Source organism: Gordonia heveisoli (genome assembly GCF_030315745.1).
In the GTDB taxonomy this organism is placed as follows: Bacteria; Actinomycetota; Actinomycetes; order Mycobacteriales; family Mycobacteriaceae; genus Gordonia.
The window spans coordinates 1-57,671 of the sequence record NZ_JASXSH010000001.1; the positions used below are offsets into that span (position 1 = coordinate 1).

The following is a 57,671-nucleotide window of genomic DNA, read 5'->3' on the forward strand; positions in this document are numbered from 1 at the left end:
GGGGGGGGGGGGGGGGCCCCCCCCCGCGCGGGGGGGGCGGGGCCCCACTCGATTCGGGTGATCGGTCAGATCAGACCTGATCGGGCACCTTCTTCGGCAGCGTCAGCAGGGTGGCGATACTCAGCGCGATCAGGATGATGCCGCCGATCTTCACCAGTGTGCTCACCGCGAGATACGGCAGCAGCATCATCGCGATACCGGCGGCGATCGCGACCAGTCCGGAGACCACCATGAACCAGGTCGGCGCGTGCGCTGAGCCGGTGGCGGCGCCGTAGAGGTCGCCGACGCCCTGGAAGATCCAGCCCACGCCGATGAAGATGGCCAGGAACCAGATCGAGTCCTCTTGCGGGTTGAACAGGGCGATGATGCCGATGATCAGAATGGCCGCACCGATCAGGCCAAGCGCCACGCGCAGGCCGGTACTGAGGAAGGTGGCGGCGAATGCCTGCCAGATCCGGAACAGGCCGGCGACGATCAGCGAGATACCGAACAGCACGCCGATGACGGTGAGCGTCGGACGGGTCCAGAACAGGGCGATGAATCCGATCACGATGCCCACGAGCGCGGTGACGATCATCGTGGCGCGCACAGCACCCACGACCTCGTCCGGGAACTGCTTTGCGTAATCTGCGATTGTCATGGGCAAAGATTAATACGTTCGACGCAGTCGGCAACCCTGTTCGGATCTTCTGCCCCCGAATCGAATCCCCAGGTCATCGGCAGTGCCGCCGGAAAGGAAGCGCCGTGTCCACAATCGCGTTCTTCACCCTCGGGGAGGACGGGCACCTGCACCCGACCCGGTTCTCCCACAGCCTCTGGGCTCCGAACACACTCAACGGCCCCGCGGTCTGCGCAATCGCCGCCCGGACGGCCGAACGCGAGTTCAGCGCGCCCGGATTCCGGCCGGCCCGATTCACCATCGACCTGTTCAAGGCCACGCACGACGTACCGACGTCGTTGCGGAGCAACATCATCCGCGACGGGCATCGCATCCGCGTCGGCGATGTCGAGATCTGGCAGCATCACCCCGATGGCCGTGAGGTGATGGTCGCCCGCTCCACCACCGTCTTCCTGCGCGAATCAGTCAATCCACCCGGCGAACGCTGGAGCCGGGCACCGGAATCGGTGACCTTCCACCCGCCAACCGTCGACTATGACGATCTGCGTCCCCGATTCTCCTCGGATACAACCGAATCCGCCGGTGCGTGGGATGGCGAGATGGCCCGGCACCAGAACGGCGCACGGAAGCGGCTGTGGGCGCGGGCCGCACCGCCGGTCGCGGGCGAGGAACTCACGCCGTTCCAGCACGCCGTCATCACCGCCGAATCGACCAGCATGATCTGCAACTGGGGATCGACCGGGATCGGCTTCATCAACTGCGATCTGACCGTCGCACTCACCCGGCTGCCGGTCGGGCAGCGTGTGGGCGTGGAGGCCGACAGTCACGTCGAGGACAGCGGCATCTCGGTCAGCACCAGCGGCCTCTACGACGCATATGGCGCGTTCGGCACCGGAATGGTGACCGCGGTGAACAACGCGGCCGCGGAAATCGACTTCACCACCGCAGATACCACCGGACGGTACCGCGAGGCGTGACCTGAGTCACAGTTTTGTCGATCGCCGCGCGCACATCACCGGGTCGGCTTGATAAGGTCACGCCCATGAAACGGCGCCTGCAGCGATTCCGTATCTCCCGTCTTGCCGCGACCAGTACCATCGCGACACTTGCCGCGGCGATGACGGTGGGACTCACCACCGCACCGGCCGACGCAGCCCCCGGTGCCGTCGGCGCGGCGACGATCGTCGCCCGACTGACCGGCCCCGGTGCCATGAACGACACGGTCGGACGGCACAACATCGTCGGCACCGACCTGGGCGTCATGTGGGACAACGGCCACGGCGAGATCCTGACCGCCTTCGGCGACACCCAGTCCTTCAACGGCTGGTCACTGCTCTACGGCGAGCTGTTCTACTGGCGCTCGAATGTGTTGCTGCGCAGCCGCGACCACTACCTGGCCGACGGCATGAGCTTCTCCAGCCACGCCGGCCGTCCGGGACACGCCAAACGACTGCTCAAGCCGAACGTCCGGCGTGAGGTCACCATCATCCCGACCGCGGGTGTCGCCGCCAACGGCGCGCAGTACATGACCGTCATGTCGGTGAAGAAGTGGGCCAGTCCCGGTATCTGGCAGACCAATTGGTCCGGCCTGGTGAAGTCCACCGACAACGGCCAGAACTGGAAGGCCGTCGATGCGTTCCGGCCCAACGGTGGCGGCAACCGGAAGTTCCAGATGGGCGCCTTCCTCAAGGTCGGCAAGACGCTCTACTACTACGGCACCCCCGATGGCCGTTGGGGCGCGGTCTATCTCGCTCGCGTCGACGAGAAGGACATCGAGAAGCTCGGCAAGTGGGAGTACTTCTCCTACGGCCGCTGGGTGCGCAACAACCCGGGATCGGCGACACCGGTGATGCCGGCGCCGACCGGTGAACTGTCGGTCGCCTGGAATGACTACCTGGGCAAGTACATCTCGCTGGCCCAGGCCGACAACGGCGCGATGCTGCGTACCGCCGACAGCCCGATGGGTCCGTGGTCTCGCGGACAGCTGATCGCCCCGTCGTCGGACCCCTATACCGGCTACGCCCCCTACATCCATCCATGGTCGAAGGGCAGCACCCTCTACTTCACCTACTCGATCTCGCTGGGCTATCAGGTCTACCTGATGCGTCTACAGCTACGTAAGTAGCGAATACAGACGTTCGCGCGACGGCAGGCCGGGACCGGTAGACGGCCCCGGCCCGCCGTCGCATTTGCGAGGACTACCGGGCGAGCAGTGCGGTCATCTCGTCGATCTCGCGCTGTTGTGCCGTCCGGATACGTTGCGCCAGCGCCTTCGTCGCCGCGTCGGCACCGTCGGCGATCTCGGTGTCGGCCATGGCGATCGCACCCCGATGGTGCTCGATCATCGCCGTCAGCCACAGGCGATCGAACGCGGCCCCGGACGCGGCGCGCAGGGCGGCCATCTGCTCAGCCGTCATCATCCCAGGCATCCCAGGCATGCCGGGCATTTGAGACATGCTCGGCATCTGAGACATATGGGGCATCCCCGAGCCGTGCCCGCCATGTCCGTCGCCGTGCCCACCGGCGGGCATTCCCCACGCCTTGAGCCGTGCGTTCATCTCGTCGATCTCCGGTTGCTGTGCGTTGCTGATGGCGGCCGCGAGGCGTCGAACATCGGCGTTCTCGGTATGACCGTCGACCAGCGCGGCCATCTCCACCGCCTGCCGGTGATGCGGAATCATCATCATGGTGAACTGGGTATCGGCGTGATTGTGCGTTCCGGTTTCGGTGTGCTGTGCCGTCGAGGCCGCACCGGTGTCGTCGGAGTCCGACGACGAACAGCCGGCGATGGCGACGGCCAGACCGAATGCGACGACCGCCGCCGCAGTTCGGCGAACGGCGGGGTTCTGGTAGATGGTCATATCTGTTTTCCTTGTCTGTACAGGTGGATTCGGGCAGATCTGGACGACCGGACGGACCGGCCGAAGGATCTGCTCAGCAACGAATCACCCGCAGCACAAGGTGTGAGGGGATCGCCCACGGTGGCGGGCGACCGAGGACGGTGAGCACCCCGAAGCCGGGACGGATGATCGGCACCAACGGTGCGAACCCCCAGACCAGCGGTACCAGCGCCGGATGTGGCGGGTCGGCGTCGTCGGCTCGCAGGTATGTGCAGTCGTGCAGATGTCCGGCGCAACCGTCGTCCGCGGTCATCGTCGCCGTCGCATGATCTCGGTCGGCAGTCATCTCCGCCCGGATGGGCGACCACCCATGGTGGTGGCTGACGACGATCGACGGTACCGGCCTGGGTTGGGTCGACGCAGATGCAGGCGAACACGCCGCGACCACCACGTGCATCAACGGAATCACGAGCACCAGTCCGAGAAGAGCGAACCGCACCGGGGAACGAGCGCCAGCCCACCGGCGCACGCGTATCCACCTGGCGCTCACCATGTCACCCCGCGGCGGAGACCCTGTCCTCGAAGCCGGCGTCCGGATCTGATTCGGCGGCCCGGCGGCGGGCCCTGGGTATCAGCCAGCGGCGATCGATCAACCGGTAGGCGACGATGACCGCAGCGGCCAGCGCCCATCCGAGCAGAATGTCGAAGACATAGTGCTCGGCGGTGTACACCAGCGCAAAGGCCATCGCCCACGCGTAACCCATGAACAATATTCTGCCCAATGCCTTGACCCGAGGCCACATGAACAGGGCGACGAGCATCGTCAGCCCGGCGTGCAGCGACGGTATCGCCGCCACCAGGTTGGACTTGCCCTGACCGGTCTCAACGATATGCGCCACGCCGATGCCGAGGTACTCCCAGCCGCGCGCCGAGATGCGTTCGACGTAGGGCAATGCGCCCTCGTGGGTGGGCTCGACATCGCCGAGCAGGTTGCCCGCCGTCGGACCGTCCTCGTACATGCAGATCGGATCGTGCGGATGGTCGGCGACCTCGACCGGGGTACAGCGCGCGGCCGCCCACGGCGGCGCCGCCGGAACCAGGGTGTATCCGACGAGCGCAAGGAAGGAGGTCGCGATGAAACAGGCCGCATACCGCCGCCACGCCGCACGATCACGCAGCCACAGCACCCCGGCCACCGCGTACGGAACGATGAAATACGACATGTAGACGACCGAGACCAGGACTTCCCACCACGGCGCGGTCGCCTGCTTGAGATGGGTTTGCAGCCACGCGGTCGGGTTCACGCCGAACATCGCATGATCGGCGTCGACGGCCAGATGCCACTGCACCGGCATGTCGATGACCTCGGCGAACTGCCGGACCAGGTCGTAGAGCACCAGGATCAGCGCGAAGGGCAACCAGTCGATGATGACGGTGATCATCTTGCGCCGGCCGATGCAGTTGGCCAGCAGGCCGAGGCACATGATGACCAGCAGACTGGTGCGATCCAGGGCCAGACCCCACAGATAGAACTCGACACCCACGACCACCAACCAGGCGGCGATGGCGATGCGCCGGACGGTGGTCAGGTCGCGGCGCTTGGCCGGTTCGGCATCCATCTCCGCGGCGGCAGCCAGGTCGTCGAGGACCGGCGCCATCTCCGGCGGGTCCGCATCCGGACTGCCCACCGCGGTGGCGGTGTCCGACCGGGTGCCGGTGACCTGATCGTCGCGGGGTTCGTCGGGAGCGTCCTCCGGAGTCCGATCATCGGGCTGCGCGCCGCCGATCGCCTCGTCAACACTCACCGAAAACATCCCTCTGTCTGTCTTGGCCCCCGCCGGAGTCCCCACCGTTTGTTCCGGCCAGTGTAGTGGCCCCCGCCGACGCGGCGGCCGTCCGCCTGACGCAGATGGTCCCCACGACCGGCCCGCCGCCCCTACCATGGGTGGCACACATCACAGTCCGTCTCGACAACCGAGCTTCGGGGTTCGCCCGGGCCGGGAGATCAGGAGGTCGGGTGCCCAGCCGGTATCTGCGCTATGGCGATCAGCGCTACATCATCACCAGGGAGGCCGAGGCCCGTCTGCATCGGACCCTCGACGCGGTCTACGCGACCGGTAGCTCCGGCCACCAGTGGCTGAACCTTTACCACGACAGCGTGGCACCCTGCCGCCTGTTGATCGCGCCCGGCGTCCCGATCTCCATCGAGACCGAACCCGACCCCGGCGACTGAGACGGCCCCGCCCGCAGACGGCATCGCCCGCACAGTTGTCGGCGCCCCTCGATATCGTTGTCGTATGCGCATCGGAGCCCACCTTCGCGAAGACGAGAATCCCCTGGAGACCGCCGCCGAACTCGGTATCGACGTGTTCCAGATGTTCGTCGCCGATCCGCAGAGCTGGAAGAAGCCGCTCCCCAACCCGCGCGCCCAGGAGTTTCGCGAGTCACCGATCGACGTCGTGGTGCACTCCAGTTATCAGATCAATGTCGCGAGCCTCAACAACCGGTTGCGGATGCCTTCCCGCAAGGCGGTCGAGCAGCAGGCCACAGCCGCGGCCGATCTGGGCGCCTTCGGTCTCGTCGTCCACGGCGGGCATCTGCGGGACGGCGAGGATGCTGCCGAGGGTTTCGCGAACTGGCGCAAGCTGTTCGACCGTCAGGCCGACAAGGGGGGTTTCGGGGTACCGATCCTCATCGAGAACACCGCCGGTGGCGACCATGCGATGGCACGCACCCTGGAGTCGATCGACCGGTTGTGGGAGGCTGTCGGCGACTTCGACCAGGCCGGTTTCTGCCTGGACACCTGCCACGCCTGGGCCGGCGGTGAGGACCTCGTCGGCCTCGTCGAACGGGTCAAGGCCATCACCGGGCGCATCGACCTGGTCCATCTCAACAACTCACGCGACGAGTTCGACTCGGGCCGCGACCGTCACGCGAATCTGGAGTCCGGACACATTCAGCCCGACGTACTCGCCGCGGTCGCCAAGGCGGCCGATGCCCCGGTGATCCTGGAGACACCGGCCGACGGCATCCCCGCCGACCTCGAATACCTCAAGTCCGCTCTCTGACCGGGCCGGGGCGACTGTGCTCCGCGCCACGGTCCACCCTGCGCACGTAAGCGCACTCACATCGACCACGATCGGGTTGTCGGTTGATGCGATGCGCGGTATCCTGAGGTTACCGGCGAGTAACTTACGCTTCGACCAAGCGCTGGTGCACCACGCCGCAGTCCAACGAAACAGCTCAGACGCACCCACCTTTTGCCGCGTCAACGCCCCAGCCAGATAGGAACACTCATGGGCCACTACAAGAGCAACCTGCGCGACCTCCAGTTCAACCTGTTCGAACTGCTCGACCTCGACAAGGTCCTGGAGAGCGGCGAGTTCGGCGACCTCGACCACGAGACCGCCGTCGACATGCTCCGTGAGGTCAAGAATCTGGCCGAGGGTCCGATCGCCGAGTCGTTCGCCGACGCGGACCGCAACCCGCCGGTCTTCGATCCCGAGACGCACAGCGTGACCATCCCGGAGAGCTTCAAGAACTCCTACAACGCCCTCGTCGAAGGTGGCTGGGACAAGGTCGGTGTCGACGAGGCACTCGGCGGCATGCCTGCACCCCGCTCGCTGTACTGGGCCATCGGCGAGATGATCCTGGGCGCGAACCCGCCGGTGTTCATGTACGCCGCAGGCTCGGGCTTCGCGAACATCTTCTACGACAACGGAACCGAAGAGCAGAAGAAGTGGGCCGCCATCTGTTCCGAGCGCGGTTGGGGCGCCACCATGGTGCTCACCGAGCCGGACGCCGGTTCGGATGTGGGCGCCGGCCGCACCAAGGCCACCCTGCAGGAGGACGGCACCTGGCACATCGACGGTGTGAAGCGCTTCATCACCTCGGCCGACCAGGACATGACCGAGAACATCTTCCACCTGGTGCTGGCCCGCCCCGAGGGCGCCGGCCCCGGCACCAAGGGACTGTCCCTGTTCTTCGTGCCGAAGTTCCACTTCGACCCCGAGACCGGCGAGCTGGGCGAGCGCAACGGCGCCTTCGTCACCAACGTCGAGCACAAGATGGGTATCAAGGCCTCGGCCACCTGTGAGGTCACCTTCGGTCAGCACGGCATCCCGGCCAAGGGCTGGCTCGTCGGTGAGGTCCACCAGGGCATCGCGCAGATGTTCGACGTCATCGAGCACGCTCGCATGATGGTGGGCACCAAGGCGATCTCGACCCTGTCGACCGGCTACCTGAATGCGCTGGACTACGCCAAGGAGCGCGTGCAGGGTGCGGACCTGACCCAGATGACCGACAAGGCCGCCCCGCGTGTGACCATCACCCACCACCCGGATGTGCGTCGCTCGCTGCTGACCCAGAAGGCTTACGCCGAGGGCCTGCGCGCGGTCTACCTCTACACCGCGTCGCATCAGGACGCCGCCGCCGCCAAGATCGTCTCCGGCGCCGACGCCGACCTGGCGCACCGCGTCAACGACCTGCTGCTCCCGATCGTCAAGGGCGTCGGATCCGAGCGCGCCTACGCCAACCTCGGCCACGAGTCGCTGCAGACGCTCGGCGGTTCGGGCTTCCTGCAGGACTACCCGATCGAGCAGTACATCCGCGACTCGAAGATCGACTCGCTCTACGAGGGCACCACCGCCATCCAGGCGCAGGACTTCTTCTTCCGCAAGATCATCCGCGACAAGGGCCAGGCGCTGGCGCACGTCGCCGGGCAGATCCAGACCTTCATCGACTCGGAGGCGGGCAACGGCCGCCTGAAGACCGAGCGGGCGCTGCTGAAGACCGCCCTCGAGGACGTGCAGGCGATGGCCGCCTCGCTGACCGGCAACCTGATGGCCGCGCAGGAGAACCCCGCCGAGCTGTACAAGGTCGGCACCGGTTCGGTCCGCTTCCTGATGTCGGTCGGCGACCTGCTCATCGGCTGGCTGCTGCTGCGTCAGGCCGAGGTCGCCCTGGCCGCCCTGGACAACGGCGCCACCGGCGACGACAAGCCGTTCTACGAGGGCAAGGTCGCGGTCGCGAGCTTCTTCGCCAAGAACATGCTGCCCCTGCTGACCTCCATCCGCGTCACCGTCGAGAACGTCGATAATGACTTGATGGAGCTCGACGAAGCCGCCTTCTGATCCGCCCTACCATCTCGGGGTGTAAGTAGGTTGAAACTCCCGCCGACACAGCGTCATCGTGTCGGCGGGAGTTTTGTCGGTACACCCCGATTCCCCGATGTCCTGGGATTCCTTCCGACGCCGAGGATCCCAGTAGGCTCGGTTGCCATGGATATGCAGGCGCTACGGCGCCACCCCGACATCGAGGGCCCAGGGCTGGTGGCCGCCGATGCCGCCGACCGCCTGATCCTCGACGAGGCGACCGAACTCATCACGGCGGCTCCCGACGATTCGGTCGTCGTCATCGACGACAACTACGGCGCGCTGACGCTGGGCGCCGCCGGCGTGGGTGCCGTCGGGATCCGCACCCACCAGGATGTGATCACCGGCGAGCGGGCCCTGGCCGCGAATGCGGGGAAGCTGGACATGGCCGGGTTCCGAAGTCTGACTCTCGGTCCGCCGACCGTCGTCGGCGCCCGTGTGGTGCTCATGCGGCTGCCGCGGTCGTTGGATCGGCTGGCCGAGGTCGCCGCCCTGGTCGCCGCCCACGCAGATCCCGACGTCGTGGTCGTCGCCGGTGGCCGCATCAAACACATGACGCCGCAGATGAATTCGGTACTCGCCGACGTCTTCGGCCGCGTCGACGTGAGCCACGCGCGGCAGAAGTCTCGCGTCCTGTTCGCACGTCATCCGCAGCGGGCCCGGGCCGTCGACCTGCTCGCCGCGTGGCCCCGACAGCACCGGCACGACGATCTGGATCTGACCGTCGTCGCCCATGGCGGGGTGTTCGCCGGGACGAAGGTCGACATCGGGACGCGCTTGCTGCTGAGCACCCTCGACGACGCGCTTCCGAACGCCGACTCCGCGATCGACCTCGCTTGCGGCAGTGGGATTCTGGCATCGTGGCTGGCCCGACGACGACCACACCTGAGGGTGGTGGCGACCGATCGATCGGCGGCCGCTGTCGCCTCGGCTCGGGCAACGGCGACGGTCAACGGTGTTGCCGGCCGAGTTCGGGTCACCCAAGCCGATGGCACCGAGAACGTGGAAGCCGGCGCCGCGGAGCTGATCGTGCTCAATCCGCCGTTCCACAGCGACGCCGCGCTCTCGGCGGGTATCGCACATCATCTCTTCGAAGACGCCGCCCGCGCACTCGCCCCCGGCGGCGAGCTGTGGTGCGTCTGGAATTCACCTCTGCGCTATCGACCCGAACTGGAGCGCACTGTCGGCACCACCCGACAGGTTGCCCGAGACCCGAAGTTCACCGTCACCGCGTCAACCCGCGGCGACTGACCAAAGCGACACACCGTGCGATTCGGTCATTCGCTTGACCAGTCCAGGGCATGACCTGTCAGTAATATCTCCAGACATGACATTTCCCCCGAATCAGCCGCCCACCCCGCCCCAGCCCGGTGGACCGCAGCCCGGCGGCGACCCATACGGTCAGCAGCCCGGCGGGGTCCCGTCGTATCAGCCCGGGCAGCCCGCACCCCAGTATCCGAACCAGCCCTACCCCGGCCAGCCCGCCTCGGGTCAGCCCTACGCCGGTCAGCCCGCCCCGGGTCAGCCGTACCCCGGCCAGCAGCCCGGCGCCTATCCGGCGTATCCCGGTGGCGCGGACGGCGGTCAGCCGCCGAAGAAAAAGAAGAAGACGCTGTGGATCGTGCTCGGTTCGATCGGTGGCGTGATCCTGCTGGGCATCATCGGTCTGGTGATCATCGGTGTCGTGACCAAGGATGACGTCAACGACGCCGACGACGTGAGCGTCGGGGACTGCGTCACCGTCCAACCCGACGAAGGCGAATACGTGAAGGCCAAGAAGGCCGACTGTGGCAGCGCCAGTTTCCATTTCGTCGTCGGGGCGAAGGTCGCCAACAAGAGCGCCTGCAACGACGACGAGGTGTACCTGTCCTGGGTGAACAAGAAGAGCGAGAGCCAGGAGGGCGACATCCTCTGCCTGGCACCCGCCTTCCAGCAGGGCAAGTGCTACAAGATCCCGACCAGCGCGGGATCCTCCCTGACCGAGTTCAAGGAGATCGACTGCGCCAACCCGCCCACCGAGTCGGGCTATGCCAACGGCAAGGTCATCTCGCGCACCACGGGTAAGCCGACCTGCGAGAGCGGCCAGGTCGCCTTCTTCTACGAGCGCCCCACCCCGGTCGGCTTCTGCCTGACCGAAGTCGAATAGCTCCGACAGCCACCTCAACCGAGGAAGAACTCCCACCCGCCCGGGCAACCGGTGCGAGTGGGAGTTCTTGGTTGTGTGAGGTCCCGTCCGACGGATGCGTCTCAAAGAGAGACATCTCGTGACGACCGTCGTCGAGCGCTCTACCCTGAGACGGGGACTCCACAAGGGGGCGACTTCAAGGGAGATCGGACCATGAAGGCACTCGTATTCCACGGGCCCGGACGCAAGAGCTGGGACGACGTCCCCGACCCGAAGATCCTGCAACCCACCGACGTCATCGTGAAGATGGATGCGACCACCATCTGCGGAACCGATCTCCACATACTCAAGGGCGACGTCCCGGCGGTCGAACCCGGACGCATCCTCGGCCACGAGGGCGTCGGCACCATCACCGAGATCGGCAGTGCGGTCACCACTCTCGACGTCGGCGACCAGGTGATCCTGTCGTGTATCTCGGCGTGCGGTAAGTGCGGCTTCTGCAAGCACGGCGTCCACTCGCATTGCCTCGGCACCGAAGGCGCGTCGGGCATCGGCTGGATCTTCGGCCATCTCATCGACGGAACCCAAGCCGAATTCGTGCGGGTCCCGTACGCCGAGACCTCCGTCTACAAACTGCCCACGGGCGTGACCGCCGAACAGGGCGTGGTGCTCAGCGACATCCTGCCCACCGGGCACGAGATCGGGGTTCGGTACGGACACGTGAAACCCGGCGACGTGGTGGCCGTCGTGGGTGCCGGGCCGGTGGGCCTGGCCACTATCGCCACGTCGGGGTTGTACGGCCCCAGTCGGGTCATCGCCATCGACGTCGACGCCAACCGCGTCGAGCAGGCGAAGGCCTTCGGCGCGACGGACGGCGTGGTGTCCTCCGACTCCGACTGGAAAGAGCAGGTCATCGCGATGACCGACGGTCTCGGCGTCGACGTCGCGATCGAGGCGGTGGGTATCGGGCAGACGTTCCAGATGTGCCTCGACATCGTGCGCCCGGCGGGCAACGTCGCCAATGTCGGCGTCCACGGCGCCCCGGTGCAGTTCCCGCTCCAGGATCTGTGGATCTCCAACATCAACGTGTCGATGGGCCTGGTGAACACCGACACGCTGGGGGTCCTGCTCGCGCTCGTCGCCCAGGGGCGCATCGATCCGGACATCTTCGTCAGTCACCGATTCGCGTTGGGCGACATCATCGAGGCCTACGACGTCTTCGGCCGGGCCGCGGAAACCAAGGCACTCAAGGTGGTGCTGCAGGCCTGAGAGCCCCACGGCCCACCGCGAATACACGAATCCACCGCCCGATGCGGGCGGTGGATTCGTTTGAGAGCAGCGGGTTGAGAGACTACTTCGGTGGCATCCGGATGCCACCGTCGACGCGCACGACTTCGGCGTTCATATATGAGTTGGTGGCCAGCTCGACGACCATCGAGGCAAGTTCGTCGGCAACACCCAGGCGATGCGGGAAGAGGACGGACTCGCCCAGCTTCGCCTTGAACGCCTCGGAAGCCTCACCCTCGCCGTAGATCGGGGTGTCGATCAGACCGGGGGCGACGGTGTTCACGCGAATGCCGACGGCCGACAGGTCACGTGCGACGGGCAGCGTCATGCCGACGACGCCGCCCTTGGACGACGAGTACGACGCCTGTCCGATCTGGCCGTCGAAGGCCGCGACGCTGGCCATGTTGACGATGGCACCGCGCTCGCCATGAGCGTCGAGCGGCTCGTTGCGGCTCATCGCGGTGGCGGCCAGGCGGATCGCGTCGAAGGTGCCGATCAGGTTGATCGCGATGACCTTCTTGTACGCGTCCAGGTTGTGCGCCGAGGCGAATTCGCCGTCTTTGCCAATGGTGCGCTGGGCCCAGCCGATACCGGCCGAGTTGACCAGAACCCGCAGCGGGCCGAGCTCGACGGCCTTGTTGACGGCGGCCTCGATCTGGGCGGTGTCGGTGACGTCGACGGTGACGAAGGCACCACCGATCTCCTTGGCGAGTTCCTCGCCCTTCTCCGCGTTCAGGTCGGCGACGACGACCTTCGCGCCCTTGGCCGCCAGCTGGCGGGCCGACGCCGCGCCGATGCCCGACGCGCCGCCCGTGACAATTGCACTAGCTCCGTTGATATCCACGTTTCGGAGAATAGCCACTGGACCTATGACAGGGAACACATGCCCCCTTCTGTTCCTTCGGCACCCTGCCGCACGTCGGGTGGCCGACCTTGCGGTCAGCCGCAGATGACCTTCGGCTCCGGCTCATATCGCACCGTACGGGTGTGCCTGCCGATCTCGGCGCCGGAGCGGTGATCGCGGATGATCCGCGTGTTCGAGGTGGTGAAACCGTTGCTGCCATTGCTGGCGATGCAGTCGTCGCCCTTGGGGAACCGCAGCTTCGGCGGGGTGGTCGGCGCGGTGCGTTCCCCGGTGACCGACTCCACGTCCACGGTCTGGGTACTCCACATCCGGACGGTGATCGACGACGACGACCAGGAGGCCTCCACGAGGATGCCGTAGCGGGTGTTGTTGCGGAACTTCAGGTCGATCGCACCGTCGAACACGGTCGCCTCCCGCGCCTCGGGATAGCGCGAGATGTAATAGCTGTGTTCGGTGTGGTCGACATCTTCCAGCCCGGCGAAATACGCCGCGTTGTACAGCGTGGTGGCGAACTGCGAGATGCCGCCGCCGACCGCCTTCGCAGCCCGTCCGTGGTCGATGATCGTCGACGTCACGTAGCCCTGTGCGGCGCCACGCGGACCGGTATGCCCGTTGAGCGAGAACACTTTTCCCGGCATCACGATCGCACCGTCGACCTCGGCGGCGACGAGCCGGATGTTCTCACCGGACGCGTCGCTGAAACCGCCGGTGGTGTACTCGCTGACCAGTTCCCGGACACCGAGCCGCCGGGCCGCTGCGGTGGTGAGCGTCGGGGGGACCCGGTGGTAGGCGACCTCGACCCGACGCGGACCGTCGTCGGCGACGAGTCGCTGCGCCACCGCCCGCAGGGTCGCCGGCCAGTCGATGCGCGCGCCGTCGACACTGGCGATCACCTTCGGCGTACCACCGGACACCGAGAATCGCGCGCCGACCGGCTCGGACTGCGACTTCTTCAGTGTCGGCTCCAGCACCTCGCGGGCCGCCGGTTCGCCGATCGTCGGGACCAGACCGCCCTTGCCGTCCGCGACGAAGCTCAGCAGCGTGGCGATCTGCCCGACGGACAGTTCGGTCCGGACCCCATGTCTGCCAACCAGCGTCAGGGATGCGGCGGTGGCCCGGGCCGCCGGACCGCGCACGGTGGCCGCGACGGTAGCGGCGTCGACGGTGGGCGAGAAGGGTTCCATGGGTAGTGCGACGGGATTTCCGGTCAACCAGGCGACGCGCAGGGCGTCCGCGGCGCCGACCCGGGCGACCCGCATACCGCCGGATGACTGCTGCGCCACCGGCGACGTCCCCTGATAGTGCACGCCACCCTCGACCGCCGCGGATTCCAGCACCTCGCGGGCCGAGTCGAGTGCGGTGTCCAGCGCGGCCGGATCAACGCCGACCACCGGGTCGACGCTGTGTTCACGTCCGGCGAGTGCCGCGAGCCGGGACAGCGGATTCCGTGGTTGTTCGAGCAACCGTGATCGGGTGGCCTCGACGTCGAAGGTCAGCCCGAGCTGCGCCGGGGAGAATTGGGCGGTCCCGGCGTCGGTGGTCACGATCACCGGCAGCCGGGCGCGTGCGCTCAACTGGTCGAGCACCGGTTCGAGACCGGCCGAGGTGTGGTTACCCGCGTCGATCCCGGCGATGGTGACACCGCGCGCCGACTTCGAGTCGGTGAGGATCAGATCCGCCGCCGACACCAGGGTCAGCAGTGCGATCACCGCAGTACCGGCCCGGATTGCCCATCTGCTTCGCCCCCGCCGGGCACCAACGCGTGAACTCACGACTCCAACCATAGGTAGACGACCAGCCGGTGGTCGGACAGCGCTGGGCGCATGTAACGACCCCCACACAAAAAGGCGCTCCGGCGGAGCTGTCGGGTCGGGGGTCTGACAGCTGCGCCGGAGCTACCCGTATATCTACGCTACTTTTCGCTTCGTTACATCCCCAGTCAGCACTTTTCTCACAGAATGTGACGAATTCGCCGATTCGTCCCGAGCTTTGGCGCCCGGTGGGCGATTCGAGGAGAGGGCGGCACCCGCTGGTCGCGAGCGCCGCCCTCCCGTCGAGCGGTAGCGGTGGGACTTTCTCAGCCCTCGATGATCGCGGTCACGCCCTGTCCGCCGGCCGCGCAGATCGAGATCAGCGCGCGACCGCCGCCGTTGGCCTTGATCTGCTTGGCCGCCTGCGCCACGATGCGTCCGCCGGTCGCGGCGAACGGATGCCCGGCGGCCAGCGACGACCCGTTGACGTTCAACTTGGAGCGATCGATGGAGCCCAGCGCCTTGTCCAGGCCCAGCCGCTCCTTGCAGTACTCCTCGGACTCCCACGCCTGCAGGGTCGCCAGGACCACCGAGGCGAAGGCCTCGTGGATCTCGTAGAAGTCGAAGTCCTGCAGGGTCAGGCCATTGCGGGCGAGCAGACGCGGCACCGCATAGGTCGGGGCCATCAGCAGGCCGTCGGGGCCGTTGACGTAGTCCACCGAAGCGGTCTCACTGTCGACGAAGTAGGCCAGCACCGGCAGCCCGCGCTCGGCGGCCCACTCGTCGCTGGCCAGCAGCACGGTCGAAGCACCGTCGGTCAGCGGCGTCGAGTTGCCCGCGGTCATGGTCGCGTCGCCGAGGGACACGCCGAAGACCGGCTTGAGCGTCGACAGCTTCTCCGCGGTCGAATCGCCGCGCAGGTTCTGGTCGCGGGTGAGGCCACCGAACGGGGTGATCAGATCGTCGAAGAAGCCGGCGTCATAGGCGGCCGACATCTTCTGGTGGCTGAGCGCGGCCAGTTCATCCTGGTCGGCGCGCTTGATGCCGAATTCCTTCGCGGTGATCGCGGCGTGGTCACCCATCGACATACCGGTGCGCGGCTCCCCGTTGCGCGGGATCTCGATGCCGAGTTTGGGCAGCAGCTTCAGCGCGCCGAGCGCCTGATCCTTCGTGCTGCGCGCCCGGTTGACCTCCAGCAGCGCCCGGCGCAGATCCTCGGACACGGCGATCGGGGCGTCGGAGGTGGTGTCGACGCCGCCACCGACCGCGACGTCGTAGCGGCCACGTGCGATGCCGTCGGCGACGGTGGTGATGGCCTGCAGGCCGGTGCCGCAGGCCTGCTGGATATCGAAGGCGGGGGTGTAGGGCGACAGCGCCGAACCGAGCACCGATTCACGGATGAGATTGAAATCACGTGCGTGCTTGAGCACCGCGCCACCGGCCACCATGCCGAGCTGCTCACCCTGCAGCGCGAAGCGGCTGACCAGGCCATCGAGGGCCGCGGTGAACATTTCCTGGTTGCCGACCTTCGCGTAGGCCTTGTCCTGGCGGGCGAACGGAATGCGGTTGCCGCCGAGAATCGCCACCGGCCGCTCGGTACGGGTCTTGGGTGTGTAAGCCACTTCGATCTCCCAGAGTGAGGTTCGGAATCTATGGAGTATTCTTACTCCTGAGTAAGTTCGTTGTCGAACGCCGCTCCCCGAGTGCGCTCGCCGAAACACCTGTGCTGCCCAGCAACAACCAAGAGGAGATCCACGTGGCCGCCAACGGAAACACTGGCCTGTACGCAAGCTTCGTCCACTCCGGCCCCGGCGCATTCATCGCCAAACAGGCTGGTCTACCGGTCCCCCCGACGCTGCGCCGCTACCGTGCGTCCGATCCGACACTGCCCGGCCCGGTGCTGCTCGGCGGCGCCGGACGTCTCGTCGAACCGCTGCGCGAGATTCTCGCCACACCGGACTACACGCTGATCCAGAACGCCACCACCGGCCGGTCCGCCGACAAGTACGGCGGCCTGGTGTTCGACGCCACCGGCATCACCTCCCCCGCCGACCTGGCTCAGCTGTACGAGTTCTTCCAGCCGGCCATGCGCTCGACCGCGGCCTGCGCCCGCTTCGTCGTCATCGGCACCACCCCCGAACTGGTCACCAACCCCGATGAGCGGATCGCCCAGCGCGCGCTCGAAGGTTTCACCCGCTCGCTCGGCAAGGAACTGCTGAAGGGTTCGACCGTGCAGCTCGTCTACGTCTCCCCCGAGGCCAAGACCGGACTGTCGGGTCTCGAGTCGACGCTGCGCTTCATCCTCTCGGCGAAGTCGGCCTTCGTCGACGCGCAGGTGTTCCGGGTCGGCGCCGCCGACGCCACCGCCCCGGAGAGCTGGGACCGCCCGCTGGCAGGCAAGGTCGCCGTCGTCACCGGTGCCGCCCGCGGCATCGGCGCCACCATCGCCGAGGTCCTCTCGCGCGACGGCGCCCACGTCATCTGCGCCGACATCCCGGCTGCGGGTGAAGCCCTCGCCGAGACCGCCAACAAGGTCGGCGGCACCGCCTTCCCGCTCGACGTCAGCGCCCCCGACGCCGGCGCCAAGCTGGCCGAGCACGCCCTCGAGCGCCACGGCGGCGTCGACGTCATCGTCAACAACGCCGGCATCACCCGCGACAAGCTGCTGGCGAATATGGATGCCGGACGCTGGGATTCGGTCATCGCGGTCAACCTGATCGCCCCGCAGCAGCTCGTCGAGGCACTCACCGAACGTGGTGCACTGCGGTCGGGTGGCGCGGTCATCGACGTCTCGTCGATCGCGGGTATCGCGGGCAACCGCGGCCAGACCAACTACGGCGCCTCCAAGGCCGGCGTCATCGGACTCGTCGACGCCTACGCCCCGACCCTGGCCGAGAAGGGCATCACTATCAACGCCGTCGCCCCGGGCTTCATCGAGACCAAGATGACCGCGGCCATCCCGCTGGCCACCCGTGAGGCCGGTCGCCTGATGAGCTCGCTGCAGCAGGGCGGGCAGACCGTCGACGTCGCCGAGACCGTCGCCTACTTCGCCAACCCGGCCAGCAACGCGGTGACCGGCAACGTGGTCCGCGTATGCGGCCAGGGATTCCTGGGTGCGTGATGGCGAAGACGATCACCCTCGCGGCCGCACCCACGACGGCTGAGTTGTACAGCAAGGCGGTCGGGGGACTGCTGCCGGTCATCGGGAAGCCTGCCAAGGTCGCCGTCGACGCGACGGTCCCCGATACGGCCTACCGGCTCACCGACGTCCACGTGGATCCCGATGCGCTGCAGGCGTACTGCCGTGCGACCGGGCAGCGTTTCGGCGCCACCCTGCCGATCACCTATCCATTCGTGCTGCAGTTCCCGCTCGTCATGAAGCTGATGACATCGGCCGAGTTCCCGTTCGGCGCAGTCGGTTCGGTACATATGACCAACACCGTCGAGCGCACTCGGCCGATCGGCGTCGACGAGCCGCTGACGATCGTCACGCGCGCGGAGAACCTTCGGGAGCACCGCAAGGGACTGTTGATCGATGCGGTCAGCGAGATCAGCGTCGGCAATGAGCTGGTCACCACCCAGGTGGCCACCTTCCTCAAGCAGCAGCGCACCAGCCTGTCCGACGAGCCCCGCGGACCCGAACCCAAGGCGAGCACCCCGCCGCCGCCGGATTCGATCCTGACCGTCGACCTGGGACGTATCCGCCAGTACGCGGCAGCCTCCGGCGATCGCAACCCGATCCACATGGGCAACCTGCCCGCCAAGGCGTTCGGCTTCCCGAAGGCGATCGCGCACGGAATGTGGAGTGCGGCCGCGGCCGTGGCCAACGTCGAGGCCCAGCTGCCCGACGCGGTCACCTATTCGGTCCGCTTCGGCAAGCCGATCTTGTTGCCCGCCAAGGTCAATCTCTACACGACCAGGGCCGACGGCGGATTCGACATCTCGATCCTGGACCGCCGCAAGGGATTCCCACACCTGACCGCGACGACGCGCGCCAACTGACCGTCGTCGGGGTTCCGGGGGCGAACCGAAAGTCGGGGAAGACTTCTTCCCCGACTTTCGGCACTTCCCCGTGGTGCAACTAGGGGAGGAAGCGGAAGGTCGGGGAAGAACGTTCGTCCCCCAGTTTCAGGCGGTGCGGTCGGTGCCGACGCCCTTCAGGCCGCGCCAGACGATGCCGACGAGGAGGTCGGTGGCGGTGTCGAGGTCGACGTCGCCCTCGGTGATCCGGTCGGCGACCGCTTCGGAGGCGCCGACCAGGGCGACCGCGGTCAGCTCGAAGTCGATGTCGCCCGCACCCTCGACCGTCGTACCGGCCTTGATCAGGTCGGTGACCATCTCGGTGACGCGCCGGCGGCTCTCGCTGACCACGTTGGCGAAGCTCGCCGTGCCGATCGCGACACGGTAGAGGACCCGCCAGGACTGGCGATTCTCGTGGACGAAGCGCAGGAACTCACGAATGGTGGTGCGCGCCTGCTCCCGCTGGGAGAGTCCGGGATCGAACCCGACGCTCATCGCCTCGATGAACAGTCCGGATTCGCGAGCGATACAAGCACTGAACAGCTCCTCCTTGGAGCCGTAGTACAGATAGAGCATCGGTTTGCTGATCTTCGCCTCGGCGGCGATCGCATCCATCGACGCATCGCGGAAGCCGTTCTGTGAGAACACCTTCACAGCCGCATCGAGCATCTGCTGCTCACGCACCGCGCGGGGCAACCGCTTGGTACCGCCCGACATGACCCACCTCCTGATAGAAACGACCCCGGTCCGGCGTCGCCACCGTTCGAGGATACCAACAACTTACCGAACGGTAAGTTTATCGTGGAAAGCGGTCGGCTCAGCAGTCGATGACGCCCTTGGCCCGCAAGATCCGCACCACCGAGCGGTTGACCCGATCATTGGTCAGCGCACCCGACGCCACCGCGCCCTCGAGGGTGTCGAGCACCGATCCCACCGCGTCGGTGGACAACCACAACGCGACGTCGCCACCCGCCTTGACGAACTTCAGCACCGCCTGCTGGATCGGATACCGCTGGTTGATGGCCGCCATCCCCGACAGATCGTCGGAGAACACCACCCCACGGGTGAACGGAGGACCACCGTAACGCTTCCCGGTCCGCAGCATCCCGATGGCCCCGCCGCTGATGCTGGCCGGCGTCTCCGGACCGGTCAGTCCGGGCACGATGAGATGCCCGACCATCACACCCGCGGCCGGGTAGTCGCGCAGCAGGGTCTGATACGGAATCAGGTCGCTGGTCTTGAGCTGCGACAGCGGCGGCGTTCGCACCACACCCAGATGCGAGTCGCCCGACCCGTGGCCGTGGCCCGGGAAGTGTTTGAAGACCGGCTGGATACCCGCCTTGAGCAGGCCGGCGGCGTAGGCGCCCGCGTACTTTGTGACGACGGCGGGATCACTGCTGAACGATCGGTCGCCGATGACCTCGTCGTCTGCTTCGTCGCTGACGTCGGCGACCGGAGCGAAGTCGACGGTCACGCCGAGCGCCTTGAGCTTGCGGCCGACCTCGGCCGCGATCTCGGTGACTTGCTCGGGTGTCTTGGTCCGGGCCAGTTCCCGCGGCGACGCCCCATCGATACCCAGCGAGGACAACCGCGACACCCGACCGCCCTCCTGGTCGACGGTGATCATCAGCGGGATCTTCGAATTCTTGGAGATCTGCGCGGCGGCACCGCTGGTGAGGATCGACTTGTCGGTCCAGCTTCCGACGAAGACACCGCCGATCTGTTCGGCGGCGACGATCGCCCGCGCGTCGGCGGCACCCGTGACCCCGACGACGATCAGCTGCGCCAGCCGTTGCCGCAGGGTCATCGCGTTCACCTGCTGCGCACCGCAACCGTTCGCCGGGGTGGTCGCGGCAGGCCGGCTTGGGTTCGCCGGACTCGCCGCCGCCGATGCCGGACTCGCCGCCGACGAATCGCCGGCCGTCGTCGACGGCCCGGCGGCCGGCTCCGACGTCGAGCAGCCGACGGCGAGCACACAACTCACCGAAGCCGCGACGGCGACCAGCGCAGCGCGCAGCGGAGCACGTCCGCGAGTTGAACCCATCTCACGAGTCTGGCATGTAGCCTGGGGCAATGGGCGCAGGGTCCAGTCCGAACGGTTCTGATCCGACGGGTGCCCCACCCAATGGTTCGTCCTCCGACAGCCGGTGGCAGACGCATCCGGGCACTGCGGCGCGCGGCGCCCGCGACAGTCACGTCCTGATGATCGCCTACGACGGTTCCCCCAACGCCGACCGCGCGATCCGCTATGCCGCCACCTATCTGCGCGCCACCACCGCCTATGTGGTCACCGCCTGGCAGCCCGGTTCGATGTCCCCGGCGCGGCTCTCCACGCTCTCCGGCGGAATGCAGCCCTTCATCGACACCCAACTCGACACCGGGGTGGATCAGGCCCTCGAACACGAGGCGGCCGAACTGAACGCGGGTGGGGTCGCGCTGGCCGTCGAGAACGGGCTGTCGGCGCGCGGGCAGATCGTCGAGGTGGAATCCACCGTCTGGGGCGCATTGGTCGCCGCGGCCGATGCGCTGCACGTCGACCTGCTCGTCACCGGTACCCGCGGGTCGTCGGGGCTGCGGGCGCTGCTGCATTCCAGCGTCGCCGAACGCGTCCTCAAACACTGTCACCGGCCGGTGTTCATCGTGCCCGCCAAATGCGAGAAGGATCCGCCCGTCACGCTGTGACGGATCATCGCCGCGCGGCACATCACACATCCCGTGTCCGAATCTGTGGGATGTCTGACGTAGACGCCATCGAGGGCCGCACCCCAAACTGATCGGCATGACTCGATCCGTCGTCGTACTCGGTTTCGGCGGTGTCCAGCCGCTCGACGTGACCGGCCCGATCGACGTATTCACCTCGGCGTCGGTGGCGCTGGCCGGACAGGCGACCGAGGCCGGGGAACCGGGGTACACCGTCAGCCTCGTGTCCGTCGACGGGGCGCCGGTGGACTCCGGTTTCGGATTGCAGTTCGTCGCACGACCGCTGCCCGACCCGGCCGCGCCGATCGACACCCTCGTCATCCCCGGCGGCATGGGGGTTTTCGATGCCCGCCGGGACACGCCGACCATCGACTGGCTGCGCAGGGTCAGCGCGCGGACCCGACGCGTGGTGACCGTGTGCAGCGGGGCCTTCCTGGCCGCCGAAGCCGGACTTCTCGACGGCGCCCGGGCGACCACCCACTGGTCGGCGGCCGCGATGCTCGCCGACGACTATCCCGCGATCGAGGTCGACCCGGAGCCCATCTTCATCCGCAGCACCGACCGGGTGTGGACGGCCGCCGGGGTCACCGCCGGGATCGACCTGTCGCTGGCCCTCGTCGAGGACGACCACGGCACCGACCTCGCGCAGCTCGTCGCGCGATGGCTGGTGCTGCACCTACGACGCCCCGGTGGCCAGTCGCAATTCGCCCCGCCGGTGTGGATGCCCCGCGCTCGACGTCAACCGATTCGCGAGGTCCAGGAGGCCATCGAGCGCGATCCGGGCGCATCCCACCGCATCCCCGACCTCGCGCGTCTCGCGGCGATGAGTCCACGTCACTTCACCCGGGTATTCACCGCCGAGGTCGGGGAGGCACCGGGCACCTATGTCGAACGCATCCGCACCGACACCGCCCGCCGTCATCTCGAGGAGACCGACGACCCGATGCCGGTGATCGCCGCCCGCACCGGCTTCGGTTCGGCGGAGACCATGCGCCGCACCTTCGTCCGGCGGATCGGCGTGGCCCCCGATCAGTACCGGCGCAGCTGCCGGTGACCCTCACCCACCACCACCGACACGAGCAGAGGACCTATGACCCAGATCGCGATCGTCGTCTACCCGCAGTTCACCGCCCTCGATTTCATCGGCCCCTACGAGGTGCTGCGTAACCTACCCGGCGCGCAGGTGCGTTTCGTCTGGCACGAACCCGGTCCGGTCGCCGCCGACTCGGGGGTGCTGCTCGTCGGGGCGACGCACTCCTTCGACGAGACCCCCTCCCCCGACGTCGTCCTCGTGCCGGGTGGTCCCGGCTTCGCCGAGGCGGCCCGTGACCCGAAGGTGCGGACCTGGCTGACCTCGGTCGCCCCCACCGCCGACTGGGTGGCCTCGGTGTGCACCGGTTCACTGGTCCTGGCCGCCGCCGGGCTGCTGGAAGGAAAACGGGCAACCTCGCATTGGGTTGCGGTCAACCAGCTCAGCGCGTGGGGCGCGACACCGGTCACCGACGAGCGCATCGTCTTTCCCGCGCCCGGCGACCGGGTGGTCACGGCGGCCGGGGTGTCGGCCGGTATCGATCTCGGGTTGTGGCTGGCCGGGCAGATCGCCGGTGCCGAACGCGCCAAAGCCATCCAATTGTTCATCGAATACGACCCGCAGCCACCGTTCGATTCCGGCCATCGCAGCAAGGCAGGCGCCGGCACGGTGTCCCGATCGATGGCGATGTTGACCCGCGACTCGCTCCGTCCGGGGCCGTTGAAGGCGGCATCGGCGCTGCTCTGGGAGAGTGCGGTGCGCAGGGTGCGTCGTTGACGATGGTAATTTCGACGCCATGACCAACAACCGCCTCGTCGCCGGCGCCGTCGCCGCAGTCGCTGGACTCGTCGTCGGGGTCGGCGCGGTCTTCCTCGGCGGCATCTTCTCCGCCGAGAACAGCCCGTCCACCGACCTGACCAGCGTCAACCCGAACAACGGCTTTGTTCAGGGGTCCGTCGACTACGGGTCGCGGGGCGGCGCGGGCGACAACAACTGAGATCGCACGAGCTCTCCCGGGCCGGTGTCGCCGTCGCGGCGGCGCTCGCCCTGCTCGTCTGTCTACTGCAGTCCCCCGGCCGGATCGCGGCCGACACCAAGCTCGATCTCACCGCCAATCCGATTGGTCTGCTGCGTCGCGCGGCCCATCTGTGGTCGCCCGACGCCCCGATGGGTCAGGTCCAGAACCAGGCGTACGGCTACTTCTTCCCCCATGGCGCGTTCTTCGCGCTCGGTGACCTCCTCCAGCTGCCGCCGTGGATCGTGCAGCGGCTGTGGTGGGCCCTGCTCCTCACGGCCGGATTCGTCGGCGTGGTCCGACTCGCCGAGGCGTTACGGGTCGGCTCACCGACGTCCCGAATCGTGGCCGGTGCGATCTTCGCGCTCAGCCCCCGGGTCCTGACCACCCTCGGCTCGATCTCGTCGGAAACGCTGCCGATGATGCTCGCCCCCTGGGTGCTGTTGCCGGTGGTGCGGGCCCTGGACACCGAACCCGGCAGGCGGCCCCTGTGGCGGGAGGCGGCCCGGTCGGCGGCCGCCGTCGCCCTGATGGGTGCGGTGAACGCGGTCGCCACGCTGGCCGCGCTGGGTGTCGCGGTGCTGTGGTGGATGATCCACGCCGCGAGCACTCGTGGGCTGCGCTGGTTGCGATTCGGCCTGTGGTGGGCGGTCGGCCTTGCGCTGGCCTGCGCCTGGTGGCTGGTGCCGCTGCTGATCCTGTCTCGGGTCAGCCCGCCATTCCTGGACTACATCGAATCCTCCGGCGTCACCACCCAGTGGACCTCGCTGACCGAGGTGTTGCGTGGCACCAGTTCGTGGACGCCGTTCGTCTCCTCGGAGCGGGTCGCCGGGGCCGTGCTGGTGGCCCAGCCCGCCGCGGTGCTCGCCACCGGAACCCTGGCGGCCGCCGGACTCGCCGGACTGTGCATGCGGCACATGCCGTTCCGTGGTCCGCTGGTGATCGTCCTGGCCGTCGGCCTGATGCTCATGTGCGTGGGCTTCGCCGGGCAACTCGGCTCCCCCATCGCCGACGACGTCCGAGCCTTCCTCGACGGCCCGGGCGCCGCACTGCGCAACATCCACAAATTCGAGCCGCTCATCCGGTTGCCACTCGCCCTGGGCGTCGCACATCTGCTGGCCCGGGTGCCGCTGCCCGGTTCGGTGCCGTGGCGGACCGCGATGTCGGCCTTCGCACATCCACAGCGGTCCCGGCCGGTGGCCGCGGCCATCGTGGTACTGGTGGCCATGGTCGGCGCGGGTTCGCTGATGTGGACCGGCCAGCTCACCCCGGCGGGCGCCTATCGGGAGATCCCGCGGTACTGGCAGCAGACCTCGGACTGGCTCGCCGACCACAGCGATCCGGACGGGGACGGGACCGGCACCCGCGCACTGGTGGTGCCCGGCGCACCCTTCGCCGACCAGCTGTGGGGTCTGACCCGCGACGAACCGATGCAGCCGCTGGCCCGATCGCCGTGGGCGGTGCGCGACGCCATCCCACTGACCCCGCCGGGCGCGATCCGGGCGATGGATTCGGTCCAACGGGCCATCGCCGCGGGCCGTGGCTCACCGGGGCTGGCCGCCACGCTCGCCCAGCAGGGCATCGGCTATGTCGTGCTGCGCGCCGACCTCGATCCCGATACCTCCCGATCGGCCCGTCCCCTGCTGGTGCAGCAGGCCCTGCTCGACTCCCCCGGACTACATCGGGTCGCCGTCTTCGGTCCGCAGGTATCGGCACCCTCGGTGGCGGATGTGGTGCGCGACAACAACCTTCGCCCACCAATGCCGGCGGTGCAGATCTTCGCGGTCGACGGTCCCGCCGGATTCCCCGACACCGGGCCGGTCCTCGCCGACGCCACGACGATGCCAACGGTGACCGGCGGCCCGGAAGCTCTCGCCGCTATCGCCGACATGCGGGCCCGGATGGGGCTGACGCCGCTGGGGCCGGCCATTCTCGACACCGACGCCCGGCGCGCGGGTGTCGGCGGGAGGGGACTGCTGGTCACCGACACCCCCGCGGACCGCGAGACCGACTTCGGCCGCGTCGACGACCACAGTTCCGCGATCCGCGCCGTGGGCGATCCGCGCCGTACCCGCAACGCGGTGGCCGACTATCCGGTCGACGGCGCTCAACTCGTCCGCGGAGAATGGTTGCTGGACAACCAGACCGGCCAGGTCAGGGTGTACACCTCCGGGTCCGCCGCGGACGCCACCCAGCCCGGCCAGACGTCCCCGGCGAATTCGGCGGCGGCGGCCTTCGACGGCGACCCGCACACCGCCTGGGCCAGCGCCGGACTGCAATCGGCGCTGGGCCAGTCGATGCGCATCGACTTCACCCGCCCGCGAAGCGATCTCGCGATCACCCTGACCACCGCGAAAGCCCTCGGACCGGACGTCACGAGCGTGCTGATCAGCACCGAGGCGGGTAGCACGGTCGCCGCGATCGGCAAACCCGGAACACCGGTGACCCTCGCCGCGCCGGGCGGCGCCACCCGCTGGGTGCAGATCCGCGCCATTGCGACCGCCGACGGAACCGCCGGAAACCAATTCGCGCTCGCCGAAGTCGGCGTCGGCGACCTGCGCACCGGCACTGCACTGCACATCCGTCATCGTGTCGTACTCCCCGAACTGACCGCGCAGACCCGGGTGACCGGCTGGTTGCTGACCCAGGAACTCGCCGGCCGCCCATCCTGCGTCGACGATCCCGCCGCCGACGTCGTGCGCTGCGCAGGCGGACTCGGCCTGTCCCCCGAGACTCCCGGATTGTTCACCCGCGCTTTGTCGGTACCCCAGTCCACCGACGTGACGCCGACCCTCACCCTCACCCCGCGTCCGGGTGACGCCCTCAACGCCCTGCTGCGCACACCACGAACCATCGTCGCGACCGGATCGTCGTCGGTGACCGATCCGCGCGGCGGGCCTTCTGCCGCGGTGGACGGCGATCCGCGCACCGTCTGGACCGCTCCGGAGGCGGCCACCGACCCGGACAAGCGCCGCGACCGACCGACGACCAGACCATCGGCGGCCGACCGCCCGAAGAACCCCCAGCTGGTGCTGAATCTGCCCGCACCGCAACCGGTCACCGGACTCGAACTGACACTGCCGCAGGACTACCCGGCCGCGCCGACCAAGGTGTCGGTCGACCTGGGCACCGGCGCGCAGGTGCGCAGCGTCCCCGCCGACGGCCGGTTGTCGCTGCGCCCGGCGACGACCGATCGGATCGCGGTGACGATCCTCGATCAGCGGGACCTGGTCGATGTCAACAGTCTCGGTTTCGCCTCGCCCGCGCCGCCCGGGATCGCCGAGATCGCCATCGTCGGCGGCCCACCGCCCCCGCCCGCCGACGACGATCGGGTCATCGACGTCGACTGTGCGGCCGGGATCGGGGTCACCGTCTCCGGCCAGGTGACCCCGATGACGGTACGCACCACCGTCGGCGCCCTCCGCAACGGCCATCCGGTGGTCGCGAAACCCTGTGCCCCACAACCTGTTCGACTCGCCGCCGGACAGCAGGAGCTGACCGTCAACCCGAGTGCGGCATTCAGCGTCGACGCCGTCTCGCTCGATGTACCCGAGTCCGTCGGTGGATCCGCGACGCCGACCGTCGCCGTTCCCGGCCGCGTGCTGTCCTGGTCGGCGACCGACCGTTCGGTGCAGGTCCCGCCGTCCGACCACGACCGGGTGATCGTGGTGCCGGAGAGCACCAACGACGGCTGGCAGGCCCGGCTCGGCGACGCACAGCTGACCCCGATCGTGGTCAACGGGTGGCAGCAGGGCTGGCTGGTGCCTGCCAACACATCCGGCACCCTGCATCTCACCTACCGTTTCGACGAGCTCTACCGGTGGGCACTCGTCGTCGGACTTCTGCTGATGGCGGCGCTGCTGATCGCTGCGGCGTGGCCGGTCCGCGCCGACGGTGCACCCGAGGCGGTGCAGCGCCGGCAGTGGATGTTGTCGCCGGTCGGACCGGGTGCCGCGGCGGTCGGCGTCCTCGGATTGTCGTGGTTGCTGGCCGGCTGGTGGGGTGTCGCCATCGGGATCGCCTGCGCGGCAGCCGCCGCTGCCCTGCGACCCCGGGCGGGAGTGGTGGCCGCCTTCGTCGCGATGATGACCGCCACCGTCGGCCTGGCCGCCCGACCCTGGCATGCGGCCGACGGCTATCACGGCTTCGCGTGGTGGGTTCAGGCTCCCGCACTGGTGTCGGTGCTGCTGACCATCTGGCTGGTCGTCTTCTCTCGTTCGGCCCCGGCCTCCGGGACCGATGCCGACGTCACGCTGCTGGATCGCGTGCGCGCGTCCTCCCTGGCGCGCAGCCAGCGGCGGGCCGGTTCCTCGAGGAAGGCATAACTCGCCGCCGACACCCCGATCGTCAGGACGACGGTGATCATCCACACCAGCAGGGCGTCACCGCTGAACGGGATGATGCCGAACAGCGGGAAGACCATCTCCAGCACCGCCAGATGCCAGATGAAGATGCCGTACGACCACCGTCCGAGCGCCAACATGACCGGTGAGCACAGGAAACGGAATGGTGGATCGCCGACGACCAGCGGCGCCAGCAGCGCATAACCGCACACCGCGCCCAGCACCATCTTGGTGGCGAATTCCAGTTCGGTCAGCGCACCCAGCCCGGTCGGACCGGCCAGCGGGGTGCAGGCCAGCGCGTAGGCGGCGACGAATGCCACGAACATCACCCGGCGTCGGGCGCTGACCGCGACCGCGTGCCGCGACCACCGCCCGGTCCGGCCGACGTCGACCGCGCCGGCCAGTTCGGCGAGCAACAGCCCCGCCAGGAACCACGGCAGGTGACCGAACACCCAGTTCTTGGGTTCGACCCCATCCGCGATCGGCAGCGCGTGCACGGCCCACGCCCAGGTCAGACTCACCGCCCCCAGCACCAGCAGCGCAGGGACCCGCCAGCGGGCGCGACGGCCGGACAGGTTCCGCAGGGCCAGACCGAGGAACGGCAGCAGCAGATAGAAGGCCACCTCCACCGACAGACTCCACATCTGCGTCAGGCCGGCGGTCAGCGACAGCGGGACGAAGACCTGGGTGAGGGTGAGATTGGCCAGCCACACCGTCGTATCAGCCCCCTGCGCAGCCGGGAGCAGCAGTAGTACGAGCGTCACCACCACCACGTAGGCGGGCCAGATCCGCACCACCCGATGCCGCAGATAGCGCCGGATCGGCGGATGCCCACCGTCGGTGTACGCCCGGTCCACCCAGGCGCGCCACAGCAGGAATCCGGACAGGGCGAAGAAGACCGCGACCGCCAGATCGAGACGGCCCAGGACCGGCCCGAGGACCGCCAAGTTCACCGCACCGGTCTGAAAGGACACGTGAGTGGTCAGCACACCGAGCGCGGCCAGCGCCCGCATCCCCTCGAGCTGCGGATAGAACCGTCGGGTCGCGACGGCTGCGGCAGGGCGATCGGTGCTGGTCATGCTCGGTACAGGGTAGCCGCATCGACGCATGCGGTGATGCCCGCGATAGCCTCCCCTCTATGGCAGCGTCCGAGACCACCCCGCGCCGGTGGTCGACCACCGACCTCCTCGGACCGACCGCGCTGTTCGTCGGCGCCTTTCTGCTGGCGGTCACCGTCGCCCTGCCGACACTGCTGGCGGACGGGCTGCGCAAGGTACCGCTGAGCACCGATTTCACCACCGTCGCGGTCCTCACCGAACCGGCCACTGTGCTCGATCGCTGTTCTCTGAACACCCCGTCCGCCCGGACCGTCGAAGCCGACCTGGTCCGTCAGCAGCGGGTGGTGGCGGTGCAGCCCTCGGACCGGGATCGGGTGACCCTGCAGGCCGGCACCTCCATCCAGGCCGACGCCTTGATCATCGACGGCAAACGCGTCGACGTGGACGCCCCCCGACCGGGGGCACCCGCCCGCACCCCGGACGACCCGAACCGGCCGGAGACCGCGCCCACCCCCGAATCCGACTGCACCGACTCGACGATCACCGCAGTCAAGGACCGGATCACCCTCGACCGCACCACCGCCGAACCCGACCTCGGCGACGGCGGCAGCTCCGAGATCCAGTACGAGAGCCGGTCGGCGCCCGTCGCCGTACCCGATCGCCGCGGCTTCACCTACCTGTTCCCCTTCGACCTGAGCACCGGCGACCACACGTTCTTCGACACCACCACCCGACGGTCTGTCGCGCTGCGATACACCGGCGACACCCAGGTGGAAGGGCATGATGTGGCCCGATTCGTCGCCGAGATCACCGACACCGACCTCGCCGGACTGGCCGGGGCGTCGACGCCGGCACGGCCGACCACCATCACGCGGCCGGCATCGTGGTTCGGCGTCGGGGGAAGCCCGGCCCGACCGCTCACCGCCACCCTGCACCACCGGTCCCGGTGGGAGCTCGCCGTCGACACCCGGTCCGGAATGATCGTCGACCAGGACATCGTCGTGGACGAGTCCTATCGTCTGCCCGCAGGCACTGCAGCCGTCGCCGACGACTTCGCGCTGCCCTATCTGCGCGCCCGATTCACCTTCGACGACCGGACCCGCGAGGAGATGACCCAGCGGGCCGCCGACCTGGCCCGCCCCGCACTGATCTGGGGGCGACTGGTCCCCATCGGCACCGGGATCGTCGGTGCGGTGCTGGTCGTCGTCGGCCTGTGGTTCCTCGACACCGCGCGCATCCCCAGCCGGATCCGACGTTGGGCAGAGCAGGGACATCAGGACTGAGGGCCGCGCACGTCACGGTCCGAAACGCCGGAGGCAGACCGTTACGGTCACCGTCGCGGCCAGCATCCCGGACACCGCGGCCACCACTGCGAGGGCGGCGACGCTGTGCACCGCGGTCGCGATCACGACCGTCTCACCGGCCGCCACCGCCCACGCGATCCCGGCGATCCGGGTGCGGTCGCGGGCAATCGCCGACAGCAGCGCCACCTGCAGCACCGACAGCGCTGCGCCCGTGGCCGCGAACAGCCACAGCAACCCGCTCAACGCCTGATAGTCGTCGCCGACGACGAGCGGGACCAGCGGGCCGGCCAGGCCTGCGCCGACGGTGAGGAGCGCGCCGATGGCCACCACCACCCGCACCGCGGTCCGCAGCGATCCGGCCGAGCGGGCGGGATCGGCGAGCCGCGGATAGAAGACCACGCCGATCGCCTGCGGCAACCAGAAGGCGACCTTGGTCGCGATGGCCCCCAACGCATAGACACCTGCGTCGTCCTCCCCGAGAACGGTCCGGGACAGCAGCAGATCGACCGACGTCGCGACGATCAGCACCAACTGCACCTGCGAGGCGCGCAGCACCCCCGCCGCGCTGACCCCCGCATCTCGCGGTACCGGCGCCGACCGGGCGGCGACGGATCGAACCGGCGCCCACACCACCACCACCCACACGATCACCGCCGACGCCGCCGCCCCGGCGGTACCCGCGAGCAGACCTCCGGCCGGCCCGGCCCCGGCCGCCAGCACGCCGACCGTCGGCGCCGCACGCAGGAACCCGACCACGGCGAGCACCCAGCCCAGCGCGCGGAACTCGCCGCGCCCCTGCAGCACGCCCTGTCCAGCGGCGATGAGCGTCAGGAAGGGGGCCGCGCCGAGCGCGCAGATCGTCGTGACCACGCCGGTCCGGGCCAGCATCGCCACCAGCGGTATCGCGACCGCGACCAGCGCGGCCACCGACAGCGTCGTCCGAATGGTCAGTCCGCGCAGCCCGTGCGGGTCGTACCCCCGCACCACCGCCCGCGCGAGCACCACCTGCAGCGCGAGCGCCGGGACACCGAGTACCAGCATCGCCGACAGGAGTACCGCGAACTCGCCATACTCCCCCGGCCCGAGGAACCAACCGCCGGCGAGCAGATGGACGGTGTACATGCAGGCATTGGCGATCATGGACCCGAGGGCGACCGCACCGATGGCGCCGACGAGACCCGTCGGGGTTCGCCGTCGTGCGCTCCGCTGCATTCCCCAAGTGTGCCGACCCGGCGGGCATCGCCGCACCGCGGGGCGTTTTGCACCGGGCCCGGCCGATAGGCGACGATGGGACGGCAGCGAAAGCGAGAGAGACCTTCTGATGTACGACCAGAACACCAGCTATGAGACCGATCCCACCGACGTCGGTTCCCGCATCGACCCGGTCCTGGCCCGCAGCTGGCTGCTCGTCAACGGCTCGCACTACAACAAATTCGAGCCGGCCGGCCGGTCGCGCGCCGACATCGTCGTCCTCGACATCGAGGATGCCGTCGCACCCAAGGACAAGGTCGCCGCACGCGACAACGTGGTCCGCTGGCTCGGCGGCAAGCAGGCCCCGGCCGCCGGAGCCGGTGACTGGGTCCGCATCAACGGTTTCGGCACTCCCTGGTGGGCCGACGACATCGCCGCACTGGCCCCCACCGCGATCGGCGGAGTGATGCTGGCGATGGTCGAATCGGTCGACCATGTGACCGAGACCGCCAGCCGGCTACCCGATCTGCCGATCGTCGCCCTGGTGGAGACGGCCCGCGGACTGGAGCGGATCGGCGAGATCGCCACCGCGAAGGGAACTTTCCGGCTGGCCTTCGGTATCGGCGACTTCCGTCGCGACACCGGGTTCGGCGACAATCCGCTCACCCTGGCCTACGCCCGGTCGCGATTCACCATCGCCGCCAAGGCCGCGCATCTGCCCAGCGCCATCGATGGCCCGACGGTCGGCTCGAGTGCCCTGAAACTCAGTGAGGCCACCGCGGTCAGCGCCGAGTTCGGGATGACCGGCAAGATCTGCCTGACCCCCGATCAGTGCGCCCCGGTCAACGAAGGCCTGTCCCCGTCGCTCGACGAGATCAGTTGGGCCCAGGAGTTCTTCGCCGAATTCGAGCGGGACGGCGGCGAGATCCGCAACGGCTCGGATCTGCCGCGGATCTCGCGGGCCACCAAGATCCTGGATCTGGCGCGGGCCTACGGCATCACCGCCTCCGACTACGAGGACGATCCGGTGCATATGCCCGCACCCTCGGACACCTTCCACTACTGACGGTTTCACCGATGCCGACCAGACGGGTGCTGCCGCTGCTCTACCTCGTCAGCGCGCTGGGGTCCGTCGTCGTCACCGCCCCGATCCTCGGCGCCGCCCTCGGCGTCGGACCACGCTATCTGCTCTACCGCGACGCGGTCTCGACGCCGCGATCGCATGTCACCGACGCGATGCTCGGCATCGGGGACGTCGCCCCGCGGGCGGTACCCCAGGACTGGTTCGTCGCGACGGCGAGTCGGGTCATCGACGGCGGCATGCTGGTCGCGGCGATCATGGTGGCCTCGCTCGTCTTCGCCGGGGTCGGATACGGCCGACTCGCGGCTCGCCTGGTCCCGTCGGCGCAGCGCGCCGGAGCGGTGGCCGCGAGTGCCGTGGCGATCTGGAATCCCTATGTGGCCGAGCGTCTCCTCCAAGGCCATTGGGGACTGCTGGTGGGTTATGCGGCACTGGGCTGGCTGATCGTCGAGGTTCTCGATCTGCCCGCGGCACCCACCGCGGCCCGGTGGTGGCGCCTCGCCGGCCTGACTGCCGTCGCCGGCTTGACCCCGACGGGTTCCCTGCTGGCCGCCGCGGCACTCGGGTGTACCGCTGCGGGACTGCGGATGGGTGGACGCCGTGCGGTGGCGATCGCCGGATGCTGGCTGTTGGCGTCGGGTCCCTGGCTGGTGGCCGCCATGGTCGGCGGGGCCACCACCTCGTCCGGCACGGGCGGGACCGAGGCATTCGGACTACGTGCCGAACCCGGATTGGGCGCCCTCGGAACTGCACTCGGTCTCGGCGGAATCTGGAACGCGGACGCCGTGCCCACCAGTCGTACCGTCGGTTGGGCCGCGGTCGCCACCGTCTGCCTGCTGATCGTGGTCGGCGTCGGCGGATGGCATCTGGCCCGCCACCGCGCCGGCGAGGACGGCCGCGTCGACGCGGTGCGGCGCGCGCTGGCGATCCTCGCTGCGGTGACGGTGATCGTGGTGGTGTGCACCGCCGTCGGTCCCGGTCGTGCCCTGCTGGGACATGTCGTCGAATCGGTGCCCGGCGCCGGACTGCTGCGCGACACCCACAAATTCCTGGCCTTGCTGATGCCGGCGTTCGCGATGGCCGTCGCCGGTGCGGTCGCCGCGCTACGCCGCCGGGTGCCTGCCGGATTCGCGCTGGCCGCGGTGGCGCTGCTGGTCATCGCCCCGCTGCCCGACCTGGGCTGGGGCGTCGGCGGTCAGATCCGGCCGATCGACTATCCGGCGGACTGGCGAACCGTCGCCGCCATCGTGCCCGCCGACGAAGGTGCGGTCGCCGTGTGGCCATCGGATACCGTGCGCCGCTACGACTTCGCCGACGAACTCAGCCTGGATCCGGCGCCGCGGATGCTGCGGGCACCGGTCGTCGAATCGGGCAGGCTGACCGTCGACGGGGTCGAGGTCGACCCGCCGTCGGCGCGGGCGGCCGAAGTCGACCGGCTCTTGGGGAGTGCAGGCGATCGGAACCGGCTGGCCGAACTGGGAGTCGGATGGGTTCTCGTCGAGGACGGTTCGACACCGGCCGCGCTCACCGGTGCCCACCCGGTATTCGCGGGGACATCCTTGCGGCTCTACCGCATCGACGATCCGGTGCTGGATCAGGTTTCGGCGGTCCGCCGCGCGCTGGTGATCGGAGCCCACCTGGTGTGGCTGACACTCATCGTCGGCGCGGCCGCCACCGTGGCCCTCGGCGGGGTGCGGCGGATTCGCCGGTCATCTCCGCGAAGGCGGCCACGAAGCCGTCGGCCGTCGCCGACCACGAATACCGGCCCGACCTGACCTTCGCAGCCATACCAAGACGTCGGGCTGCGGCCTCATCTTCGACGAGTTTGCGTGTCGCACTGATCATTTCGTCAACCCCGTCGACGAGCAGTCCGGTGCGCCCGTCGTCGACGGATTCCACCAGACCGACCGACGAGCGGTACCCGACGGTGGCGACACCGTGCTGGGCCGCCTCCACCACGGCCAGGCCCCAGCCCTCCTTGCGGGAGGGCATCAGATGTACTCGGGCACCCGCCAGTAGCTCATGTTTGCGCCGCTCGCTGACGTGGCCGTGAAAAGTGACCGCCGCGTCGATGCCGAGTTCACCTGCGAACCTGCGCAATTCCGGAGCCCACCAGCCGCCGCCGATGACGTCGAGGGTGACGTCGAGACCCTCGCGACGCAGATCGTCGACGACCCGCAGCGCATGCTCGACCTGTTTGTGCGGCACCAGTCGCGACAGCACGCACAGCCGAACCGGACCATCCGCCGGCATCTGCTGCGGGTGCAGACCGTCGGGCAGCGGGTCGATACCGTTGCGGATCACCGTGATGCGGGCGGCGTCGACCCCCAGGTCCACGAGTTCGTGTTTGGACGGCGTGGATACCGTGACGTACCGGTGGCGGCGATGCACCCGCGGCGACACCGTCGACTCCAGGTACCACCCCAGCCTGCCCAGCACACGGCCCGCGACCGGCCACTGTTCCCGATGGCAGTGATGCACCAGCACCGCGGTGGGCACTCCCGCGACGAGAGTGGCGAAGAAGGGCACCCCGTTCTGGGTGTCGACGACCACCTCGGGCGCGAACCCGGCCAGCCGGCCCCGGCCCAACCGTCCGGCGACCATCATCGCCAGCACCCGTGGATAGACCGTGATGCGCCCGCCGACCCGGACGAACCGGATCCCGTCGCGCATCTCCTCGCGCCGCGAACCGGGATACCGGGAGGTCAGGTAGGTGACACGAACTCCGCGTCGGACCAATTCGGCACCGACGCGTTCCAGGTAGGTCTCACTGCCGCCGCCCTGCGGGTGACAGGTGTCCCGCCAGCACAACAGCAGGACCTCGGATGGAGCACGCATTGCCGCACAGATTACCGACCGAGCCTGAGAACAAGCGCATCGGCCCTGGTCCGGGCGTCGTCTGGCCGGCAGGCACCGACCACTAGAATCGTCCGGGTGACCCGCACGCCGATGGCCGCGCTGGCGACGCTCCGACGCGCGGCAGGCCTCCTGGACGACTTCCGTTTCGAGCAGACCGATCCCGCCCGCTTCTACGGTGCGCTCGCCGCGGACACCACCGCGATGATCACCGCGTTCACCGAACAGGTCGACGCCACCGGGATCGCGAATCGGGTCATCCTCGACGTCGGAGGAGGCCCAGGCTATTTCGCGGACTCGTTCCGGGCGGCGGGCGCGCACTACATCTCCGTCGAACCCGACCCCGCCGAGATGCATGCCGGCGGGCTCGATCATCGCGGATCGGTACGCGGGTCCGGACAGGCACTGCCGTTCGCGGACGGCTCGATGGATGTGTGTCTGTCGTCGAACGTCGTCGAACACACCCGCCGCCCGTGGGAGATGTGCGAAGAGATGCTGCGGGTCACGCGGCCGGGTGGGCTGGTCATCGTGAGTTACACGCTGTGGTGGGGTCCGTTCGGTGGCCACGAGATGGGTCTGACCCACTACGTCGGCGGGCACCGCGCGGCCCGCTGGTACACCCGCCGCCACGGGCATCCGCCGAAGAATCTGTTCGGCACCTCCCTGTTCGCGGTCACCGCCGCGGCAGGACTGCGCTGGGCGTCCACACTCGACGGCCGCGCCGACGTCGTCGCCGCCTTCCCCCGCTACCTACCGCACTGGATGTGGTGGGTCATGCGGGTACCCGGCCTTCGCGAGGTCCTCGGCACCAATCTCGTTCTGGTGCTGCGCAAGTCGTGACCGAGTCCGGGGAACCCTTCGAGCCGCGAAGCGTCAGCGCGAGACGTCGGCACGGCACTCCAGCGGGCCCGGGCCCGACGTCGAGGAGTTGAGCAGTTCACCGTCACGCAGGATCGTGCAGGTCACCCGACCGCGCACGACGATCGCGGTCAGGCTGGCGGTATCCCCACCGACCTGCGTGGTGATCGACCAGGGCGCACCGGCGGTGGCGACGATGACCGGCCGGCCGCCGCTGCGATAGTTCATGCCGATGACGTCGCCGTTGCCGGTCAGTTGGTAGACCACCAGGTCCGGAGGCGTCGTGCGGGTGGGCGACGTGGTCGTCGTCGTGGTGGTGGTCGTGGTCGGGGTGGATGGCTCCGACGCCGAACTCGACGGCCCCGTGGTGGTCGGCGACCCGGCGGTCTGCGTGCTGTTGTCCTCGTTGCCGCTGAAGATGACGTACGCGACGACACCGACGATCACGAGCGCGGCGATCACCGCCAGGACCAAACCGACGGTCCGTCCGCGGGACGACGAGCCGCCGGGTGGGCGCCCACCGTCGTAGTAGCCGCCGGCGTTCTCGGCATCCTGGTCGTAATACGGTGCGGCCAGGTCGTCGGCGCGCGGCTGCGGGGTCCGCGGATCGAGCGCACCGTACTCGTCGGTGGGGCCGGTGTGGGTGTCGCCGTATTCGCCGGGGAAGGCTTCCGAACCGGGCCCGAACTGTCGGGTCGACGGCTGCTGGGGCCGCTGCGGCTGCTCGCGCGGGTCCTCGGGTGGTCGGGTCATGGAAGTCGATTGTGCCACTGCCGGGGTCCCCGACCCGTCGATGCGTCGAACGACGCATCGTGGGACCACCCGACGGCGGCCCCACGATGCATCCCACTCATGCCTCGGCGATGGCCTCCAGCGGGCCGGTCCGCGCCGCGCGCACCGCGGGCCACAGCGCGGCCAACACCCCGACGACACCCGACGCGACCAGCGTGATGACGATCAGACCCCACGGCAGCACCGCGTTCCCGAGACCCCAGGCGCCGAGCGTCTGCACCAGCGCCCACCCGATCACGGTGCCGAGCACCACACCCATCACCGCGCCGAAGATCGAGATCAGCACCGACTCCAGATAGATGCTGCGACGAACCTGAGCTCGCACCATGCCGATCGCGCGCAACATGCCGATCTCACGCTTACGTTCCACCACCGACAGCGCAAGGGTGTTGATGATGCCGAGAACCGCGACCAGCAATGCCAACCCGAGCATCGCGTACAGCGTCGCGAGCATCTGGTCGATCTGCGTGGAGATGCTGCTCTTGAACTCGTCGCGGTTCTGTACCTGTGCGGTCAGATACGAATCCGTCGCCGTCTCCAGATCGGTCCGCAACTGATCGAGATTCGTTCCGGGCGCCGCCTTGAGGAAGATCCCGAAGTTCTGCCGGGCCTGCGGGGACACCAGGCGGTCGTAGATCTGCGGGCCGACCAGCCAGGGCTGCAACGCCTCGTTGTCGGCGTAGACGCCCGACACCGTCACCGGCACCCGCTCACCGTCGGGACCCGCGAAGGTGACCACATCACCGCGCTTCCACCCCTGCTCGCGACTGGTGCGTTCGGTGACGAACATGCCGTCGGCGGGCAGAGTGTCGGAGGACCCGTCGACCATCCGGACGGTCGCGACCTCACGGGGCTGTCCGCCCAGCGCGGCGAAACCCAACAGGGACTTCTCGGTGCCGTCGTCGGCGAGGATGCGGGCGGGTACCGTCCCGAAGGACACCGACACCCCCACGCCCGGAACCGCGGCGGCCGCGGTGGCCACCGACTCCGGCAGCGGACTCTGGTTGGTGCCCATGATGATGTAGTCCGCGGTGACCCCGTTGTCCACGGCGTCGTCGATGGTGCCCTTGAACGACGATCCCAGGGTGCCGATCACCGCGACCAGCATCAGGCCCAGGGTGAGCGCGAAGGCGGTCGCCGCCGAACGTCGGGGATTGCGCACCGCATTCGTGCGGGCCAGCCGTCCGATCGCGCCGAACGGCGCGCCCAGTACCCGTCCCAGCACTCCGACGAAGGGCTGTGCCAGTGCCGGGCCGGCCAGCACCGCGGCCACGATGACCGCCGCCGCACCGGCGCCGACGGTCAGTGCCGGACCGGCGCCCTCCCCCGTCGCGCCGATGACGAGTGCGGCCACTCCGGCGACCCCGAAGATGGTGCCGACGATCGTCCGGGTACGCAGCGACGCAGAGCCTTCGGTCATGCTGGCCCGCATCGCCTCCACCGGCGGCACCTTCGCGGCCCGCGCCGCGGGCACCCAGGCGCTCACCATGGTGACACCGACACCGACGACCAGCGATGCGATGATCGCGGGAGCCCCGATGTTCAGGCTGCTACTGGGCAGCCCGGACGACGAGCTGGTGAATGCCCGCAACAGCGCCGCCAATCCGATACCGACCGCGAGTCCCACACCGCCGCCGATGATTCCGACCACGAAGGCCTCGAAGAGTACCGACCGGGACACCTGCCCTTCGCTCGCACCGACCGCCCGCAGCAACGCGAACTCACGGTTGCGCTGGGCGACGATCATCGAGAAGGTGTTGTAGATGATGAAGGTGCCGACGATGAGACCGATGGCGGCGAAGGCCAGCAGGATGTACTGGAAGATGCTCAGGAACTCGTTGACCTGATCCTTCTGATCCTGACGCACCTCGTCGCCGGTCCGGACCTGGAACCGATTGTCGGGGTCAGGGCCGAGCGCGGCTTGCACCCGCTGCTTGAGCTCCTGGGGACTGACGCCCGGCACCGCCGACATATCCACCACCGCAACGTGTTTTCCGTCGGAGAACACCATGTTGGCGGTCGCCTGGTCGAACTGCACGTTGACGTAGCCGCCGGTCGACGACGGCAGATCGATGAGTCCGACCACCTTCACCGTGTGCGGCGGGGCGTTTCCGGCGGTGGATACCACCTGGGTGGTGTCCCCGACCTTCAGTCCCGCCTCGTCCGCGGCACTGGCGTTGAGGGCGATCTCGCCGGGGTTGACCGGACCGCGGCCACCGGCAATGATCTTCGACCCGTTGGGGTTCCGGCCGTCCTCGTAGGGAATGTAGGCGGTGCCCATACTCGGGGCACCACCGGTCTGCAGCGCCTTCCCGTCGGAATCGGCGATCACCACCGACCCGGTCTGGTTGGTCACCAGCCGGTCGATACCGAGTTCACCAGCGCGCGAACGCAACTGGTCGACCACCGCGAGCGGCACCCCGGCTGCCTCCTTGTCGGCGGCGGTCACCTCGACGGCCACCCCAGGCGCCGCACTGTCGAAGATGTCGTTGAAGGCCTTGGAGATCGTCGAGGTGAAGACGATCGACCCGGCGACGAAGGAGGTACCCAGCACAATGGAGAAGACGGTCAAGAACAGACGGAGCTTGTGCGCCCGCAGGTTTCGCAGCGAAACCCGGCGCATCACCGAGGAGGCCACGACTCAGTTCTCCTCGACTCGTGCGGCGGCCGGGTCGTCGAGATGCTTCATGACCTCGAAGATGTCATCGGCCGAGGCGCCGACGAGTTCGCGCACGATCTGACCGTCGGCCAGGAACACGACCCGGTCCGCGTAGGACGCAGCCCGCGGGTCGTGGGTCACGATGACGACCGTCTGACCGAATTCGTCGGTCGCCGCGCGCAGGATGGCCAGCACCTCACCCGACGATCGGGAATCCAGGTTGCCGGTCGGTTCATCGCCGAAGATGATGGCGGGCTTACCGATCAGCGCTCGCGCACATGCGACACGCTGCTGCTGACCGCCGGACAACTCGCTGGGCAGATGGTCCAGCCGGTCGCCGAGGCCGAGTCGGCCGACGACGGTGTCGAACCAGTCGGTGTCGACGCTGCGGCCGGCGATGTCGAGCGGCAGCGTGATGTTCTCCGCGGCGGTGAGGGTGGGCACCAGATTGAAGGACTGGAACACGAAGCCGATGCGATCGCGCCGCAGCATCGTCATCGCCTTGTCCGACAGCGAGGTCAGCTCGGTGTTGCCGATGTGCACCCGGCCGCTGGTGGCCAGGTCGAGGCCGGCCAGGCAGTGCATCAGAGTCGACTTGCCGGAACCGGACGGGCCCATGATGGCGGTGAAATCGCCGGTCTGGAAGGAGATGGATACGCCACGTAGAGCGTCCACCGCCGTATCGCCGGAACCGTAACGCTTGACGAGATCGGCCGCTCCGGCCGCGATCGAAGGTGAGGTTGCATGGCCGGTGGCCGTGTCACTGGCAGTCATGGCTACCACGGTGCCCTATCACGGGCCGGTTGGCTATCCGGTAAATCCCCGAGATCACCCCGATCCCGATCCTGAACCGACGGCTACCCCCGAAATCCGTTGAGCGGGTTCGGTCAGCGCTGACGCGGGAAGCGGATCTCCAATGCATGCAGCTTCGTCGGCCCGCCGTGACTGTTGTCGGTGATCATGACCAGGGTCCGCGCCCGATAGGCCTCGAACGGATTGCTCGGCGCCCACGGCCCCCAGGCCAGCCCGGAGATGTCACCGGCGGCCAGACGCGGGATCGGTGCGGTGGAGAAGATCTGCCGCTTGGGCATCGCCCGCACGTCCTTCTCGACCCGCTGCTTGCCGCTGATCTGCTGCGCACCGCGGGTCGTCGTCCAGTAGATGCGGGTGATGCGACCGGCACCCCGCTCGAGGACGAGGAAGTCGGTGGTGTTGATGGCCAGCACGTCGGCGGCCCGCTTGTCCCCGTCGGTGCGATAGACGAACTCGCTGGTGCCGCGCGGACCGAAGCTCAGCAGTCGCGCACTGGTGCGCGGGTCCTGGCGCAGGCCACCGGCGGTGAGCACACTGATCCGCCCGGTCGGGCCGACCGCGACGCCGGCTAGGCTGCGCTGCGGATCGAGCCCGCTGTTCCGTCCGGGGAGGTACGCGCGCGGCAATGGCCGCTCGCCGATCATCGCGCCGGCCCCGCTGATCTCCCGGACGAACGGCCGGTCACCGCCGCTGACCACCACATACCCGCGGGAAGTCTTACGGATCCCTTCGAAACGGGCCGATCCGGGCGGCGTCATCATGAAACCGGGACCGAGGATCGGGTTGGCGCCGACCAGCTTCGGCAAACCGTTGAGCAGGGACTGCGCGAACGGGATCGAGGCGGTGAAGAACCGACCTGGACCGGCGAGCCCCAGATCGCCGGAGATCGCCACATAACGACCGCCGCCGATCGCGTCGAGGCCCGTGAACCCACCGAACCGGAACGGTGCCGGCGTCACCGCAGGCACGTCGATCGAGTTCAGATAGTAGGTTGCGATCCCCGCCCCGCGGGGTGCCGCGGGTGCGGCCTCGGCACGGACCGACTGACCGAGCAGACCGACGGCGCACAGCAGAACGACCGTTGCCCCCCACAAGCGAAGTCTCATGGAGGGCAACGATACCGCAGCAGACTGCGGTCGGGTCAGCTCAGGCGATGCTTGAGGCCGTCGAGTTCATCCTGCAGCGGCGTCGGCAGCTTCTCGCCGACGAACTCGAAGAGTTCCTCGATCAGCGGGATCTCCTTGCGCCATTCGTCGGCGTCGAAGGCAAGCGCCTCGGTGACGTCGGCGGCGGCCACATCCAGCCCGGTGACGTCGATCTCCTCCGGCTTCGCGACAATGCCGATCGGCGTCTGCACACCCTCGTTCTCGCCCTCGATCCGGCTGACGATCCACTTGAGCACGCGGCTGTTCTCGCCGAATCCGGGCCACAGGAAGCGGCCGTCGTCGCCACGACGGAACCAGTTGACGTAGAAGATCTTCGGCAGCTTCGACGCGTCGGCGTTCTTACCCAGGTCGATCCAGTGCTGGAAGTAGTCACCCACGTGGTAGCCGAGGAACGGCAGCATCGCCATCGGATCGCGGCGGACGGTGCCGACCTGACCCTCGGCGGCGGCGGTCTGCTCGGAGCCGACGGTGGCACCCATGAAGACGCCGGTCTGCCAGTCGCGGGCCTCGGTCACCAGCGGGACGGTGGTCTTGCGGCGACCACCGAAGAGGATCGCCGAGATCGGCACACCCTGCGGGTCGTCCCACTCGTCGGCGAGCGACGGGCACTGCGAGATCGGGGTGCAGTAACGCGAATTCGGGTGCGCCGCCTTGTGATCGGACTCCGGCGTCCAGTCGTTGCCCAGCCAGTCGGTCAGGTGAGCAGGCTTCTCGCCGTCGATGTCCTCCCACCAGATGTCACCGTCGTCGGTGAGCGCCACGTTGGTGTAGAGGGTGTTGCCTGCCTCGATGGTGCGCATCGCGTTCGGATTCGAGGAGTAGCTGGTGCCAGGGGCGACACCGAAGAACCCGAACTCCGGGTTGATGGCGTACAGGCGACCGTCCTCGCCGAAGCGCATCCAGGCGATGTCGTCGCCGACGGTCTCGGCCTTCCAGCCGGGGATGGTCGGCTGCAGCATCGCCAGATTCGTCTTACCGCAGGCGCTCGGGAAGGCCGCGGCCACGTAGTAGACCTTCTGGTCCGGGCTGGTGAGCTTCAGGATGAGCATGTGCTCGGCCATCCAGCCCTCGTCGCGCGCGATGACCGACGCGATCCGCAGCGCGTAACACTTCTTGCCGAGCAGCGCGTTGCCGCCGTATCCCGAACCGAAGGACCAGATCTCGCGAGTCTCCGGGAAGTGGGTGATGTACTTCTCCGAGTTGCACGGCCACGGCACGTCGGCCTGTCCGGGCTCCAGCGGAGCGCCGACCGAATGCAGAGCCTTGACGAAGAAGCCGTCCTCGCCCAGCAGGTCGAGCACCTTCGGGCCGACGCGGGTCATGACCTTCATGGAGAGCACGACGTACTCGGAGTCGGTGATCTCCACACCCAGCTTCGGGTCCTCGGATTCCAGCGGACCCATGCAGAACGGGATGACGAACATGGTGCGGCCGCGCATCGAACCGCGGTACAGCTCGGTCATGGTGCCGCGCATCTCGGCGGGATCGACCCAGTTGTTCGTCGGGCCGGCGTCTTCCTTGTTCTCCGAGCAGATGAAGGTACGCGATTCCACCCGGGCGACATCGGCGGGATCGGAGCTGGCCAGGAAGGAGTTGGGTTTCTTCTCCTCGTTGAGCTTGACCAGGGTGCCTGCCTTCACCAGATCCTCGGTGAGGCGGTTCCACTCGTCGTCACTGCCATCGGACCAGACCACCCGATCGGGCTGGGTCAGCTCGGCGACCTCGGCCACCCAAGCCAACAAACCCGCATGCTTGGTCGGCGCACTACTCGGATCCAATCCGGGGATCGTGGCTGCGGTCATTCTGGGAGCCTCCTGGGAGCGGGCGACCGCTCGACTTGGTCGCCGATGATGTCGTCGTAGTTGTCAGGATACGTCCACCGAACGTGCGCTAGGTCGCGGGGTGTGCAGATGCGGCCCATGCCACATCCGGCGGATTCGGTCCCTTCCGGCCTGCGGCTTCATACCTGGCCACGGGTGGTCCGCCGACCGGATAGCACAAGCTCAGCGCAGTCGACCAGAGTCGAACGGCACCCATACCCCACTCTCCGGGTCGAGGATCGCCGACCGGACGCTCCCATCGGCTCCGATCTCGGTGATCTTGTCCACCTGACCGTCGCGGTCACTGTCGGTGTACACCGTGACGCCATCCGGGCCGTTACGTGTCAGCGAATCGTTGATGCCGTCGTTGTCGGTGTCCACCTCCGCCGGCCCGAGATCCCACACCCGACCGTCGTCGTGCATCCACAGGTGATCGTCGAGACCGTCGTCGGCCTCGGCCGCAGGCACGATCTCGGGGTCGGGATCGGGATCGAAGGGCTCGCCGAAGATCGGGTCCATGGTCATCTCCTCTGCTCCGGACTCTGCGATGTGCCTGCCCGTGACAGCTGCCGGTGCAGGTCACGGGCCTGGTCCAGACGTAATCGTCGGTCGGCGGCGGCGTTGCGTATGCGGCGCATCTCACCATCGAGGTCGGCGACGGCAGCCGCGGTCAGACGGATGTTGCGGTCGTAGCTACGCGTGATCTGACCGCATAGGCCGGTCTCGGCGGCCCCGACCCGCAGTCCGACCTCCCGATCGGCCCGGATCCGGGCGTCGGCGAGGGCGTCGCGCAGCCAAGCCCGCACCTCGGTCCGGGTACTGCTGCTGCGCCGGGTCCGGATGACCGCGACGGCCACCGCCACGCCGAGCACCAGGGTCAGCGGCATACTGATCCATTGCAGCGTGTGCACGGACGCCATTGGCGCCACGATCAGTCTGCCCACCCCGAGCCCGGTCGACGCCCCGATCACCACCATCAGGGCATCCTCCGCCCCGCGCCCGCGGCCGTCGCGGATCGGGCGCGGATCACCGATCTGCACGCCGGTATCCGATGCGGCCGAAGCGCCGGTGACACCGCCCAGACCGAGCAGCGCCGTGGCACCGACCTCGTCGATCCGGTCGGACAGGGTGCGCGACACCTCCGCCGACAGCAGCCCGAGTTCGTTCCGCAGCATCTGTTCGGGGTCGGCGATCGCCGGGGCCTCGGCCATCCGCGCCGCGATCGCCTGAAGTCCGTGCTGAACCTGGGTGACCGTCTCCGCACGCGCCCGTGTCAGCCCGGCACGCACCGCCGCCAGGCGGTCGGCCCGCCCCCGATCGCGGTTCTCCACCAGCGCGCGGCGTCGGCGCTGCAGATCGGCGATCATGGTGCCGTCGCGATCCGTGGACTCCTCGGCGAGGAGATCGTCGACGGATGACCGGGCGGCCGCACTCGCCGCCTCGGCCCGACGCTGTGCCAGGGGCGCGTCGAGTTCCTCGCGTAGCCAGGCGACCAGGTCGGGTATCCCCGATCCGGTCGGCTCCCCGGCGCGGGCGGCCAACGCCGACACCGCGAAGATCGGCAGCGCCCCAGAGGGGTCGAGGGCATCGCGATGTGCGCGGGCGATCCGCGGCCAGTCCCAGAAAGCGTCGATCTTGGCGCACACGACCCCGACCGTGCCGTATGCCGCCCGCAGCGCAGCCAGTCTCCGGCGTTCCTCCTCACCTACCGCGGACATCGGATCGACGACGAACACCGCGACCCCGACACCATCTGCGACACCGACAGCGGCGGAGCGCGACTCATCCGGCCCGACGATCAGCTCCAGCCGATCGTCGAGTTCGGCACATGCGGCGACCAGTGTCCGGACCCCGACACCTTCGGCGCCGACGATCAGTACCCGCGACCCCTCCGCGACCATCGCTACCGGCTCCCCGAGAGAAGCGATTCGGCCCGGTCACGGTCGACGTCGGCCGCGGCCGCATCTTCCAGCGCACCGCGCAGCTCGACGCCACGCCAGTACCGCGCCGCCGGTTCGCAGGCCGTGATCGGCGCCGCCAGCGCCCCGATCCCGCTCGCCCGACGCAGCACCCGGGTCAGGGTCGGCGCGTCCAGCGGGACCGGGTCGTCGGGATCGGCGTCGGCGAGCAGGGTCAGCGCGAGGTCGATGCCGTATTGGTCGAGGTGCCGGAGCATCGCGACCCGGGTGCGGTACTCGGCCGACTCGGTGGGCACGGCCAGGAACTGCCCCACCATCGAGGGCATCACCAGCCCGGACCGCGCCCAGCACCCCAGCGTCGCCATCTCGTCCGCGGTCACCTCCGCGCAGGCCAGCAACGCCGACACCGGGAGCACCGGCAGCCCGAGGCGATGCGCCGCCTCGGCAGCCACCTCCTGCGCCACCGCCCATTCCCCATGTGTGTCGGCCCGGCCCAGCACGACGATCCGTCGATCGGCGGGCAATGCGGCGATCGCGTCACGATCGGCGGCGCGCGGTGGTCCGGGCAGTACATACAGCCAGATGTCGGTGTCCTCGGGGCGAGCCGGGTCGGCGATGAACGCGTGCATCGGCGACAGCCGTTCCCGAACTGCCCTGGCCATCGTGTCGCGGCCGACGCCGGGGCGGCCGCCGACCTCGATCCGCAGCGGACCCCGATATCGACGTCCCGCCTCCTCCAGGATCGGCCGTAGCGGCGACGTCGCACCGACCAGGCTCGACAGCCTCCCCGCCGCCGCGCTCGCCAACAGCGCAGCGGCCGGATCGGCCGTCCCCATTCCCTGCACCGCGCACCCCCACGTGGTCGTCACCGACGTCATCTCGGTGTCCGGAAGATTAGCCGCTGAACGCGACTTCGGCGCCCAGACCTCCACATCGTCGGGCCGATGAGGAACCATGGGGTGGTGAACAACAGCGTCGATCGGTCCCGGCTGTACCCGCGGGTGACCAGTTTCCGGTTCCGCCGCGGCACCCTGACCCCCGGCCAACAGCGCAATTGGGAGGTGCTGTGGCCGACCTTGGGCCGCGACCTCAAGACCGATCCGGAGGATCTTCCCGAACCCGCGCTCGACTTCGGCGCACTCTTCGGGCGGTCCGCGCCGACCGTGCTCGAGGTCGGCAGCGGTACCGGTATCTCGACCGCGGCGATGGCCGCCGAAGAACCCGACGTCGACGTGATCGCCGTCGAGGTCTACAAGCCGGGGCTGGCCCAGCTACTCGGGCTGGTCGACCGCAACGGCCTGACCAACGTGCGGATGATCCGCGGTGACGCCTCGGTGGTGCTCCGTGAACTCGTCGAGCCGGGCAGCCTCACCGGTGTGCGCGTGTTCTTCCCTGATCCGTGGCCGAAGTCGCGTCACCACAAACGACGGTTCATCCAGTCGGGCACCGTGGAGATGATTGCCGAGGCCCTCAAGCCGGGCGGCGTCCTGCACATCGCGACCGATCACGCCGAATACGCCGAATGGATCGCCGAGGTTCTGGCCACGCAGGACCCAAATCGTCCACATCTCGTGCAACTGACCAAGCCTTCGCCCATACTCCTGGAACGCCCGACCACGAAATTCGAGGGCCGCGCCGAACGCGAGGGTCGCGACGTCAACGAGTTCGTCTACACCAAGCCGATCCCGAAGACGCCGCCCACCGCCGACGACGGTTCGAACGGAGACCGCACCGACGATGAGTGATCCCGCCACCACCCCCGACGCCCCAACCGCCCCGACCGGATTCGCCGACACAATCGGCGGGCAGACCGGCACCCGCCGCATGCTGCTGGTCTGGGACGCACCGAATATGGACATGGGCCTGGGCGCGATTCTGGGTGGCCGCCCGACCGCCGCGCACCGGCCGCGTTTCGACGCGCTGGGCCGCTGGCTGTTGCAGCAGACCGCCGATCTGGCCACCGACGGTCTGGTGGAGCCCGAGGCCACCGTGTTCACCAATATCGTCCCTGGTTCCGCCGACGTCGTGCGCCCCTGGGTCGACGCGCTGCGCAACGTCGGCTACGCGGTCTTCGCAAAGCCGAAGCTGGCCGAGGACACCGATGTCGACGCCGACATGCTCGACCACATCGAACTTCGCAGGCACACTGTGGGACTGGCGGGTGTGGTGGTGGCCTCGGCCGACGGCCAGGCCTTCCGGGAGCCCCTGGGGGAGATCGCCGCCGAGGGTGTGCCGGTCACCGTGATCGGTTTCCGGGAACACGCCAGCTGGGCGTTGACGGCCGATGACCTGCGGTTCATCGATCTCGAAGACATCCCCGGCGTGTTCCGGGAGCCGCTGCCGCGGATCGGGCTGGACTCGCTGCCCGACGACGGTGCCTGGCTGACGCCGTTCCGGCCGCTGAGCGCATTGCTGCGCTGAGCCGCCGGTCGCCACGTCGCGACACACACGTCCGCCTCAGGCATCACTCAGGCAACACTGAGACAATCGGACGTCGCAGTACACGAAAGGAACCAGCGTGTTCGGAGCCATCGGCACATTCGTCTATCGGATGCGCTTCGCCGTCATCGCGGTTCTGGTCGCCATGATGGCGGGCCTGGGACTGTTCGGACTCGATCTCAGCAAGCACCTGAGTCAGAGCGGATGGTTCGACCCGACGTCGGAATCGGTGAAGGGGTCGATCTACGCCGACAACTATCTCGGCCGCGACCACAAGTCCGACATCGTCCTGTTCATCACTCCGCCCGAGGGTACGACGGTCGACGATCCCGCCTTCGGCGTGAAGGTCGAGGACTTCGTCAACGACCTGGCCGCCGCCCATCCCGACATCGTCAACCGCAACGACCCCGGCATCTTCGACCCGTTCACCCCCGGTGTGGGGCAGTCCGCAGTGCAGAGCCAATTGTTCACGCCGGACAAGAAACACGCCTTCATCAGCATCGGGGTGGCGGGCAACGACGACACGACCATCCTGGCGAATTTCAAGAAGATCGAGCCGTTCTTCGACGACATCCCCGAACGCTTCGACATGCCCGGGGCCACCTTCGAACTCGCCGGCCTCCAGCCCGTCGCGGGCAGTATGGCCGACGGCATGGACAAGGACATCCATCGCGCCGAGGTGATCGCCCTGCCGATCGTCGCGCTGATGCTGTTCTTCATCTTCGGTGGCGTGATCGCGGCCTGTCTGCCGGTGCTGATCGGCGGTCTGACGATCGCAGGCTCGCTGGGCATCATGAAGATCCTGGCGCTGACCACCGAGCTGAACATCTTCGCGCAGTCGGTCGTCACGCTGATCGGTCTCGGTATCGCGATCGACTACGGACTGTTCATCGTCTCCCGATTCCGCGAGGAACTCGGTGAGGGGTATTCGACGAAGGCCGCGGTCCGAAGAACCGTGATGACCGCGGGGCAGACCGTGGTGTTCTCCGCGACGATCATCGTCGCCGCGCTGGCCTGTCTGTTGATCATGCCGCAGGGCTTCCTCAAGTCGGTGGCCTACGGCGCCATCGCGTCGGTGTCGCTGGCGGCTTTGCTGTCGATCACCGTGTTGCCCGCGATCCTGAGCATCCTGGGACCGCGTATCGACGCGCTGTCGATTCGCACGATCATGGGCTGGACGCTCATCCCGATCGTCCGCAAGTTGTTCGGCGACGACCGCGCGAATGCTCTCGACAGCCGATTCACCGGCCGCATCAAGAGCCGTGAAGACGTCGAGAACGGGTTCTGGGGCAAGCTGTCGGGCTGGGTCATGCAGCATCCGGTGGCGACTGCCGTTCCCACGGTGTTGCTGCTGCTGGCGCTGATCATCCCGTTCGGCAACATCGCCTTCGGTGGCATCAGTGAGAAGTATCTGCCGCCGGACAACGCCAATCGTGTCGCGCAGGAACACTTCGACGAGGCCTTCCCGACACAGCGCACCGAGGCGATCATGCTGGTCGTCATCTACGACCCGAACACTGACAACGCCGATGCCGACCTGCAGGCGATCGCCGCGGACGCCAGCAAGGCACCCGGTCTCACCGGCCCGTTCAGCACCAGCCAGAACGACCGGTCCGCGCAGTCGGGCACGGTTACCGGAACCGACTACGCGATCATCCGGATGTCGGCGGGTCTGAAGAACCGCGACGACGCCGCCGCCGCCATCGATCACATCCGGTCGATCGACAAACGTGGCGCGCAGGTCTACGTCGCCGGTACCCCGACGCTGACCCAGGACTCCATCGACGCCCTGATGAAGCGGTTGCCGCTGATGGCGATCATGCTGGTGTCGATCACCGGGCTGCTGATGTTCCTCGCCTTCGGTTCGGTGGTGCTGCCGATCAAGGCTGCGTTGATGTCGGCGCTGGGCCTCGGCTCCACGCTGGGCATCCTGACCTGGATCTTCGTCGACGGCCACGGCTCCAGCCTGGCGAACTTCACGCCGGGACCGCTGTTCGCGGCGATCCTCGTGCTCATCATCGCCATCGTCTTCGGTCTGTCCACCGACTACGAGATATTCCTGCTGTCACGCATGGTCGAGGCCAGACAGAAGGGGGCCAGTACCACCGAGGCGATCCGGGTGGGCACCGCGCACACCGGCGGCATCATCACCGCGGCCGCGGCGATCCTGGTCGTCGTCATCGGCGCCTTCGGCCTGTCCGAGATCGTGATGATGAAGTACATCGCCTACGGCATGATCGCGGCGCTGATCCTCGACGCGACGGTCATCCGCATGTTGCTGGTGCCGTCGGTGATGAAGCTGCTCGGCGACGACTGCTGGTGGGCGCCGCGTTGGATGCGCACCCTGCAGGAGAAGATCGGTCTGGGCGAGGCCGTCCTCGACGACGAGCCCGACGAACTGCGCGACGGTGTGGTCGGCTCGCGTGCGATGAGTGCGGGCACGATGGTCGCCGAGGCGCCGACTTCGGTCATGCGCCGTCAGTTGCCCGTCCCGCACGGCGCACGTCGTGGTCCGGCACCTCAGCCTGCACGCCAGAATCCGGCAGCCCAGGCGCCGCCGGTCCAGGCTGCCCCGGCAGCACCCGCGGTCCCGAATCGCGCCGCGCCGAACCCGGCCGGTCCGACACCCCGCCCAGTGGGTCCGCGGACACCGCTGGTCGGCAACGATCCGGCATCTCGTCTGGCGCCCCGGCCCGAGGCACCGACGGCGGACTCCGCACCGGTGCGCCGCCCGGTGGGCAGTACCGAGCGTGCCCCCGACACCGGAAGCTGGAGTCTGGGCGACGGCGGCATCCGGCTGCAGAATCCGGCCCAGCCCCCGAGTCCGGCCCAGGCACCGCCGACCCCTCAGCCCGAGCGTCCGGTTCCGCCTGCGCCCGCCGGCCGTCCCGCCGCAACCGGTTCGGGTGCCCGCACGACCGGCCCGGTCCCGGTGCGCGGTACGACCCCGGCCGATCGGCCGGTGACACCCGACTCCGCCGATGCGCGTCTGCGTCGTCGGCCCGATCTCGGCGACTCCGATCGCGGACCGCTCGCGGCCTCGCTCGCCCCGGAGGGCTCACGCCCGACGTCGGGCCAGCAGAACCGGGGTGAGGGCAACAACATGGGTCGCGGGTTGAGCCCCGATGCGGTGTCGGCCGCCGATGCCGGTCCCCGCAGCGCACTCAACCGGGGCCCGGACACCCTCGACGCCGACACCCGCGGTACCCGGCCGCGCAATGACGAGTCCGAAGGTGGCCGCCGCCGCAGTGACCGGCACGCCCGGTCGGCCGACGACGATTCCGAGGGAAATCAGATCAGCGTGCAGGACCTGTTGCGGCGCAGCCGCTCCGAGCACTGAGGCCCCGACGACGCCGAGCGGATGCGCTTCACCGCCCGGTGTCGTCGGCCTCGCGTTCGGAGTCGGGGTCCGCCTCTGCCGGGGAAGGATCGTCGGCGCCCGACTCGGCGGGTGTCGGCCTGCGCAGGAAGTAGTCCCAGTGCGGTTCGTCGGGTTCGGCCACATAGATCCCCTCCCCCGGTCGATGGTCGTCGGCCTCCTCGACGACCGGCGCCGATCCGTTCAGGTCACGGATGAAGGTGTTGAGGAAGGCCACCAGCGGCACCGCGAGCAGCCCGCCGACGATGCCGCCGGCCACGATGCCCGCGGCGATCGCGAGCACCACCGCGACCGGGTGCAGTCGCACCGTGCGCCCGAGCAGGAACGGCTGCATCACGTGACTTTCCAGCTGCATGACCCCGACGACGATGGCCAGCGCGATCGCCGCCGCGACCCACCCCTGGGTGACCAGCGCCACCAGCACCGCCAGTGAGCCGCTGAGCAAGGCACCGACGATGGGGATGAACGCGCCGAGGAATACGAGCGTGGCGAGTGGGAGTGCCAGTGGCACACCGAGGATGGCCAGTCCGATGCCGATAGCCACGGCGTCGACCAGTGCCACGATCACCGTCGCCCGCACGTAGCCGACCAGGGTGCCGAACCCGGCCACCCCCGCCGCCGACACGCGCTCCCGGTTCGACGACGGGACGGCTTTCACCAGGAAGTCCCAGATCTGGCCGCCGCCGTAGATGAAGAAGATCATCAGGAAGACGGTCAGCAGGCCGCCGGTGGCGATCTGTCCGGCGGTGGTCGCGGTGGCGAGTGCCCCGCTGGTCACCTTCTCCTGGTTGTGTTCGATGACGTCGAGAATGTCGCCGCCGACGTTGCTGACCTGTTTCGGGTCAAGATGTGCCGGCCCTTCGACGAGCCACTCCTTGGTGCGGTCGATCGTCACCCGTAGTTGTTCGGCCAACTCGGGCACCCCGCGGATGAACTCTCGTACGACGAAGCCAAGACCGGTCACCACGACGCCGATGGCGACCACCATGGTGCCCAGCACGGCCAGCGACCGCGGTACCCGACGACGGTCCATGGCGTCCACGACCGGCACCAGCAGCGCCGAACCGAGGATCGCCAGAGCCACCGGTACGAGCACCTCTTTGAATTCGAAAAAGATCCGGACCAGCACATACAGGCCGGCCAGGAGGATGAGCAGACGCCAGGTCCACTCGGCCGCGACGCGGATGCGCGGATGGACCTTCGATGCGTCGCGGGCACGCCGGTCCGCGCCTGAACCCGACTCCGTACCGACCTCGGCATCGCTCATATCTGTCAGCGTAGGACTCTCCGGCGACCGAACGGATTGAAGCGCGGCACATCGCGGGCACTAGGGTGTGGGCTATGCCGTCGGAGAATGTGGCGCGGGCCGGCGTCGCTGAGCGTCCGCGGTTCTGGTGGGTCCGCTGGGTCCTGCTGGTGACCATCGTGGTCGTGCTGGCCGTCGAGGCGGTGTTGATCTGGCCGAAACTGCATGAGACGTGGACCCGCCTCGACGATCTGCAGTGGGGATGGATGCTTGCCTGCGTCGCCGCCGCGATGTTGTCGATGGACAGTTTCGCGCAGGTGCAGCGGGCACTGCTCAATTCTGCGGGCGTGCGCGTCACGCAGTGGAAGTCACTGTCGGTGATCCTCGCGGCGAACTCGGTCAGCCAGACGATGCCCGGCGGCCAAGTGCTCGCCCCGGCCTTTACCTATCGCGAAACCCGCAAGTGGGGTGCCACCCCGGTGGTGGCGTCGTGGCAGGTCGTCATGTCCGGCTTGCTCGCCGGGGTCGGGCTCGCGGTTCTCGGTCTGGGTGGCGCCCTCATCGCGGGTGCCAAGACGAGTCCGTTCTCGGTGGTCTTCTCCGTCGTCGGGTTCATCGCGGTCGCCCTCATCCTGCAGTATCTGGCGACTCATCCGGAGTCGTTGCAGAGTACCGGTGAACGCCTGCTGTCGTGGCTCAACCAATTGCGCAGCAAGCCGGAGAACCACGGCTTCGAGCGCCTGTCCGAAACACTGGAACAGTTGCGCGCGGTGCAGTTGTCCAAGAAGGACATCACCATTGCCTTCGGGTGGAGTCTGTTCAACTGGGTCGCCGATGTCGCGTGTCTGATGTTCGCCTGCTGGTCGGTTGGCGCCCATCCGTCGATCTCGGGTCTGATGGTCGCCTATGCGGCCGGTAAGGCGGTCGGTACCGCGGTGCCGCTGCTCCCCGGCGGAATCGGCGTGGTCGACGCGGTGCTCGTGCCTGCGCTGACGAGTGCCGGGATGCCGCTGCCCGACGCGATCACGGCGGTGCTGATCTATCGCATGATCAGTTACGTGCTCGTCGCGATCATCGGCTGGGTGGTGATCGGTTTCATGTTCCGCCATCGCATCAAGGCCGGATCGTCGATCGAGGGGGAGATCGACCTCGATGAACGGGAATCCGCGACACAGCCGGATACTTCTGGGGCTGCCGGGACATCTGAGGTCTCCGATCCGAACGGCGACGACGATCCGTCATCGACCGATCGAACGAAAGATCTTCCCTAGACCGGCTTCGAGCTGGTCGCAGCACCGTCGGACCGGCTAGGTTATCGATCATGCCGAGTTCGCAAACGGCGGAGCGGGTCAACGCGCCCGCCCGGGGGATCGCATCGATGCCACTGGCCGCCCTCATCGATGCGGTTGTGGTGACGATTTTCGGGCTGATCGGACGCGCCAGCCACGAAGAGGCGCTCTCCCCGGTCGGTATCGTGCAGACGCTGTGGCCGTTCCTGGTCGGCTGCGCGGCCGGCTGGTCGATCACCTACGTGTATTCGCATGTGCGATCGAATGATTTCTTCGGCCACAACTTCCGGCCCGATCGGGTCGTCCCGGTCGGCCTCGTCATCTGGTTCTGCACGGTCACGGTCGCGATGGTCGTTCGCTACATCCTGCACCAGGGCATCGAGGCCTCATTCATCGTCGTGGCCGCGACCTTCCTGGCGATCTTCCTCCTCGGCTGGCGGGCCGCATTCGCGGCGCTGGCCAAACGCTCCCAGCGCCGCGACGCGTAGACCCGCTACTTGATCCGGAAGTATTTCTGCGCGACCTGCAGCGCGGCGGTGCCCGACTTCGGCCCCTCGGTGTAGATCACGATGACCTTGCCGCCCTGGATGCCGACGAACCAGCCCGGTCCCTGCGGGCCGTTGGTGCCGACCAGCGCACGCAAGCCGGGGGCACCGGTCAGGTCGCTGGCGTCACCGACCTTGGCGGTCGCGGTCATCGCCCGGCTCACCTGATCGATCAACGACCGGTCGAGTGCACCCAGTTCGCCGCCGACAACCTTTGTCGGCACCCCGTTGATGACATACGGGGCGACCGAATTGAGCTGCCCGGTCTGCGCGCGGGCCAACGCCACGCCGAGCGCCGCCATGTTCATGATCGACGCGTTCGCCTGGCCGGGCCGGTAGTCGACGGTGGTCACCCCGGCCTGGCCGGGGGTGGGCGCGCTCGCGCCGGGCACGGTGAACTGGACGCCGAGGCCGAGCCGGTCGAGCAGCATCGCACCGGCCGATTCACTGCCGCCCGCGATCCGCGACACCGCGTCGTAGACGGGGGCGAGGGTCGAGCCGATGGGATAGACCGCGTCGACGTTGATCTTGCGGTCGACGGCGTAGTCGTTCTGGGCCATGCCCTGGATCGCGCCGGTGACGGCGTCGAGGACCATGACGGTCGCGGGCTGCCCCACCTCGACCGCGACGTCGCCAAGGGTCAGCTGCACCCCCTGGTCGACGGCGGTGAAGACATTGGGTCCGGCCGGACCCTGGTCGCCGGCGAGTTGGCGAGGGCGCATCCCCGGCCCGACCAGCTGCACCTGCCAGCCCGCGGTGGCGTCGCGGATGGCCTGCCAGTAGTTGGTCAGTCCCGATTCGAGAGGCGAGTTGAGCCGACGATCGGCCATCACCAGTTGTCCGGTCTTGTTGACCCGCACCCCGGACACCTTCGCCGGGTCGCCGGCGAGGACCTGCATGTCGGAATCGCGCAGTCCGACGGTGACGATCGGCCGGCCTCCGGCGGCGGCGAGCTGGTCGCGGATGACTGCGGGGGTGATCAGCGGTGCGATGGGCGCGATGACGCGGGCCAGCGCGGCGACCGAGGCGTCGACGTTCGGGGTGGCCGACGGATCCAGGACGATCTCGGTGACCGGCTGCAGGTACATGAAGACCTTGCCGTTGCGGCTGCGGACCGACGGTGACGGTGTCGCGTCGGTACGGATCTCCCGCAGCAGCCCGCCGGCGGGCAGGCCCGGGTAGATGACCGAGGGATCCCAGGTCACCTTCCAGCCGGTCGACAGGTGTCGTGCGGTGCCGTTGCTGGTCGCCTCGAAGGTGTGGCCCTTCGCCCAGGTCCAGGTGGATTTCAAACCGAAAGACGCGGTGCCGTCGCTGTATTCGACCGGGTTACGCACCTCGAAGCTCACATTCTGCGGGTGCATCGCGGCCAGCGTCGCGTTCAGGGCGTCGGCGGCCTGACCGGGTGCGGTCGTGAACGCGGCGGCGCCGCCCCCGTCCTGACGACTCAGGGCGGACGCGAATTTGTTGACGGCAGCGGCCGCACCGGTGTCGCTCTCTCCGGACAGTCCGCAGGAGCTGAGAACGACAACGACGCTGACCGCGGCGCAAGCGGCGACAAGGGCCCGCTTGACCGAGATTCTCATGTTTACAATTTTCACTCGTGTAACACCGAAATTCGACATCGCCAGCTTCCATTCAGGAATCGTTGCGATCACGAACCGGTCTCGTCGCGCCTCGACCGGCGTCGCACATAATGAGATATGCCCACCAGCAGCCTGATCCGCGGGTCCGAGCGTGCGGTGACGACGACCGACTGGCTGACGTCCCGTCATAGCTTCTCCTTCGGAGACCACTACGACCCATCAAACACCCACCACGGCGCCCTACTGGCAAATAATGATGATTTCGTTACCCGCGGAGCGGGCTTCGATCTACACGCCCATCAGGAGAGCGAGATCGTCACCTGGGTGGTGTCGGGCACACTGGTCCATCGCGACTCCGCGGGACACTCCGGGGTGCTGGTTCCGGGGCTCGCACAACGCATGAGCGCGGGCTCGGGGGTCGAACACTCCGAGCGCAACGACCCCTGGCCCGACCTGCCGGACTCGGGTACATCACCGGTTCATTACGTCCAGATGTGGGTGATGCCCGACCGGCACGGCCTCGATCCCTCCTACGAACAGGCCGACGTCTCCGCCGACCTCGACGCCGGCCGGCTCGTCGCGGTCGCCTCCGGTGACCCCGACGTCGATTCCGCGATCCGGATCGCCAACGCGGGCGCCACGCTCTACGCCGCCCGGCTCACCAGCGGGGCGTCGGTACAGGTACCCGGCGCCCGCTACGTCCATCTGTTTGTGCCGGCCGGCGCGGCCGTCGTCGCATCGACCGGCGACGCCCTCGGCGAGGGCGACGCGCTGCGGCTCACCGACGCCGACGACGTGCGGCTGACCGCGACCACCGATTGCGAGATCCTCGCCTGGGTGATGCACAAGGGACTCTACGAATAGCCGCACCGGTTGTGCGCCGCACGGCTGACGGATCGGTCCGGCGATGACAGGATGGACAGGGTGACCGCATCTGACATCGACCTGACCTCCGGCCTCGACCTCGACTGGATCGACGACTCGGTCCGCCCGCAGGACGACCTGTTCGCGCATGTGAACGGCAAATGGCTCAACACCCACGTCATCCCCGAAGACCGGGCGATCGACGGCGCCTTCCTCGTGTTGCGGGACCGCGCCGAGGAGAACGTCCGCGACATCATCACCGCGTCGTCGGAGACCGACGCCCCCAGCGGCTCCGACGAGTGCAAGATCGGCGATCTGTTCGCCTCCTTCATGGACACCGATCACATCGATGCACTGGACATCGGCCCGATCGCCGGTGAACTGGAGAAGATCGCCGCTATCGACTCGACGGCGTCGTTGAGTCGGCGTATGGGCCGTCTGACCCGTCACGGTGTCGGCGGACTGTTCGGCTTCTATGTCGACACCGACGCCCGGAAGTCCGATCGCTACCTCGTGCACATCACCCAGTCCGGCCTCGGCCTGCCCGACGAGTCGTACTACCGTCCCGATGCCGACGGCAACGACAAGCACGCACCGACCCGCACCGCCTATCTCGCACACGTCGAGCGGATGTTCGCCCTCGCCGGTCTCGACGATCCGGCCGGCGCCGCCGCGACCGTTCTCGACCTGGAGACCGCGATCGCCGGTCATCATTGGGACGTCGTCAAACGCCGCGACGCGGAACTGACCTACAACCTGCTCACCCTCGACGAGTTCGAAGATGCGGCAAGCGGTTTCGATCTCGACGAATGGTTCGCCGGCCTGGGCACCACCGGGGATCCCACCTTCGCCGAGGTGGTCGTCGGACAGCCGTCGTTCATCGCAGGTGCCGCCTCGCTGGTCGCCGAACGCCCGCTGGCGGACTGGAAGACCTGGCTGACCTGGCGCCTGCTGCGCAGCGCCGCCCCATACCTGTCGGCGCGCTTCGTCGACGAGAACTTCGACTTCTACGGACGCACATTGTCGGGGGCCGAGGCCAACCGGGAACGGTGGAAGCG

The 57,671-nt window shown here is 68.3% G+C and carries 46 protein-coding genes and 1 pseudogene (1 of these 47 running past the window's edge); 25 read left to right on the top strand and 22 right to left on the bottom strand.

The features are described 5' to 3' along the window. Positions 1 to 70 precede the first annotated feature (70 nt). On the bottom strand, positions 71 to 640 hold the full coding sequence (locus QSJ18_RS00005; RefSeq protein ID WP_286324121.1) for an HdeD family acid-resistance protein: 570 nt from the start codon (positions 638 to 640) through the stop codon (positions 71 to 73). Positions 641 to 744: 104 nt separating this feature from the next. Here QSJ18_RS00005 and QSJ18_RS00010 point away from each other — a divergent pair, with 104 nt between their 5' ends. Together QSJ18_RS00010 and QSJ18_RS00015 are read left to right on the top strand one after the other, a co-directional pair. Further along, positions 745 to 1,596, top strand: coding sequence for an acyl-CoA thioesterase domain-containing protein (locus QSJ18_RS00010; protein ID WP_286324122.1), 852 nt, complete (start codon positions 745 to 747; stop codon positions 1,594 to 1,596). A gap of 65 nt (positions 1,597 to 1,661) precedes the next feature. Beyond that, positions 1,662 to 2,744 (top strand): DUF4185 domain-containing protein, encoded by a 1,083-nt coding sequence (locus QSJ18_RS00015; RefSeq protein WP_286324123.1) that lies wholly within the window; start codon positions 1,662 to 1,664, stop codon positions 2,742 to 2,744. A 73-nt stretch (positions 2,745 to 2,817) separates the two neighbouring features. On the opposite strand, the gene QSJ18_RS00020 is transcribed toward QSJ18_RS00015, so the two are convergent. From QSJ18_RS00020 to QSJ18_RS00030, 3 genes are all read right to left on the bottom strand, one after another. Beyond that, on the bottom strand, positions 2,818 to 3,480 hold the full coding sequence (locus QSJ18_RS00020) for a DUF305 domain-containing protein (protein ID WP_286324124.1): 663 nt from the start codon (positions 3,478 to 3,480) through the stop codon (positions 2,818 to 2,820). A gap of 73 nt (positions 3,481 to 3,553) precedes the next feature. After that, positions 3,554 to 3,805 (bottom strand): hypothetical protein, encoded by a 252-nt coding sequence (locus QSJ18_RS00025; protein ID WP_286324125.1) that lies wholly within the window; start codon positions 3,803 to 3,805, stop codon positions 3,554 to 3,556. 208 nt (positions 3,806 to 4,013) lie between these two features. Further along, positions 4,014 to 5,264, bottom strand: a complete 1,251-nt coding sequence (locus tag QSJ18_RS00030) for a phosphatase PAP2 family protein (protein WP_462475947.1) — start codon at positions 5,262 to 5,264, stop codon at positions 4,014 to 4,016. Positions 5,265 to 5,476: 212 nt separating this feature from the next. On the opposite strand from QSJ18_RS00030, the gene QSJ18_RS00035 reads away from it, so the two are divergent. The 6 genes from QSJ18_RS00035 (at position 5,477) to QSJ18_RS00060 (ending at position 12,006) form a co-directional block, all read left to right on the top strand. Next, the gene (locus QSJ18_RS00035; RefSeq protein WP_286324126.1) at positions 5,477 to 5,692 is read left to right on the top strand and encodes a hypothetical protein; all 216 of its coding nucleotides are present in this window, start codon (positions 5,477 to 5,479) and stop codon (positions 5,690 to 5,692) included. Between the two features lie 64 nt (positions 5,693 to 5,756). Continuing rightward, positions 5,757 to 6,527, top strand: a complete 771-nt coding sequence (locus tag QSJ18_RS00040; protein ID WP_286324127.1) for a deoxyribonuclease IV — start codon at positions 5,757 to 5,759, stop codon at positions 6,525 to 6,527. Positions 6,528 to 6,755: 228 nt separating this feature from the next. Then, complete coding sequence (locus QSJ18_RS00045) at positions 6,756 to 8,591, top strand: acyl-CoA dehydrogenase (protein WP_286324129.1); 1,836 nt, start codon at positions 6,756 to 6,758, stop codon at positions 8,589 to 8,591. Positions 8,592 to 8,738: 147 nt separating this feature from the next. Then, the gene (locus tag QSJ18_RS00050; RefSeq protein WP_286324130.1) at positions 8,739 to 9,863 is read left to right on the top strand and encodes a class I SAM-dependent methyltransferase; all 1,125 of its coding nucleotides are present in this window, start codon (positions 8,739 to 8,741) and stop codon (positions 9,861 to 9,863) included. 76 nt (positions 9,864 to 9,939) lie between these two features. Next, positions 9,940 to 10,758 (top strand): DUF3824 domain-containing protein, encoded by an 819-nt coding sequence (locus QSJ18_RS00055; protein WP_286324131.1) that lies wholly within the window; start codon positions 9,940 to 9,942, stop codon positions 10,756 to 10,758. A 192-nt stretch (positions 10,759 to 10,950) separates the two neighbouring features. Next, positions 10,951 to 12,006, top strand: a complete 1,056-nt coding sequence (locus QSJ18_RS00060; RefSeq protein WP_286324132.1) for a zinc-dependent alcohol dehydrogenase family protein — start codon at positions 10,951 to 10,953, stop codon at positions 12,004 to 12,006. A gap of 82 nt (positions 12,007 to 12,088) precedes the next feature. On the opposite strand, the gene QSJ18_RS00065 is transcribed toward QSJ18_RS00060, so the two are convergent. From QSJ18_RS00065 to QSJ18_RS00075, 3 genes are all read right to left on the bottom strand, one after another. After that, the gene (locus tag QSJ18_RS00065; protein WP_286324133.1) at positions 12,089 to 12,868 is read right to left on the bottom strand and encodes an SDR family NAD(P)-dependent oxidoreductase; all 780 of its coding nucleotides are present in this window, start codon (positions 12,866 to 12,868) and stop codon (positions 12,089 to 12,091) included. Between the two features lie 95 nt (positions 12,869 to 12,963). Then, complete coding sequence (locus QSJ18_RS00070) at positions 12,964 to 14,661, bottom strand: VanW family protein (RefSeq protein WP_462475948.1); 1,698 nt, start codon at positions 14,659 to 14,661, stop codon at positions 12,964 to 12,966. Between the two features lie 305 nt (positions 14,662 to 14,966). Further along, the gene (locus QSJ18_RS00075) at positions 14,967 to 16,262 is read right to left on the bottom strand and encodes an acetyl-CoA C-acetyltransferase (RefSeq protein ID WP_286324135.1); all 1,296 of its coding nucleotides are present in this window, start codon (positions 16,260 to 16,262) and stop codon (positions 14,967 to 14,969) included. 134 nt (positions 16,263 to 16,396) lie between these two features. Between QSJ18_RS00075 and QSJ18_RS00080 the strand changes: the two genes are divergently transcribed. After that, positions 16,397 to 17,761, top strand: coding sequence for a 3-oxoacyl-ACP reductase (locus QSJ18_RS00080; RefSeq protein ID WP_286324136.1), 1,365 nt, complete (start codon positions 16,397 to 16,399; stop codon positions 17,759 to 17,761). Beyond that, entirely contained in the window at positions 17,761 to 18,642 is an 882-nt protein-coding gene (locus QSJ18_RS00085) for a MaoC/PaaZ C-terminal domain-containing protein (protein ID WP_286324137.1), read from the top strand. The genes QSJ18_RS00080 and QSJ18_RS00085 overlap by 1 nt, the downstream gene beginning before the upstream one ends. Positions 18,643 to 18,768: 126 nt before the next feature. Here the strand turns inward: QSJ18_RS00085 and QSJ18_RS00090 are convergent, their stop codons facing one another. Then, entirely contained in the window at positions 18,769 to 19,377 is a 609-nt protein-coding gene (locus QSJ18_RS00090; protein WP_286324138.1) for a TetR/AcrR family transcriptional regulator, read from the bottom strand. A 100-nt stretch (positions 19,378 to 19,477) separates the two neighbouring features. Continuing rightward, on the bottom strand, positions 19,478 to 20,704 hold the full coding sequence (locus QSJ18_RS00095) for a glycoside hydrolase family 3 N-terminal domain-containing protein (protein WP_286324139.1): 1,227 nt from the start codon (positions 20,702 to 20,704) through the stop codon (positions 19,478 to 19,480). 29 nt (positions 20,705 to 20,733) lie between these two features. On the opposite strand from QSJ18_RS00095, the gene QSJ18_RS00100 reads away from it, so the two are divergent. The 5 genes and pseudogenes from QSJ18_RS00100 to QSJ18_RS20225 all read left to right on the top strand — a co-directional run. Further along, a complete protein-coding gene (locus QSJ18_RS00100; RefSeq protein WP_286324140.1) occupies positions 20,734 to 21,342 on the top strand; it encodes a universal stress protein in 609 nt (202 codons plus the stop codon). Between the two features lie 97 nt (positions 21,343 to 21,439). Further along, entirely contained in the window at positions 21,440 to 22,414 is a 975-nt protein-coding gene (locus tag QSJ18_RS00105; protein ID WP_286324141.1) for a GlxA family transcriptional regulator, read from the top strand. Between the two features lie 36 nt (positions 22,415 to 22,450). Beyond that, a complete protein-coding gene (locus QSJ18_RS00110; RefSeq protein ID WP_286324142.1) occupies positions 22,451 to 23,167 on the top strand; it encodes a DJ-1/PfpI family protein in 717 nt (238 codons plus the stop codon). A gap of 19 nt (positions 23,168 to 23,186) precedes the next feature. After that, complete coding sequence (locus QSJ18_RS00115; protein ID WP_286324143.1) at positions 23,187 to 23,387, top strand: DUF2613 family protein; 201 nt, start codon at positions 23,187 to 23,189, stop codon at positions 23,385 to 23,387. An 83-nt stretch (positions 23,388 to 23,470) separates the two neighbouring features. After that, positions 23,471 to 26,665 (top strand): annotated as a pseudogene (locus tag QSJ18_RS20225) (alpha-(1->3)-arabinofuranosyltransferase domain-containing protein); the annotation flags it as partial. Between the two features lie 899 nt (positions 26,666 to 27,564). On the opposite strand, the gene QSJ18_RS00125 reads toward QSJ18_RS20225, so the two are convergent. Beyond that, on the bottom strand, positions 27,565 to 28,827 hold the full coding sequence (locus tag QSJ18_RS00125; protein WP_353507189.1) for an acyltransferase family protein: 1,263 nt from the start codon (positions 28,825 to 28,827) through the stop codon (positions 27,565 to 27,567). A gap of 59 nt (positions 28,828 to 28,886) precedes the next feature. Between QSJ18_RS00125 and QSJ18_RS00130 the strand changes: the two genes are divergently transcribed. Continuing rightward, positions 28,887 to 30,089: a PorA family protein gene (locus QSJ18_RS00130; protein ID WP_286324144.1), complete on the top strand. Its 1,203-nt coding sequence runs from the start codon at positions 28,887 to 28,889 to the stop codon at positions 30,087 to 30,089. A gap of 12 nt (positions 30,090 to 30,101) precedes the next feature. On the opposite strand, the gene QSJ18_RS00135 is transcribed toward QSJ18_RS00130, so the two are convergent. After that, complete coding sequence (locus QSJ18_RS00135; protein ID WP_286324145.1) at positions 30,102 to 31,322, bottom strand: polysaccharide biosynthesis protein; 1,221 nt, start codon at positions 31,320 to 31,322, stop codon at positions 30,102 to 30,104. Positions 31,323 to 31,431: 109 nt separating this feature from the next. On the opposite strand from QSJ18_RS00135, the gene QSJ18_RS00140 reads away from it, so the two are divergent. Beyond that, the gene (locus QSJ18_RS00140) at positions 31,432 to 32,367 is read left to right on the top strand and encodes an HpcH/HpaI aldolase/citrate lyase family protein (RefSeq protein WP_286324146.1); all 936 of its coding nucleotides are present in this window, start codon (positions 31,432 to 31,434) and stop codon (positions 32,365 to 32,367) included. Between the two features lie 1,668 nt (positions 32,368 to 34,035). Here the strand turns inward: QSJ18_RS00140 and QSJ18_RS00150 are convergent. Then, positions 34,036 to 35,220, bottom strand: coding sequence for a glycosyltransferase family 4 protein (locus QSJ18_RS00150; protein WP_286324147.1), 1,185 nt, complete (start codon positions 35,218 to 35,220; stop codon positions 34,036 to 34,038). Positions 35,221 to 35,331: 111 nt separating this feature from the next. On the opposite strand from QSJ18_RS00150, the gene QSJ18_RS00155 reads away from it, so the two are divergent. After that, positions 35,332 to 36,078 (top strand): class I SAM-dependent methyltransferase, encoded by a 747-nt coding sequence (locus QSJ18_RS00155; protein WP_286324443.1) that lies wholly within the window; start codon positions 35,332 to 35,334, stop codon positions 36,076 to 36,078. Positions 36,079 to 36,111: 33 nt separating this feature from the next. Here QSJ18_RS00155 and QSJ18_RS00160 read toward each other — a convergent pair whose 3' ends face one another. From QSJ18_RS00160 to QSJ18_RS00195, 8 genes are all read right to left on the bottom strand, one after another. Continuing rightward, entirely contained in the window at positions 36,112 to 36,849 is a 738-nt protein-coding gene (locus QSJ18_RS00160; protein WP_286324148.1) for a hypothetical protein, read from the bottom strand. A 97-nt stretch (positions 36,850 to 36,946) separates the two neighbouring features. Beyond that, positions 36,947 to 39,511 (bottom strand): ABC transporter permease, encoded by a 2,565-nt coding sequence (locus QSJ18_RS00165; RefSeq protein ID WP_286324444.1) that lies wholly within the window; start codon positions 39,509 to 39,511, stop codon positions 36,947 to 36,949. Positions 39,512 to 39,529: 18 nt separating this feature from the next. Beyond that, the gene (locus QSJ18_RS00170; protein ID WP_286324149.1) at positions 39,530 to 40,321 is read right to left on the bottom strand and encodes an ABC transporter ATP-binding protein; all 792 of its coding nucleotides are present in this window, start codon (positions 40,319 to 40,321) and stop codon (positions 39,530 to 39,532) included. 113 nt (positions 40,322 to 40,434) lie between these two features. Beyond that, positions 40,435 to 41,466 (bottom strand): esterase-like activity of phytase family protein, encoded by a 1,032-nt coding sequence (locus QSJ18_RS00175; protein ID WP_286324150.1) that lies wholly within the window; start codon positions 41,464 to 41,466, stop codon positions 40,435 to 40,437. Positions 41,467 to 41,501: 35 nt separating this feature from the next. Then, complete coding sequence (locus QSJ18_RS00180) at positions 41,502 to 43,328, bottom strand: phosphoenolpyruvate carboxykinase (GTP) (protein ID WP_286324151.1); 1,827 nt, start codon at positions 43,326 to 43,328, stop codon at positions 41,502 to 41,504. 201 nt (positions 43,329 to 43,529) lie between these two features. Next, positions 43,530 to 43,865, bottom strand: a complete 336-nt coding sequence (locus QSJ18_RS00185) for a DUF6802 family protein (protein ID WP_286324445.1) — start codon at positions 43,863 to 43,865, stop codon at positions 43,530 to 43,532. A gap of 2 nt (positions 43,866 to 43,867) precedes the next feature. After that, positions 43,868 to 45,247, bottom strand: coding sequence for a hypothetical protein (locus QSJ18_RS00190; RefSeq protein ID WP_286324152.1), 1,380 nt, complete (start codon positions 45,245 to 45,247; stop codon positions 43,868 to 43,870). A 2-nt stretch (positions 45,248 to 45,249) separates the two neighbouring features. Continuing rightward, positions 45,250 to 46,134 (bottom strand): hypothetical protein, encoded by an 885-nt coding sequence (locus QSJ18_RS00195; protein ID WP_286324153.1) that lies wholly within the window; start codon positions 46,132 to 46,134, stop codon positions 45,250 to 45,252. A gap of 75 nt (positions 46,135 to 46,209) precedes the next feature. Between QSJ18_RS00195 and trmB the strand changes: the two genes are divergently transcribed. From trmB to QSJ18_RS00210, 3 genes are all read left to right on the top strand, one after another. Further along, positions 46,210 to 47,010, top strand: coding sequence for a tRNA (guanosine(46)-N7)-methyltransferase TrmB (trmB, locus tag QSJ18_RS00200; protein ID WP_286324154.1), 801 nt, complete (start codon positions 46,210 to 46,212; stop codon positions 47,008 to 47,010). Further along, entirely contained in the window at positions 47,003 to 47,686 is a 684-nt protein-coding gene (locus QSJ18_RS00205) for an NYN domain-containing protein (RefSeq protein ID WP_286324155.1), read from the top strand. The genes trmB and QSJ18_RS00205 overlap by 8 nt, the downstream gene beginning before the upstream one ends. 97 nt (positions 47,687 to 47,783) lie before the next feature. Beyond that, positions 47,784 to 51,044 carry an MMPL family transporter gene (locus tag QSJ18_RS00210; protein WP_286324156.1) on the top strand — a complete coding sequence of 1,087 codons (3,261 nt, stop codon included), beginning with the start codon at positions 47,784 to 47,786 and terminating at the stop codon, positions 51,042 to 51,044. A 28-nt stretch (positions 51,045 to 51,072) separates the two neighbouring features. Here QSJ18_RS00210 and QSJ18_RS00215 read toward each other — a convergent pair whose 3' ends face one another. Then, entirely contained in the window at positions 51,073 to 52,350 is a 1,278-nt protein-coding gene (locus tag QSJ18_RS00215; RefSeq protein ID WP_286324157.1) for an AI-2E family transporter, read from the bottom strand. Between the two features lie 74 nt (positions 52,351 to 52,424). On the opposite strand from QSJ18_RS00215, the gene QSJ18_RS00220 reads away from it, so the two are divergent. Then, positions 52,425 to 53,600: a lysylphosphatidylglycerol synthase transmembrane domain-containing protein gene (locus tag QSJ18_RS00220; RefSeq protein ID WP_286324158.1), complete on the top strand. Its 1,176-nt coding sequence runs from the start codon at positions 52,425 to 52,427 to the stop codon at positions 53,598 to 53,600. A gap of 50 nt (positions 53,601 to 53,650) precedes the next feature. Continuing rightward, positions 53,651 to 54,106 (top strand): DUF3054 domain-containing protein, encoded by a 456-nt coding sequence (locus tag QSJ18_RS00225; RefSeq protein WP_286324159.1) that lies wholly within the window; start codon positions 53,651 to 53,653, stop codon positions 54,104 to 54,106. Between the two features lie 5 nt (positions 54,107 to 54,111). On the opposite strand, the gene QSJ18_RS00230 is transcribed toward QSJ18_RS00225, so the two are convergent. Continuing rightward, a complete protein-coding gene (locus QSJ18_RS00230) occupies positions 54,112 to 55,749 on the bottom strand; it encodes an NTF2-like N-terminal transpeptidase domain-containing protein (protein WP_286324160.1) in 1,638 nt (545 codons plus the stop codon). Between the two features lie 117 nt (positions 55,750 to 55,866). Between QSJ18_RS00230 and QSJ18_RS00235 the strand changes: the two genes are divergently transcribed. Both QSJ18_RS00235 and QSJ18_RS00240 read left to right on the top strand, forming a co-directional pair. Further along, positions 55,867 to 56,613, top strand: coding sequence for a pirin family protein (locus QSJ18_RS00235; protein ID WP_286324161.1), 747 nt, complete (start codon positions 55,867 to 55,869; stop codon positions 56,611 to 56,613). A gap of 51 nt (positions 56,614 to 56,664) precedes the next feature. Beyond that, positions 56,665 to 57,671 carry the 5' portion of a M13 family metallopeptidase gene (locus QSJ18_RS00240; RefSeq protein WP_286324162.1) on the top strand. It continues 1,000 nt past the right edge of the window, so 1,007 of the gene's 2,007 nt are visible here — the first part of the coding sequence; it begins with the start codon at positions 56,665 to 56,667; its stop codon lies off the right edge, out of view.

What these genes read in the sequence shown, in the direction of transcription:
- QSJ18_RS00005 (WP_286324121.1), bottom strand. Translation starts at nt 640, where the DNA reads ATGACAATCGCAGATTACGCAAAGCAGTTCCCGGACGAGGTCGTGGGT.
- QSJ18_RS00015 (WP_286324123.1), top strand. Translation starts at nt 1,662, where the DNA reads ATGAAACGGCGCCTGCAGCGATTCCGTATCTCCCGTCTTGCCGCGACC.
- QSJ18_RS00020 (WP_286324124.1), bottom strand. Translation starts at nt 3,480, where the DNA reads ATGACCATCTACCAGAACCCCGCCGTTCGCCGAACTGCGGCGGCGGTC.
- QSJ18_RS00025 (WP_286324125.1), bottom strand. Translation starts at nt 3,805, where the DNA reads ATGACTGCCGACCGAGATCATGCGACGGCGACGATGACCGCGGACGAC.
- QSJ18_RS00040 (WP_286324127.1), top strand. Translation starts at nt 5,757, where the DNA reads ATGCGCATCGGAGCCCACCTTCGCGAAGACGAGAATCCCCTGGAGACC.
- QSJ18_RS00045 (WP_286324129.1), top strand. Translation starts at nt 6,756, where the DNA reads ATGGGCCACTACAAGAGCAACCTGCGCGACCTCCAGTTCAACCTGTTC.
- QSJ18_RS00050 (WP_286324130.1), top strand. Translation starts at nt 8,739, where the DNA reads ATGGATATGCAGGCGCTACGGCGCCACCCCGACATCGAGGGCCCAGGG.
- QSJ18_RS00055 (WP_286324131.1), top strand. Translation starts at nt 9,940, where the DNA reads ATGACATTTCCCCCGAATCAGCCGCCCACCCCGCCCCAGCCCGGTGGA.
- QSJ18_RS00060 (WP_286324132.1), top strand. Translation starts at nt 10,951, where the DNA reads ATGAAGGCACTCGTATTCCACGGGCCCGGACGCAAGAGCTGGGACGAC.
- QSJ18_RS00085 (WP_286324137.1), top strand. Translation starts at nt 17,761, where the DNA reads ATGGCGAAGACGATCACCCTCGCGGCCGCACCCACGACGGCTGAGTTG.
- QSJ18_RS00090 (WP_286324138.1), bottom strand. Translation starts at nt 19,377, where the DNA reads ATGTCGGGCGGTACCAAGCGGTTGCCCCGCGCGGTGCGTGAGCAGCAG.
- QSJ18_RS00095 (WP_286324139.1), bottom strand. Translation starts at nt 20,704, where the DNA reads ATGGGTTCAACTCGCGGACGTGCTCCGCTGCGCGCTGCGCTGGTCGCC.
- QSJ18_RS00100 (WP_286324140.1), top strand. Translation starts at nt 20,734, where the DNA reads ATGGGCGCAGGGTCCAGTCCGAACGGTTCTGATCCGACGGGTGCCCCA.
- QSJ18_RS00105 (WP_286324141.1), top strand. Translation starts at nt 21,440, where the DNA reads ATGACTCGATCCGTCGTCGTACTCGGTTTCGGCGGTGTCCAGCCGCTC.
- QSJ18_RS00110 (WP_286324142.1), top strand. Translation starts at nt 22,451, where the DNA reads ATGACCCAGATCGCGATCGTCGTCTACCCGCAGTTCACCGCCCTCGAT.
- QSJ18_RS00115 (WP_286324143.1), top strand. Translation starts at nt 23,187, where the DNA reads ATGACCAACAACCGCCTCGTCGCCGGCGCCGTCGCCGCAGTCGCTGGA.
- QSJ18_RS00125 (WP_353507189.1), bottom strand. Translation starts at nt 28,827, where the DNA reads ATGACCAGCACCGATCGCCCTGCCGCAGCCGTCGCGACCCGACGGTTC.
- QSJ18_RS00130 (WP_286324144.1), top strand. Translation starts at nt 28,887, where the DNA reads ATGGCAGCGTCCGAGACCACCCCGCGCCGGTGGTCGACCACCGACCTC.
- QSJ18_RS00135 (WP_286324145.1), bottom strand. Translation starts at nt 31,322, where the DNA reads ATGCAGCGGAGCGCACGACGGCGAACCCCGACGGGTCTCGTCGGCGCC.
- QSJ18_RS00140 (WP_286324146.1), top strand. Translation starts at nt 31,432, where the DNA reads ATGTACGACCAGAACACCAGCTATGAGACCGATCCCACCGACGTCGGT.
- QSJ18_RS00150 (WP_286324147.1), bottom strand. Translation starts at nt 35,220, where the DNA reads ATGCGTGCTCCATCCGAGGTCCTGCTGTTGTGCTGGCGGGACACCTGT.
- QSJ18_RS00155 (WP_286324443.1), top strand. Translation starts at nt 35,332, where the DNA reads ATGGCCGCGCTGGCGACGCTCCGACGCGCGGCAGGCCTCCTGGACGAC.
- QSJ18_RS00160 (WP_286324148.1), bottom strand. Translation starts at nt 36,849, where the DNA reads ATGACCCGACCACCCGAGGACCCGCGCGAGCAGCCGCAGCGGCCCCAG.
- QSJ18_RS00165 (WP_286324444.1), bottom strand. Translation starts at nt 39,511, where the DNA reads ATGCGCCGGGTTTCGCTGCGAAACCTGCGGGCGCACAAGCTCCGTCTG.
- QSJ18_RS00170 (WP_286324149.1), bottom strand. Translation starts at nt 40,321, where the DNA reads ATGACTGCCAGTGACACGGCCACCGGCCATGCAACCTCACCTTCGATC.
- QSJ18_RS00175 (WP_286324150.1), bottom strand. Translation starts at nt 41,466, where the DNA reads ATGAGACTTCGCTTGTGGGGGGCAACGGTCGTTCTGCTGTGCGCCGTC.
- QSJ18_RS00180 (WP_286324151.1), bottom strand. Translation starts at nt 43,328, where the DNA reads ATGACCGCAGCCACGATCCCCGGATTGGATCCGAGTAGTGCGCCGACC.
- QSJ18_RS00185 (WP_286324445.1), bottom strand. Translation starts at nt 43,865, where the DNA reads ATGGACCCGATCTTCGGCGAGCCCTTCGATCCCGATCCCGACCCCGAG.
- QSJ18_RS00190 (WP_286324152.1), bottom strand. Translation starts at nt 45,247, where the DNA reads ATGGTCGCGGAGGGGTCGCGGGTACTGATCGTCGGCGCCGAAGGTGTC.
- trmB (WP_286324154.1), top strand. Translation starts at nt 46,210, where the DNA reads ATGAGGAACCATGGGGTGGTGAACAACAGCGTCGATCGGTCCCGGCTG.
- QSJ18_RS00205 (WP_286324155.1), top strand. Translation starts at nt 47,003, where the DNA reads ATGAGTGATCCCGCCACCACCCCCGACGCCCCAACCGCCCCGACCGGA.
- QSJ18_RS00215 (WP_286324157.1), bottom strand. Translation starts at nt 52,350, where the DNA reads ATGAGCGATGCCGAGGTCGGTACGGAGTCGGGTTCAGGCGCGGACCGG.
- QSJ18_RS00220 (WP_286324158.1), top strand. Translation starts at nt 52,425, where the DNA reads ATGCCGTCGGAGAATGTGGCGCGGGCCGGCGTCGCTGAGCGTCCGCGG.
- QSJ18_RS00225 (WP_286324159.1), top strand. Translation starts at nt 53,651, where the DNA reads ATGCCGAGTTCGCAAACGGCGGAGCGGGTCAACGCGCCCGCCCGGGGG.
- QSJ18_RS00230 (WP_286324160.1), bottom strand. Translation starts at nt 55,749, where the DNA reads ATGAGAATCTCGGTCAAGCGGGCCCTTGTCGCCGCTTGCGCCGCGGTC.
- QSJ18_RS00235 (WP_286324161.1), top strand. Translation starts at nt 55,867, where the DNA reads ATGCCCACCAGCAGCCTGATCCGCGGGTCCGAGCGTGCGGTGACGACG.